General features: G+C 71.5%; 53 protein-coding genes (1 of these 53 only partly in view). 37 read left to right on the forward strand and 16 right to left on the reverse strand.

Going from position 1 to position 57,671, the window contains the following annotated elements:
• The first annotated feature begins 511 nt into the window (after window positions 1-511).
• From ACIQVZ_RS25765 to ACIQVZ_RS25780, 4 genes are all read left to right on the forward strand, one after another.
• Entirely contained in the window at window positions 512-1,717 is a 1,206-nt protein-coding gene (locus tag ACIQVZ_RS25765) for a phosphatidylserine decarboxylase (RefSeq protein WP_402453129.1), read from the forward strand.
• A gap of 27 nt (window positions 1,718-1,744) precedes the next feature.
• A complete protein-coding gene (locus tag ACIQVZ_RS25770) occupies window positions 1,745-3,157 on the forward strand; it encodes a hypothetical protein (protein WP_402453131.1) in 1,413 nt (470 codons plus the stop codon).
• Entirely contained in the window at window positions 3,154-3,897 is a 744-nt protein-coding gene (locus tag ACIQVZ_RS25775) for a pyridoxamine 5'-phosphate oxidase family protein (protein WP_402453133.1), read from the forward strand. Before ACIQVZ_RS25770 ends, ACIQVZ_RS25775 begins: the two co-directional genes overlap by 4 nt.
• Window positions 3,898-4,146: 249 nt before the next feature.
• A complete protein-coding gene (locus ACIQVZ_RS25780) occupies window positions 4,147-7,407 on the forward strand; it encodes a hypothetical protein (RefSeq protein WP_402453135.1) in 3,261 nt (1,086 codons plus the stop codon).
• Between the two features lie 240 nt (window positions 7,408-7,647).
• Here ACIQVZ_RS25780 and ACIQVZ_RS25785 read toward each other — a convergent pair whose 3' ends face one another.
• The 4 genes from ACIQVZ_RS25785 to ACIQVZ_RS25800 are packed head-to-tail and all read right to left on the reverse strand — an operon-like array spanning window position 7,648 to window position 12,417.
• A complete protein-coding gene (locus ACIQVZ_RS25785) occupies window positions 7,648-9,126 on the reverse strand; it encodes a GMC family oxidoreductase N-terminal domain-containing protein (protein ID WP_402453137.1) in 1,479 nt (492 codons plus the stop codon).
• On the reverse strand, window positions 9,123-9,560 hold the full coding sequence (locus ACIQVZ_RS25790) for a hypothetical protein (protein ID WP_350876200.1): 438 nt from the start codon (window positions 9,558-9,560) through the stop codon (window positions 9,123-9,125). Before ACIQVZ_RS25790 ends, ACIQVZ_RS25785 begins: the two co-directional genes overlap by 4 nt.
• Window positions 9,557-10,975: an aminotransferase class III-fold pyridoxal phosphate-dependent enzyme gene (locus tag ACIQVZ_RS25795; protein ID WP_350876202.1), complete on the reverse strand. Its 1,419-nt coding sequence runs from the start codon at window positions 10,973-10,975 to the stop codon at window positions 9,557-9,559. The genes ACIQVZ_RS25790 and ACIQVZ_RS25795 overlap by 4 nt, the downstream gene beginning before the upstream one ends.
• The gene (locus ACIQVZ_RS25800; RefSeq protein ID WP_350876204.1) at window positions 10,972-12,417 is read right to left on the reverse strand and encodes an NAD(P)/FAD-dependent oxidoreductase; all 1,446 of its coding nucleotides are present in this window, start codon (window positions 12,415-12,417) and stop codon (window positions 10,972-10,974) included. The genes ACIQVZ_RS25795 and ACIQVZ_RS25800 overlap by 4 nt, the downstream gene beginning before the upstream one ends.
• 553 nt (window positions 12,418-12,970) lie before the next feature.
• Here ACIQVZ_RS25800 and ACIQVZ_RS25805 point away from each other — a divergent pair.
• Window positions 12,971-13,894 carry an LLM class flavin-dependent oxidoreductase gene (locus ACIQVZ_RS25805; RefSeq protein ID WP_402453140.1) on the forward strand — a complete coding sequence of 308 codons (924 nt, stop codon included), beginning with the start codon at window positions 12,971-12,973 and terminating at the stop codon, window positions 13,892-13,894.
• Between the two features lie 66 nt (window positions 13,895-13,960).
• Here the strand turns inward: ACIQVZ_RS25805 and ACIQVZ_RS25810 are convergent, their stop codons facing one another.
• The 6 genes from ACIQVZ_RS25810 to ACIQVZ_RS25835 all read right to left on the reverse strand — a co-directional run bounded on the left by ACIQVZ_RS25810 (window position 13,961) and on the right by ACIQVZ_RS25835 (window position 20,256).
• On the reverse strand, window positions 13,961-15,001 hold the full coding sequence (locus ACIQVZ_RS25810) for a zinc-dependent alcohol dehydrogenase family protein (RefSeq protein WP_402453142.1): 1,041 nt from the start codon (window positions 14,999-15,001) through the stop codon (window positions 13,961-13,963).
• Between the two features lie 214 nt (window positions 15,002-15,215).
• The gene (locus tag ACIQVZ_RS25815) at window positions 15,216-16,742 is read right to left on the reverse strand and encodes an MFS transporter (RefSeq protein WP_402453144.1); all 1,527 of its coding nucleotides are present in this window, start codon (window positions 16,740-16,742) and stop codon (window positions 15,216-15,218) included.
• Window positions 16,739-18,034, reverse strand: a complete 1,296-nt coding sequence (locus ACIQVZ_RS25820) for a hypothetical protein (RefSeq protein ID WP_402453146.1) — start codon at window positions 18,032-18,034, stop codon at window positions 16,739-16,741. Before ACIQVZ_RS25820 ends, ACIQVZ_RS25815 begins: the two co-directional genes overlap by 4 nt.
• Window positions 18,031-18,813, reverse strand: a complete 783-nt coding sequence (locus tag ACIQVZ_RS25825; RefSeq protein WP_350876214.1) for a creatininase family protein — start codon at window positions 18,811-18,813, stop codon at window positions 18,031-18,033. The genes ACIQVZ_RS25820 and ACIQVZ_RS25825 overlap by 4 nt, the downstream gene beginning before the upstream one ends.
• Window positions 18,810-19,739, reverse strand: a complete 930-nt coding sequence (locus ACIQVZ_RS25830) for a dihydroorotate dehydrogenase (RefSeq protein WP_402453148.1) — start codon at window positions 19,737-19,739, stop codon at window positions 18,810-18,812. Before ACIQVZ_RS25830 ends, ACIQVZ_RS25825 begins: the two co-directional genes overlap by 4 nt.
• 1 nt (window position 19,740) lies before the next feature.
• Window positions 19,741-20,256 carry a hypothetical protein gene (locus tag ACIQVZ_RS25835; protein WP_350876218.1) on the reverse strand — a complete coding sequence of 172 codons (516 nt, stop codon included), beginning with the start codon at window positions 20,254-20,256 and terminating at the stop codon, window positions 19,741-19,743.
• 650 nt (window positions 20,257-20,906) lie between these two features.
• Here ACIQVZ_RS25835 and ACIQVZ_RS25840 point away from each other — a divergent pair.
• From ACIQVZ_RS25840 to ACIQVZ_RS25910, 15 genes are all read left to right on the forward strand, one after another.
• Window positions 20,907-21,176 carry an acyl carrier protein gene (locus ACIQVZ_RS25840; RefSeq protein ID WP_350876220.1) on the forward strand — a complete coding sequence of 90 codons (270 nt, stop codon included), beginning with the start codon at window positions 20,907-20,909 and terminating at the stop codon, window positions 21,174-21,176.
• Entirely contained in the window at window positions 21,173-22,558 is a 1,386-nt protein-coding gene (locus ACIQVZ_RS25845; protein WP_402453150.1) for an aminotransferase class III-fold pyridoxal phosphate-dependent enzyme, read from the forward strand. Before ACIQVZ_RS25840 ends, ACIQVZ_RS25845 begins: the two co-directional genes overlap by 4 nt.
• Window positions 22,555-23,103 (forward strand): acyl-CoA thioesterase, encoded by a 549-nt coding sequence (locus ACIQVZ_RS25850; RefSeq protein WP_402453152.1) that lies wholly within the window; start codon window positions 22,555-22,557, stop codon window positions 23,101-23,103. Before ACIQVZ_RS25845 ends, ACIQVZ_RS25850 begins: the two co-directional genes overlap by 4 nt.
• A gap of 7 nt (window positions 23,104-23,110) precedes the next feature.
• Entirely contained in the window at window positions 23,111-23,494 is a 384-nt protein-coding gene (locus ACIQVZ_RS25855; protein WP_350876226.1) for a polyketide dehydratase, read from the forward strand.
• 5 nt (window positions 23,495-23,499) lie between these two features.
• The gene (locus ACIQVZ_RS25860) at window positions 23,500-24,615 is read left to right on the forward strand and encodes a beta-ketoacyl synthase N-terminal-like domain-containing protein (RefSeq protein ID WP_350876228.1); all 1,116 of its coding nucleotides are present in this window, start codon (window positions 23,500-23,502) and stop codon (window positions 24,613-24,615) included.
• A gap of 5 nt (window positions 24,616-24,620) precedes the next feature.
• Window positions 24,621-25,130, forward strand: coding sequence for a polyketide synthase (locus ACIQVZ_RS25865; RefSeq protein WP_402453228.1), 510 nt, complete (start codon window positions 24,621-24,623; stop codon window positions 25,128-25,130).
• Window positions 25,127-26,485: a class I adenylate-forming enzyme family protein gene (locus ACIQVZ_RS25870; protein WP_402453154.1), complete on the forward strand. Its 1,359-nt coding sequence runs from the start codon at window positions 25,127-25,129 to the stop codon at window positions 26,483-26,485. The genes ACIQVZ_RS25865 and ACIQVZ_RS25870 overlap by 4 nt, the downstream gene beginning before the upstream one ends.
• Window positions 26,482-27,294, forward strand: coding sequence for a TIGR03619 family F420-dependent LLM class oxidoreductase (locus ACIQVZ_RS25875; protein WP_402453156.1), 813 nt, complete (start codon window positions 26,482-26,484; stop codon window positions 27,292-27,294). Before ACIQVZ_RS25870 ends, ACIQVZ_RS25875 begins: the two co-directional genes overlap by 4 nt.
• Before the next feature lie 477 nt (window positions 27,295-27,771).
• Window positions 27,772-28,977, forward strand: a complete 1,206-nt coding sequence (locus tag ACIQVZ_RS25880; protein WP_402453157.1) for a serine hydrolase domain-containing protein — start codon at window positions 27,772-27,774, stop codon at window positions 28,975-28,977.
• A 142-nt stretch (window positions 28,978-29,119) separates the two neighbouring features.
• Entirely contained in the window at window positions 29,120-30,862 is a 1,743-nt protein-coding gene (locus ACIQVZ_RS25885) for an FAD-binding oxidoreductase (protein ID WP_402453159.1), read from the forward strand.
• A 126-nt stretch (window positions 30,863-30,988) separates the two neighbouring features.
• Complete coding sequence (locus tag ACIQVZ_RS25890) at window positions 30,989-31,351, forward strand: hypothetical protein (protein WP_350876241.1); 363 nt, start codon at window positions 30,989-30,991, stop codon at window positions 31,349-31,351.
• Between the two features lie 726 nt (window positions 31,352-32,077).
• Entirely contained in the window at window positions 32,078-33,982 is a 1,905-nt protein-coding gene (locus ACIQVZ_RS25895; protein WP_402453161.1) for an ABC transporter substrate-binding protein, read from the forward strand.
• A 46-nt stretch (window positions 33,983-34,028) separates the two neighbouring features.
• On the forward strand, window positions 34,029-34,973 hold the full coding sequence (locus ACIQVZ_RS25900) for an ABC transporter permease (RefSeq protein WP_331743615.1): 945 nt from the start codon (window positions 34,029-34,031) through the stop codon (window positions 34,971-34,973).
• The gene (locus tag ACIQVZ_RS25905; RefSeq protein WP_402453163.1) at window positions 34,973-35,890 is read left to right on the forward strand and encodes an ABC transporter permease; all 918 of its coding nucleotides are present in this window, start codon (window positions 34,973-34,975) and stop codon (window positions 35,888-35,890) included. Before ACIQVZ_RS25900 ends, ACIQVZ_RS25905 begins: the two co-directional genes overlap by 1 nt.
• Window positions 35,891-35,909: 19 nt before the next feature.
• Window positions 35,910-37,973 carry a dipeptide ABC transporter ATP-binding protein gene (locus tag ACIQVZ_RS25910; protein ID WP_402453165.1) on the forward strand — a complete coding sequence of 688 codons (2,064 nt, stop codon included), beginning with the start codon at window positions 35,910-35,912 and terminating at the stop codon, window positions 37,971-37,973.
• A 218-nt stretch (window positions 37,974-38,191) separates the two neighbouring features.
• On the opposite strand, the gene ACIQVZ_RS25915 is transcribed toward ACIQVZ_RS25910, so the two are convergent.
• Window positions 38,192-38,470 (reverse strand): hypothetical protein, encoded by a 279-nt coding sequence (locus ACIQVZ_RS25915; protein WP_402453166.1) that lies wholly within the window; start codon window positions 38,468-38,470, stop codon window positions 38,192-38,194.
• 252 nt (window positions 38,471-38,722) lie between these two features.
• Here ACIQVZ_RS25915 and ACIQVZ_RS25920 point away from each other — a divergent pair, with 252 nt between their 5' ends.
• The 3 genes from ACIQVZ_RS25920 (at window position 38,723) to ACIQVZ_RS25930 (ending at window position 42,233) form a co-directional block, all read left to right on the forward strand.
• Window positions 38,723-40,003 (forward strand): helix-turn-helix domain-containing protein, encoded by a 1,281-nt coding sequence (locus tag ACIQVZ_RS25920; RefSeq protein WP_402453167.1) that lies wholly within the window; start codon window positions 38,723-38,725, stop codon window positions 40,001-40,003.
• A gap of 99 nt (window positions 40,004-40,102) precedes the next feature.
• On the forward strand, window positions 40,103-41,293 hold the full coding sequence (locus ACIQVZ_RS25925) for a serine hydrolase domain-containing protein (RefSeq protein WP_402453229.1): 1,191 nt from the start codon (window positions 40,103-40,105) through the stop codon (window positions 41,291-41,293).
• 178 nt (window positions 41,294-41,471) lie between these two features.
• On the forward strand, window positions 41,472-42,233 hold the full coding sequence (locus ACIQVZ_RS25930; RefSeq protein WP_402453169.1) for a radical SAM protein: 762 nt from the start codon (window positions 41,472-41,474) through the stop codon (window positions 42,231-42,233).
• 17 nt (window positions 42,234-42,250) lie between these two features.
• Here ACIQVZ_RS25930 and ACIQVZ_RS25935 read toward each other — a convergent pair whose 3' ends face one another.
• Both ACIQVZ_RS25935 and ACIQVZ_RS25940 read right to left on the reverse strand, forming a co-directional pair.
• On the reverse strand, window positions 42,251-42,610 hold the full coding sequence (locus tag ACIQVZ_RS25935) for a hypothetical protein (protein ID WP_350876252.1): 360 nt from the start codon (window positions 42,608-42,610) through the stop codon (window positions 42,251-42,253).
• Between the two features lie 14 nt (window positions 42,611-42,624).
• Complete coding sequence (locus ACIQVZ_RS25940) at window positions 42,625-43,881, reverse strand: helix-turn-helix transcriptional regulator (RefSeq protein ID WP_402453171.1); 1,257 nt, start codon at window positions 43,879-43,881, stop codon at window positions 42,625-42,627.
• A gap of 190 nt (window positions 43,882-44,071) precedes the next feature.
• On the opposite strand from ACIQVZ_RS25940, the gene ACIQVZ_RS25945 reads away from it, so the two are divergent.
• From ACIQVZ_RS25945 to ACIQVZ_RS25990, 10 genes are all read left to right on the forward strand, one after another.
• A complete protein-coding gene (locus tag ACIQVZ_RS25945; protein WP_350876257.1) occupies window positions 44,072-44,257 on the forward strand; it encodes a hypothetical protein in 186 nt (61 codons plus the stop codon).
• Between the two features lie 54 nt (window positions 44,258-44,311).
• Complete coding sequence (locus ACIQVZ_RS25950) at window positions 44,312-44,482, forward strand: hypothetical protein (protein ID WP_402453173.1); 171 nt, start codon at window positions 44,312-44,314, stop codon at window positions 44,480-44,482.
• A complete protein-coding gene (locus ACIQVZ_RS25955) occupies window positions 44,479-44,781 on the forward strand; it encodes a hypothetical protein (protein ID WP_402453174.1) in 303 nt (100 codons plus the stop codon). Before ACIQVZ_RS25950 ends, ACIQVZ_RS25955 begins: the two co-directional genes overlap by 4 nt.
• 6 nt (window positions 44,782-44,787) lie before the next feature.
• Window positions 44,788-44,937: a hypothetical protein gene (locus tag ACIQVZ_RS25960; protein ID WP_402453175.1), complete on the forward strand. Its 150-nt coding sequence runs from the start codon at window positions 44,788-44,790 to the stop codon at window positions 44,935-44,937.
• A 128-nt stretch (window positions 44,938-45,065) separates the two neighbouring features.
• Complete coding sequence (locus ACIQVZ_RS25965) at window positions 45,066-45,476, forward strand: hypothetical protein (RefSeq protein ID WP_402453177.1); 411 nt, start codon at window positions 45,066-45,068, stop codon at window positions 45,474-45,476.
• Window positions 45,473-46,129, forward strand: coding sequence for a hypothetical protein (locus tag ACIQVZ_RS25970; protein WP_402453178.1), 657 nt, complete (start codon window positions 45,473-45,475; stop codon window positions 46,127-46,129). The genes ACIQVZ_RS25965 and ACIQVZ_RS25970 overlap by 4 nt, the downstream gene beginning before the upstream one ends.
• A complete protein-coding gene (locus ACIQVZ_RS25975) occupies window positions 46,093-46,935 on the forward strand; it encodes a hypothetical protein (RefSeq protein ID WP_402453179.1) in 843 nt (280 codons plus the stop codon). The genes ACIQVZ_RS25970 and ACIQVZ_RS25975 overlap by 37 nt, the downstream gene beginning before the upstream one ends.
• Window positions 46,932-47,471: a GNAT family N-acetyltransferase gene (locus tag ACIQVZ_RS25980; protein ID WP_402453181.1), complete on the forward strand. Its 540-nt coding sequence runs from the start codon at window positions 46,932-46,934 to the stop codon at window positions 47,469-47,471. The genes ACIQVZ_RS25975 and ACIQVZ_RS25980 overlap by 4 nt, the downstream gene beginning before the upstream one ends.
• Window positions 47,426-47,611: a hypothetical protein gene (locus ACIQVZ_RS25985; protein ID WP_402453183.1), complete on the forward strand. Its 186-nt coding sequence runs from the start codon at window positions 47,426-47,428 to the stop codon at window positions 47,609-47,611. The genes ACIQVZ_RS25980 and ACIQVZ_RS25985 overlap by 46 nt, the downstream gene beginning before the upstream one ends.
• Window positions 47,612-48,467: 856 nt before the next feature.
• Window positions 48,468-48,689 (forward strand): hypothetical protein, encoded by a 222-nt coding sequence (locus ACIQVZ_RS25990; RefSeq protein WP_402453184.1) that lies wholly within the window; start codon window positions 48,468-48,470, stop codon window positions 48,687-48,689.
• Between the two features lie 98 nt (window positions 48,690-48,787).
• On the opposite strand, the gene ACIQVZ_RS25995 is transcribed toward ACIQVZ_RS25990, so the two are convergent.
• The 3 genes from ACIQVZ_RS25995 to ACIQVZ_RS26005 form a co-directional block, all read right to left on the reverse strand.
• The gene (locus tag ACIQVZ_RS25995; protein WP_402453185.1) at window positions 48,788-49,069 is read right to left on the reverse strand and encodes a hypothetical protein; all 282 of its coding nucleotides are present in this window, start codon (window positions 49,067-49,069) and stop codon (window positions 48,788-48,790) included.
• Between the two features lie 234 nt (window positions 49,070-49,303).
• Window positions 49,304-50,125, reverse strand: a complete 822-nt coding sequence (locus ACIQVZ_RS26000; RefSeq protein ID WP_402453186.1) for a lipase family protein — start codon at window positions 50,123-50,125, stop codon at window positions 49,304-49,306.
• Window positions 50,126-50,271: 146 nt separating this feature from the next.
• Entirely contained in the window at window positions 50,272-50,796 is a 525-nt protein-coding gene (locus ACIQVZ_RS26005; RefSeq protein WP_402453188.1) for a MepB family protein, read from the reverse strand.
• Between the two features lie 681 nt (window positions 50,797-51,477).
• Here ACIQVZ_RS26005 and ACIQVZ_RS26010 point away from each other — a divergent pair.
• The 4 genes from ACIQVZ_RS26010 to ACIQVZ_RS26025 form a co-directional block, all read left to right on the forward strand.
• Entirely contained in the window at window positions 51,478-53,934 is a 2,457-nt protein-coding gene (locus tag ACIQVZ_RS26010) for an FtsX-like permease family protein (protein WP_402453190.1), read from the forward strand.
• A gap of 163 nt (window positions 53,935-54,097) precedes the next feature.
• The gene (locus ACIQVZ_RS26015) at window positions 54,098-55,219 is read left to right on the forward strand and encodes a basic secretory protein-like protein (RefSeq protein WP_402453191.1); all 1,122 of its coding nucleotides are present in this window, start codon (window positions 54,098-54,100) and stop codon (window positions 55,217-55,219) included.
• 341 nt (window positions 55,220-55,560) lie between these two features.
• Complete coding sequence (locus tag ACIQVZ_RS26020; RefSeq protein WP_402453193.1) at window positions 55,561-56,685, forward strand: RCC1 domain-containing protein; 1,125 nt, start codon at window positions 55,561-55,563, stop codon at window positions 56,683-56,685.
• A 146-nt stretch (window positions 56,686-56,831) separates the two neighbouring features.
• On the forward strand, window positions 56,832-57,671 hold the 5' portion of the coding sequence (locus ACIQVZ_RS26025) for a CAP domain-containing protein (protein ID WP_350876290.1). Its footprint extends 81 nt past the window's final position; 840 of the gene's 921 nt are visible here — the first part of the coding sequence; it begins with the start codon at window positions 56,832-56,834; the stop codon falls past the right edge of the window.

The following is a 57,671-nucleotide window of genomic DNA, read 5'->3' on the forward strand; positions in this document are numbered from 1 at the left end:
GGCGGCCCCTTGGGGGAACGCGGTGCTTGCGACACGCACTATTCGTCGCGACAGCGCAACGCGCCCGGTCCGCCCGCGAGCTGGACGAGCAGTTCCGGCAACTCTGCGGCGGCGTAGCGGAGTCTGTGCAAAGGAACGGTTGGCTCCCGATCGAGGAAGGACCGTCTCGGTCAGGGATGCTGAGGAAGGTGCACCGGAAGTCGGCCGGGCCGACTTCCGGTGCACCTGGGGCACGCCTTTCGGATCACGCCGGGAGGTCGCCACCGGGGTGACCGTAGGTGCCCGGGACCGCCGGGCGCGGCCACCACCGGTATCGGCCTTTCGCGCCGAAGTGCCCCTGCGGATCTGCCACTTCAGGACCATCCGCAGTCGGGAGCGATGCGGGCGTACCGCCGGGCGGAGGTGGTTTTTAGACGAACGGAGTAGCCGCGGGTGCGGTTCTTCGGGGAGCGGGACGTACTGGTGAGAGGGCAGCGCCCAGGGGGTCCCGTCGAACGGAAGGACACAGGACATGGAGTCGCAGAACATCAAGGAATTCAAGGAGAAGGTCGAGGCGCTCTACGGCGACGAGGAAAGCGATTTCAGGCGCAAGTTCGATGCGGCGATCAGGGGTTTGACGCCGCCCACGGTGTACCCGGACTCGGACGTCTACAAGGACTGGCGAGGGGCGACCGGAAAGACCCTGGCAGAATTCTTCGTCGAATGGTACGACTGGGGTTGGAAGCAGCCCATCTCCGACGGGCTGAGGTACATCCGCAAATTCAGCTGGATCAGCTACGAGAACGCCGCGGGACTCGCGTTCGTGACCAGCGAATCAGGGCGTGAGGTGCTGGCGGACTTCACGCAGCTGCAGGGCCGGCAGATGGACTCCACGGATTCCGAGAATCTGGTTCAGCAGTGGATCGACGAACTCGGCGAGAAGCGGATGGAGGACTTCAAGAAGGGGGACTGGTCGACCCTCAACAAGTTCTTCATCAGGGAACTGAAGCCCGGTAAGCGGCCGATCGACCACCCCGACGACCCCAGCGTCGTGACCGCCCCGACCGACTGCGTCATCAACATGATCGTCGACAATCTGGCGCCCGACACGCCGCTCCCGATCAAGGCGGCCGTGACCATGAGTGTCAGCAGGCTGCTCGACGGCTCCGAGTACGCCGAGAAGTTCATCGGCGGCACGGCCGTGTCGTGCATCCTCATGCCTGACACCTACCACCGCTACCACGCCCCGGTCGGCGGCGAGGTGGTCGAAGCCCGCGACGACGTCGGCGGCGTCTACTACGGGATTCGGGACTTCCCCGACCTGCTCAACAAGGGGAACGTCGGTTACGGGTACGACTACAGCCTGTTCGAGGACTTCCGCCGCGGATACGCCATCATCAAGACGCCCTACGTGGACCACCTCGGGGAACCGGACGGCGAAGGCTATGTCGCCCTGGTGCCCGTCGGCCTCAACTCGATCGGCTCCGTGAGGTTCCTCGATCCGTTCCGCAACATCACGGCGGAGTCGGACCCGGTCGGCGTGAAGAAGGGCGACGAGATCGGCTACTTCCAGTACGGCGGTTCACTGAACATCCTGCTGTTCGAAGAGAAGCGGTTCCCCGCACTCCAGCTCCTCCTGGGCCAGCGGATCGGGGTCCTCCAAGAGGTCGCGCACACCGAGCGCCACTTCGAGCGCTACGTCCGCCCGCTGCCCGGGCGCGTTGCGCCGACGTCCTGACCTCCCTCCCGAAACGGAAAGTGAACCATGCTTCGTCAGCCCGTTTACGCGATCCCGGCGAACGCCTTCAACACCCAGACGATCCACTTCTATCCCGACCCCGAGAAGAAGGAGGACGAAGGAGTCCCGAAGGCGGTCCGTTCCTACGCCGGGTACGCGGACGTCGACGGCCCCGGCACCGAAAGCAGTCGCTTGTTCTACTGGTTCTTCGAGAGCCAGACCTGCGACCCCCACGTCGACGCCGGCAAGCAGAAGGACCTGATCGAGAAGACCCCTCTGCTGATCTGGCTCAACGGCGGTCCCGGCGCCTCGTCGCTCCTGGGGCTGTTCCTGGAGAACGGGCCGCTGCGCATCGGTGACGACGCTGCCGGGACCATTTCGGTCAGCCCCGACTCCTGGAACCAGGAAGCCCACGTCATCTACTGGGACCAGCCGGTCGGCGCGGGATACAGCTACTGCAAGAAGCCGGAAACGTACGTCAAGGACGAGGACGAACTCAGCGAGATCTTCCACCGGGCGCTGGTTCAGTTCCTCGAAACGTATCCGGAGTACCAGCAGTGCCCCCTCTACGTCTGCGGTGAGAGCTACGCGGGCAAGTACGTGCCGTACATCGCCCAAAAGATCCAGCAGAAGAACCTCGCGGGGCCCGGAACGCACGTCAATCTGAAGGGGATCTCCGTAGGAAACGGCTGGATCACCCCGGCACTCTCGATCCGCGTCATGATCGACTACGCCTACGCGTCCGGATTCCTCGGCAAGGGCCAGAAGGACATCCTGGAATCCTCGTACAAGCACTTCCAGGACGCCATCAGCGGCGGCAGGATGAAGGAGGCCACCGATCTCGGAAACGGCCTGGTCAACGCGATCCTCGCCTACGGAGGCGACTTCGACGTCTACGACGTACGGCGCTGGGAGGACCTGTCCGCGGGTGCACTGGGCTCCTACCTCAACAGCGCCGCCGTCAAGGAGGCCCTGCACGTCGACCACGAGTGGAAGTCCGAGGACAACTCCGGTCCGGTGGCCATCGCGCTGAAGGCCGACAACATGGCGGATGCCTCGCAGGTGTACACCGAACTCATCCACGCGAAGGAGAACTACAAGGTCCTGCTCTACACCGGGGACTTCGACACCGCCTGCGGGTACCAGAGCACCGAGGAGATCCTCGACCAGATCATGAAGGACGGCTGGCAGAAGGCCCCGCGGCTGATCTGGAAGCAGGCGCAGGGCCACCCGAAGGGCTTCGTCCGCACCCTGAACAACGTCACCCAGGTCGCGGTGCCCGACTCCGGGCACGAAGTGCCGGCCTACCAGCCGCGGATCTGCCGGGAGATGCTCTACAACTGGCTGTTCGACCGCCCCTTCCACGGCCAGGACCCCGAGCGCGCAGCCCAGGCCATCCTGGCCAAGGCCCAGGAGGACGCCGAGAAGGAGACCGGATGAGCGGCCACCTCAAGAGGACGAAGGAGACGGCCGACCTGGTGGCGGCCACAGCCGTCCTCAAACAGGCCTACGTCTGCACCCTCGCCCACGTCGACCCCGAAACGGGCGGGCCGAGGTGCGTGCCCATGGTCTACGCCTACCACGAGGAGGGGGACGAGCGGCGCCTCTATCTGCACGGCTCCGTCTACTGGCCGCCGCAGACCGAGCTGTCGCCCTCACTTCGGCAGCTGTGGAACGACGCCGGGGTCCACGTATGCCTGGCCGTCACCGTGCTCGACGGCCTGCTCGTCGGACGGGCGGCGATCAGCACCTCCCTCAACTACCGCTCCGTGGTGGTGGACGGCATCGCCCGGACGGTCGATCCGGCGGACCGGGCGAAGGCGTTCGAGGCGCTCAGCAATCAGGTCATCCCGGGCCGGTGGCCCGAGCTGCGCCCGATCAAGGACGGCAAGGGCGGCAAGGCCAGCGAACTGGACTCGGACAAGCAGCACACCCCCACCGTCGGGGTCCTCTCCATCAGCCTGACGGAGAACACGACGGTGGTGCGCCTCAAGCGGCACCACGCCGCCGAGCCGGAGCACGAGAACCAGGAGGACCGGGACTGGGACCACGGCAACGCCTGGGGCGGTGTGCTCCCCATGCGCCAGGTCTACGGGCCGGCGATCCCCGACTCCCACGTCAAGGACAAGCAGGCCGCCCCGCCGGACTCCGTCCAGCGGCTCATCGGCAGGACCACCTAGGGGTTCATCCGGAGCAGGTCCGGCCGACTGTCCAGCGCGGCGGAGAACGCCTCGTCCGGCGGGCGGAGGGCCAGGCGGACCACGAGCCGGGCATGGGCCTCGTGGACCTCGGCCTGCTTGAGCGGCCGTAGTCCCCGGGCTCATGCGGCTCGAAGAACGACCTTCTCGAACCGGGTTGTGCCGCCGGCAAACGCACCACCGCGAATATTCGGGTGCCCTTGCCGCATCCGCCGGGCACAATCGTCGCCGATGCCTCGACTGATTGCCGACCGGCTGCTCGCCGCCGTCGAACCACTGCCCCATTCGCTCCGGCTGCGCGAGGTGGCTCGCACCGCCGCCGCCCTCGCCTCCTCCGACCTGCTGGGCCTGCTCGCCGAGCTGGACGGCCGTGGCCCGTACGAGCGTCGGCTCGCCGCGCTGGCCGCCCTCGCCGGACGGCAGGCGCGCCATCTGATCGACCGGATCGACGATCCCGACCCGGTGGTACGTCGCTACGCGCACCGAGCGATCGGGGAGCTGCCCTTCCCCGGCGACGACCTCGAGTCCACGATGCTCACCGCCCCGAGGGCGGTCCGCAGCGAATTGACCCGTGCGATCCTGCGGGCCGGACGCACAGCGGTGGCCGAGCGGTTGGTGCCCGTCATCCGCATACGCTGGGGCGCCGCCGAGGCGGCCCGGCTGCTGCCGGTCTGCTCCGCCGAGGTCGTCGCTGCTGAACTGCCCACGCTGGCACACGCGATCACCTTCTCCACCTCGCTCGGGCGCCGCCACCCGGCCGCCGTGCTGGACGAGGCCGAGCACCGACTCGCCGACCTGCCGTACGGGTTGCGGCAGGCGTTCTGGGAACGGCACGCCCTCGGACTGGCAGCCGCCGCCACCCGCGAACCGGCCCGGGTGCTGGAGCTGCTGGAGCGCCACCCCGTCCGAGCCCTCCCCGCCCCGCTGCACGACCGGCTCGCCGACCTCGCCGCCGTCTCCGCCGGGCGGACCGTCCGCCTGCTGCTCGCGATCGACCGGCACCGCCACGAGCCGCCGCTGCGCGTCAACGTGGCCCGCCGGCTGGTCGCGGCCCGGCCGGACGGTCTCGCCGCGCTCGCGCACCGCCACGACAAGACCCACCTGGCGCTGCTGCGGCAGATGCCCCCGGCCCGGCGGCCCGCCTTCTACGACGAGGTGGCGGCGCTGCCCGGCCCGTACCGTTACTCCGTCGAAGTCCTCGCCGTGCTGCCCGCGAAGGAGCGGCACGTGCGGGCGCGGGCCCAGCTGGCAGCGGACAGCCAGGACGTCGTCCCGCTCGTCCTGCTGCCGGTCGCCGAGGCACGGCCGAGGTTGCTGGCCGAAACCCGCGTGGCCGACGCCTGGGACCGGGGCTGGGCCTGGGCACAGCTGGTCCACCACGCCGTGCTCTCCGGGGAGCCAGGTGCCCTGCCCGAGGCGCTCGAACTGCTCACGGGACTGCGCAACGAGCAGGACCCGGTCCGGCATGAGGCGCTGGACGCGGTCGCGGCGGTGCCGCCGAGGTTCTTCGGCGACGCCACCGCCGGGCTGCTGGAGCGGCTGACCGGCGACGCCCTGACGGCCCGGGACTGCTCGGCAGGCACTCGGGCCGCGCTCGTCCGCCTCGCCGGACGCGTCCTCGGCGAGCACGCGGGCGGCCCCGCCCGCGAACTGCTCGCCTGGGCCGTCCGCACCGTCGAGTGGACCGGCGGCGTGGGCCTCACCCTCCCCGCACGGCGCGAAAGCGCGGCGGTCGACGAGCTGAGGGCCGCCCTGGAACGCTCGGCACGGTCCCGGGACGCCGCACTGCTGCTCGCACTGGCCGAGACGCTCGGCGCCCGGTCACGACGCGCCCCCGCCCTCGCCGAACTCCTGGAGCAGGTCCTGCACTCGGGCAGCGACCGTGCCGTCGAACGGGCCGCCACACAGCTGCTGCGCGCCCCCGCCACCGGCTCCGGACGCGTGGCTCGGCTGCTCGCCCTGAGGCCGTCGGCCATCACCCTGGCCCCGGTGCGGGCCGTACTGACCACGGTCCGCACCGACCTGCTCGGCCCCCTGCTCACCACTGCCCTGACCGCGGCCGACCTCGTCAAGGCCGACCGCTGGCTCCCCGCGCAACAGCACGCGGCCGTCGAACAGCTCGCCCGCACGGTCGCTGACCCCACCCTGGGCCTGAGCGAGCGCGCCGCCGCCCTACGGGCCGCCGCCTCGGTCCCCGTCCACGGCGAGGCGCTGTTGCGACGGTACGCGGAATCCGCCGAGATCGTCCTCGCCGAGGCCGCGCTCGCCGCACTGCCCCGGACCGAGCGCCCCGCCGAGGTGCTGCCCGAGCTGCTGTCCCACGCGGCCGACGACCGGGCCCGGGTCGCCCTGTACGCGGCGGGCCGCGCCGCCTGGTTCACGCGGAGCACCGAACTCGGTCCGGAACTACGCCGGATCGCGCTCGAACCGGGGGTGAAGGTGACCAGCCGCAAGCAGGCCGTCCGGCTCGCCGCCGAACACCTGGTTCTCGCCGACGCGGCCGCCCTGCTGCGTGAGGCGTTCGCCGCGCCCGAGCAGCACCAGGACGTCCGCGCCACCGTGCTGGCGACGATCAGCGAGCGGATCGCCGACCTGCCGCTGTGGGACGTGCTCACCGACACGGCCGACGGACCGTCGGAGCTGCGGTCGACGGTCGTCCGGCACCTCCGCGCGCACGAGGTACCCGTCGAACACCGCCCCGCGTTCGCCGGCCTGATGGCCCGGCTGTCGCTCGACGACGAACACGTGGTCGCCGCACCCGCGCGCGGACAACTCGTCTCCTGGGGCCGGTACGCGCCGGAGGCCGTGCGGGCCCTCACCCCTCTGGTCACCGACCTCGCCGAGCGGGACCGCTGGGAGGGAGCCGCCCGGGTCGTGACCGGGGTGGCGCTGTCGGACGCCCCGCACCCGCTCGGCGGCTGCGCACCGGGCAGCGTCCTGGCGGACACCCTGACCACACTGATCGGGATCGTGCACGCCGGGGAACCGGCTCTCCCCGGCCGCGACCAGCCGGCCCGGCGGCGGATCGCCGCGCTCGTGGGCTCGTTCTGGAACTCGAGCGCCCCGGCGGAATCCTTCCGAGCCACCCAGCGCGCGGTTGCCTCACTCCTGCTCACCGAGCCCGCCCTGCTTCCCGAGGCCACCCGCCGACTGGTCGCGGCGCTCGACCAGGACGCGCCCGACCTGGGCGAGCGCCTCGCCGAGCTGGCCGTCCTGGTCGCCGACCGTCCGGCGCTGGCGGTGGTCACCGCCGGGTTGCTGAGCCAGTACGGATGCGGACGACGGGAGGCTCCCGAACATGCTCTGGAGGCCGCCCGCCGACTGGCCGCCGACGACGGACTCGCTCCCGGCCTGTTCGCCGTCACCCTGACGACGACCGGGGCACAGCTCGACTGGCCCACTGCCTGGCGGGACGTGCTGCACACGCTGCGCCGCCATCCCCAGCCGGACGTCCGTGACGCCGCGCTGGCGGTCTTCACCGATTCAGCGTGAGCGGGGCCTGCGGGGCCTGCGGGGGCTTACGGCCCGGCTCGGACGCGCGTGGGGTCGAGCCCGCCTGGCTCCGCGCCAACCCGGCGCAGGCGGCCGCCGTCCTCGCCCGGATCTCGAAGTCCATCGCACCCCTTGAGCTGAGGTGTTGCGGCGACCGTCAGAACCCTGCCGGAGCTGCTCCCGCACGCGGACGACGTGATCGGCTTCCTCGCGCAGTACTACGGCGTGGAGGCCTGCCGCTCAGGTGCCCTCGGGCCGATGGCCGGGGGGCTGCTCCAGGTACCGGGCCGTGATCAGGTGGGAGAAGCCCATGATGGTCTCCTGCGGGCTGATGCCGGTGGCGCCCGGCAGGACGCTCGCGTCGCACAGCCGCAGGTTCGTGAAGCCGTGCGGGCGTCCCTGGGCGTCGCACACTCCGCCCAGGGCGGGTGGGCCCATCCGGCAGGACGCCATGGCGTGGACGGAGATCAGGTCCCAGCTCTCGGGCCGGCCGTGCAGCGCGAAGTCGGCCGCCTGCGCGGCGGTGGTCAGGCTGACGGGTGCGGGCGGCAGCAGTTCGACCGCGCCGGCCTCCATGAGGAGCTCGGCGGTGTGCCGGAAGGCGGAGCGGAGGAGGTCCCGGTCGCTGCCGGTCAGGCGGTGCCGCAGGACCGCGCCGAGCCCGGGTACCGCCAGCAGCCGTGCGGTGCCCTGGACGCTCACCTGGGTCGTGTAGACCGCGATCCGGTCCAGCTGGGCCAGCATCCGGTCGACGGTCCCGGCGGGGTGGGCGGCCAGCGCCGCGGCGAGCGACCCCGGAGTGAGGTTCGCGGGCATCACCCGCACACCCCGGTCGGCGAACTCCTGCAGTTGCGCGGTGAAGATGGTGCCCTCGGTGGCGCGGACGGATTCGCTGAATCGCGCCACTGTGCGGAAGTTGACGTGGAACGCGATGGCCCGGCCCGGGCCGCGTCCGCCGATGGCGCTGCGCCGCAGCAGCAGCGCGCTGCCGATCGGGCCCGCGGCCAGGAACACCGTCTGCGGGAGGTAGCGCAGTCGTCGGCCGTCGCGCAGGGCGTGTACGACCGTGACCCGGGTGCCGTCGTGTTCGAGCCGGACGACCCGGGTGTCGGGCTCGACGACCGCTGCGAGCCGTTCGGCGGCGGGCAGGTAGCTCACCAGCATGCTCTGTTTGGCCCCGGTGGGGCAGCCGGTGACGCACCGGTTGGCGTGCCGGCAGCCTCGTACCGCCCGGCGGGCCGGTGCCCAGCGCCAGCCGAGTCGGTCGGCCGCCTGGGCGAGCAGCACCGAGTCGCGGTTTCCCCGCCCGGGCGGCTGGTCGATGACACCGAGGCGCCGCTCCACCTCGGCCAGGTGGGGGGCGAGGTGGTGGGCCCGGAAGCCGTCGACGCCCGTGGACGCCCAGCACTCCAGCAGGTGTTCGGAAGGAGGCCAGAGCAGCCCTCCGTTGACCACGGTGGTTCCCCCGACGCAACGCCCCTCCCCGAAGGGGATGGTGGGCGCGCCGTGGATGGGCACCAGACCGCCCTGGCGGTAGAGCAGGCGCAGGTTCTCCGCCGGGGACGCCCGGGTGATCCGCGCCTGCGGGACGAGCGGGCCCTCCTCGAGGACGCGGACCTCCCGGCCCGCGCCGGCGAGCTCCAGGGCCGCGGTGCCGCCTCCGGCTCCCGAGCCGATCACCAGGGCGTCGCAGCGGACGGTGCGGACGGTGCTGCTCACAGGGGCTCCTGCCGGGGGGTGGTGGAGGGTCCGTCCAGGGCGCCGTGCAGGGCCAGCGCGAGGCTCACCCTGAGCAGTTCGGCGCAGCCGGGCACCGTGGACAGCCGGTCGGCGACCCGTTGCGGACGGGCCCGGTCCGAGGTGCCCCGGAGCGGGCCCGTCGGGTCCGCGAGGACGACGGCGACCGGGAACGCCCGCATCAGCAGGGCGAACACCAGGCGGTACGGCTTCGGGAGGGCGGCGAAGGTGGCGGCCGTGTGCCGGACCGCGGCGGCCTGGCGGGACGGTTCGGACAGGGCCGTGCAGCGGCCCGCCCAGAGCGGCGGGAGCCCGGCGGAGTGTACGCGCCGTTCCCAGACCCGCAGGCGACGGTGCTCCCGCGCGGTACGGGACCCTTCGGCGGGCGGGGCCGGACGGGCCGCCGGGGAGCTCATGCGGTGACCTTCTCCCTGACCAGGCCCGCCAGGAGACGGGGCATCCCCTTGGCCAGTACCGCGTCCAGGGCCTCCAGGAAGAGGTCGACGTCGGAGTCCTCGGCCACCAGCGGAGGCGCGGCGATCAGGGGGAGGTCGTGGTTGGAGCCGTAGTAGGTGAGCACACCGTGGTCGCGGTAGAGGGCGGCGACCACGGCAGCGGTGGCCAGCTTGGCGCCGGCCTGCGGGTCGCGCGCGAAGGAGGACGGCAGCAGGCGCAGCGCGTGGCCGAGGCCGGCCGGACCGTGGCGCAGGACGACGCCCTGGAGGGCACCGGCGCCGCGCACCTCCGCGATCAGCTGCGGGTGGGCGGCGGCGAGGGCAGCGAGGCCGCGGCTCAGCCGCTCGCCGAGGCGGCGGGCTCTGGCGGGGTAGTCGTCCTCGACCGCGATCGCGACGGCCTCCAGCGCGGTGACCGTCTCCTCCCCGAATCCGTAGTAGGTGGTGCTGTGCAGGGTGGCGTCGGGGAGCGAGTCGTAGGCTCGGCGGAAGACGGGCTCCCTGGCCACGTAGCCGGAGATGGACGCCTTGCCGCCGCCGAAGGACTTGGAGGTGGTCACCACGTCCGGGACCAGGCCGGGGTGGCGCATGAAGTGGAAGAGTGAACCGGTCTTGCCCCAGGAGGTGTAGACCTCGTCGAAGATCAGGACGATGTCGTGCTCGGTGCACAGCCGGCGCGCCTCGCGCAGGAACTCCTCCGAGCACTCGCGGAGACTGGAAGCGCTGAAGGGTTCCAGGACCAACGCGTAGACGTCGCTCTCGCCCTCGGGCGTGGTGTGCCGCTCCAGGGCCAGTTCGAGGGAGGGAAGGTCGTCGAAGGCGAAACCGTCCGTGCCGGGGATCCTGGGGAAGCTGAAGTGCACCTCCGGCGAGGTGGTCAGGCTTCCGGCGCCGAGCAGCTTGCCGTGGAAGGCGATGTCGGTGTGCAGGACGGTGCCGCGACGGCCGCGGTGGTACTTGTAGGCCATCTTGAGGGCGCCCTCGACGGCCTCCGCGCCCGAGTTGGGGAAGTAGCTGACGTCGAGGTCCGCGGGCAGCAGCTGGGCCAGGTTGTGTCCGAGTGCGGCGACGTACGGGGAGAAGTAGTTCTTGTGCACCTCCATGCGCTGCAGTTCCTGGAAGCGCCGGCGGGCGGCCAGGATGCGGGGGTGGTTGTGGCCGTGGTTCAGGACGCCGATCCCGCCGGTGAAGTCCAGGACCCGCCGCCCGTCGCGCAGGGTGATCCAGCAACCCGAGGCGCTGTCCACGACATCGCGGCCGAATCCGAAGGCGGAGAGCAGCGTCACCTGGCCCCGGCTGACATGGCGATGGTAGAGCTCGTGCACCCGCGCGATGGGCATCCGCTCGCAATCCTCGATGCTGATCAGGGAGTTCATGACGTCCCCTCCTCGGGGCCGGACTGCGGACCCGTGCCGTGCCCGGCGTCGGGAAGCCGTGGGTCGGGGGCGGTGCGGTGGGCGGTGCGCATCCGGTCGGCGATCAGGCGGCCGACGTGCCGCCCCTGCCGCATGGCGTAGTTGGTGCCCCGGTCCTGGGGGTAGACCTGCGCCATGCTGGCCAGGTAGAGCCCCGGCACATCGGTCTCCATCGCCGGGATGCGGTCGGAGTAGTGCGGGGTGATGACCGGCTGGGCGTGATCGGCCCGCCAGACGTGGTAGCGCCGGACCCAGTCGCGGTGGAACTGCGGGAACATCCGGCTCAGGTGCGGAAGGCTGGCGTGGAACACCGCGTCGTCGTCCATCCGGTACAGCTCGGCGCTGGTCGGAAGGTAGGCGGACAGGTAGACCAGATGGCGTCCGGCGTAGGCGTCGGAAGCCTCCAGGTTGGTGTGCTCGATGACGCCGACGTAGGGGAACGACGGGTCGGTGACGTTGAGCCAGTAGGTGTCCGACAGGGACCGGTCGTTCTGCAGCACCAGGCACAGATTGGCGAGGTAGGGGATGTCGGACAGCCGCCGGCGGACGGCGGGCACGTTCGGATGGGGCGGTGGTCCGGCGGCAGGGGAGAGGAAGCCGGCGAGCAGGTCCGGTGCCGTGGTGGCCAGGACCCGCCGTGCGGGCAGTACGTCGCTCCCGGTGCGGACCCCGCACACCCCGTGGGCGTCGGTCAGAACCTGCCGTACCGGGGTGCTCGTGCAGATCCGGACGCCCAGTTCGGAAAGGCGCGAGACCCACGCGTCCAGCAGGGCGGCGCAGCCGCCCCGCAGGTAGTAGAGGACCTCGCGGCCGCTGTGTGACCGGCTGCCACCGCGCAGGTGGAGCTTGGTCCACATCCAGGTGGCGCCGACCTCGGTCGCGTACTGGCCGAACTTGCCTTCCAGCAGCGGACGCCAGACCGTCTCGTAGACCTGTGGCCCGCTCAGCTCCAACAGCCACTCGCGGGCCGTGAGGTCCTCCAGGTCCCGCCAGTGCTTCACCTGGTGGGCGCGCACCGCGGACCAGCCCAGCCGGACCCGGTCGGGCAGCGGGAGGGGGGCGAAACGCAGCACGTCCCACGGGCTCGACAACCGGTACACGGAGTTCGCGTAGTAGACGCCGGTCCGGGTCCGGTGCGGCTGCAGCAGGTGGGAGCAGCCGAGTTCCGCGCACAGCCCCTGGACCTCCAGATCGGAGGAGAACCAGTGGTGGTAGAAGCGTTCGAGCCGGGCTCCCCCGACCTCGAACGACCCTGCCAGGCCGCCGACGTACGGCTCACGCTCCAGCACCCGGCAGGCCACCCCGGCCAGGGCGAGCTCGTGGGCGGCGGCCAGGCCGGTGAACCCGCCGCCGATCACCAGGACCTCGTCGCCGGGCGCCGGGGCCGCGCTGTTCTCGGACATCGCTGCTCCCTTTCGAATCCTCCGGCGCTGTTCCGTCCGAAGGCGATGGGTGTGGGAGGTGGGTGTGGAAGGTCTGGGCGGCGCGGGCCAGGCCTCGCCGGCATCGGAGGCGTCCTCCGCCCCGCCGTAGCCCGCAGCGGCCGAGGGACTCCGGTTGATCGCTGATGTCGGGGAGGGTGGCGTGCCGTCCGGCCGAAGGAGACGCCGCCACGCGGGGAGGGCATCGGAACCGCCGCCGGCGGTTCAGGCTCCCAGTGGACCGTAGCACCGCGCCTGGCTCTCCGCCTGTGGAGGGACCGCTGACCTGCTGCGCGTCATGGAAATCCGACTACTGATCCGTGCCCGTGTGACCGCCTGGGCGGACGCCCCTCCGACGCCGGGACAGCGGGCGGCCACGGCGTCGGAGGGCGTCCGCCCGCCCGTCTCCGGTCACCTGGCCAGGTCACCGGAGCGGCGCCGTTCCGGTTGCCCCGGTCGTCGCGCCGCCGACATCATCGAGGCTGGAACCGGTCGCGTCAGCGACCGTCGTGTCCGACCAGGAAGGCGACAGCCGATGGACGCCACGCCACAGCAGCCGCTGCGATACGCCGTCGGACTGCCCAACAGGCGCGAGTACGCGGATCCCCGCCTGCTCCGCGAACTGGGAGTGCTGGCAGAGCAATCCGGCTGGGACGGCTTCTTCCTCTGGGACGGCCAGGTCGCGGAACACCCAGACGAGCACGTCACCGACTCGTGGACCACCCTTGCCGCGATCGCCGCCGACACGGAGCGCCTGCGACTCGGCGTCATGGTGAGCGTGCTCGCCCTCAAGCGTCCTGCCGAAGTCGCCCGCGCGACCGTCGCGCTGGACCTTCTCAGTGGCGGACGGCTGATCTTCGGCGCCGGCCTGGGTTCCTCCGCCGCCGAGTTCCAGGCGCTGGGCCATGATCCGGACCCACGGGTGCGTGCGGAGAAACTGGACGAAGCCCTCCACGTCCTCGACGGGCTGTGGGCGGGCCGGCCGTTCACCTTCCACGGCCGCTGGTTCACGGTCACGGACCTCGCCTTCCAGCCGGTGAGCCCGCAACGTCCTCGCATCCCGGTGTGGATCGCCGGCACCTGGCCCTCGCGACGCCCCATGCGGCGGGCCGCGCGCTGGGACGGCGTCTTCCCCACCCGGGCGGGGGTGGGCCACACCCAGATGATGCCTCCTGCGGACCTGGAAGCCGTGGTCTCCTACGTCCGCGCCCAACAGGCCGTCCAGAACGAGCCGTTCGATGTCGTCATGGAGGGCCAGACAGCCGGGTTCCAGCGGAACACCGACGCCATGGTCGTCGCCCCGTACCGGGCGGCCGGCCTCACCTGGTGGGTGGAGAAACTGGGCTGGTTCCGGGGCCCGGTCGAACTCGTCCGCGCTCGGATCGAATCCGGACCCCCTGTCCCCGCCGATTCGGGAGCCGATCCCGTCGGAACCGCTTCCTCCGGCGGTCGTCCGTGACCCCCCTGCCGCCCGTATTCGGCGGGCGAACTGCCGGACAGCCGACGGGGCCCGGTCCGCCGTCGCCTACTCCGGGACGAGCACCGCGACTCCGGTCACGCGGCCCGCGGTGAGGTCGCCGAGGGCCGCGTCGGCGTGCCGCAGCGGGTAGCGGCGCACGTGGACCACCGGGCGGGTGCGGGTGGCCTCGGCCAGGTAGGCCCGTCCGTCGGCCCGGGTGTTGGCGGTGACGCTGCGCAGCGTGCGTTCCTGGAAGAGGTGCCGCTGGTAGTCGAGTGGTGGGATGTCGCTGAGGTGGATGCCGGCCACCGCGAGCGTGCCGCCCCGGTCCAGCGCCGCGAGGGCGACCGGCACCAGGTCGCCGGCCGGGGCGAACAGGACGGCGGCGTCCAGCGGTTCGGGGGGCGGGTCGGACGAGTCGCCGGCGAACTCGGCGCCGAGCTCCAGCGCGAGCCGTCGCGCCGCCGCACCCCGGGTGAACGCGGCCACCCGCGCGCCCCGGGCGAGGGCGAGCTGGGCGGTCAGGTGCGCGGACGCGCCGAAGCCGTAGATGCCCAGGAGCCCGCCCGGCGGCAGCTCGGCCCGCTCCAGCGCCCGGTAGCCGATGATCCCGGCGCACAGCAGCGGGGCGAGTTCCTCGGCGGGCGGCCCTTCGGGCAGGCGGTAGGCGAAACGGGCGTCCGCGACCACGTGGCGGGCGTAGCCGCCGTGCCGGTCCCAGCCGGTGTAGCGCGAATCCGGGCAGAGGTTCTCCCGCCCCGTCCGGCAGTACCCGCAGCTGCCGCAGGTCCGGGCCAGCCAGGCCACCCCGGCGCGGTCCCCGACCGTGAACTCCTCGACCGCCGGACCGGCCGCCCGCACGCGCCCGACCACTTCGTGCCCCGGTGAGCACCTCGCCACCCGGGGAGCGAGGTCCCCCTCCGCCAGGTGCAGGTCCGTACGGCACACCCCGCACGCCTCCACCTCCACCAGGATCTCCTGCGGTCCGGGTGCGGACAGCGGCCGCCGCTCCCACACCAACGGCCCCGGGCGTGCCGTACCCACCGGCCCCGGCTGCGCCACGACCCAGGCCTCGGTCTCTTCCGGTGCTGCGTGTGTGGTGTCCATCGCCGCCTCGCGTGTTGCCGCCCCTGGTCTTCAGGATCATCCCGGCAGGGCCGCCGTGCACACGGGCTCTGCGTCGCCCCGCCGGACAGTCGTGGAGGACGCCCGTCCACGCAGGCTACTACCGAAGGCTGACATCGCTCAGCCCCACCGGTTCGGCCGGAGCAGGCTCCGCGCGCCGGGGGATTCGGTAGGTCGGTCTGGTCGACGACGGCTGTCAGGTCCGTTCGTTCGGCTGTCTCCTGCTCGGTGTGCTGCTCGTCCCCGAACCCGGCGGTGCCGGGGAAGTCGAGGCGTTCGCGGCCGCGCCGGGTGTTGCGGACCGCGTCGACGTCCTCGTCGGGGTGGCCGGGAGGATCGTGGCCAGGGTGAGGGCGGCAGCCAGCCAGGTGGTGGAGTGGAAGGCGTCGGTGAAGGCCCGGGCGGTTTCCGGGGAGGCGCCCGCGTCCAGCGGGGACGACGACGTGCCCGGGGGGAGGAGCAGCCGGTAGGCCACCGTGGTGACCGTGCCGAAGACGGCGATCCCCAGGCCGGCGCCGGCCTCGTAGGCGACGGACTCGATGCCCGCCGCCGCGCCTGCTTGGGAGGACGGCGCGGTGGTCATGATCAGGTTCGAGGCGACCATCTGGACCAGGCCGTGGCCGAACCCGATCAGGGCCAGTCCGAGCGGGACCACCGTGCCGGAGGCGACCAGGACGTATCCGGTCGCCGCGAGCAGCAGGCCGGCGGGCACGCCCGCGCGCGGCTGTCCCAGGCGGGAGAGGAGCAGTCCGCCTACCGGCCCCGCCACCGTCGCGGCCAACGGCATCGGGATCAGGTACAGCGCGGCGGCCTCCGCCGACAGTCCCCCGGCGATCTGCAGGTACTGCACCAGTTGGAGTTCGAAGCCGACCATCACCAGCACCGGCAGCACCGAGGCCACCACTCCGGCGCGAAGCCCGGGTAGCCGGAACAGGGACAGGTCCAGCATCGGGTGCGGCATCCGCTGCTGCCGTCGCACGAACAGCACCAGCGCGGTCAGGCCCGCCGCCGCCGGCAGCACCACCTCCGGGATGCCGACGCCGTCGTGGGTGAAGGCGATGATGGCGTAGGCGCAGCCCAGGAACCCCACCATCGAGAGCAGGGGCGAGGTGGCCTCCCACGGTTGCCGCTCGGACTCGACCTCGTTGCGCAGCAGCAGTGCCACGGCGGGCACGGCCAGTGCCACGATCGGCAGGTTGACCAGGAAGATCGAGCCCCACCAGAAGTGCTGGAGCAGGAAGCCGCCGGCCACCGGTCCCAGCGCCGACGCGCCGGCGGCGACCGCGCTCCACGCCCCGATGGCCACCGCGTGGTCGCGGCCGTCGCCGAAGGTCTGCCGGATCAGCGCCAGCGTGGCCGGGATGATCATCGACGCGCCGATCGCCAGCAGCGCCCGGGCGCCGATCAGGGCCGGCGGACCCGGTGCCACCGCGCACAGCGCCGAGGCCGCGCTGAAGACGGCCAGTCCGGCCAGGAGCAGCCGCTTGTGTCCGATCCGGTCGCCCAACGGCCCGCTGACCAGCACCAGTCCGACCATCAGGAGCGAGTACACGTCCACCGCCCACAGCAGTTCGGTCGGGGACGCCCGCAGGTCGTGGGCGAGGGTCGGGACGGTGATGGTGAGGATGGTGACGTCCACGGCGGCGGGCAGGAAGCACAGCAGCACCACGGTCAGCACCAGCCAGCGCCGGGCCGTCCCGACCACGGGCAGCGTGCTGCTCACCGGCCGAGGTCCAGAGCCGCCCTGGCTCTGTCGATCAGGTCGTGCAGCTCGGCGAGGCCGGGGGCGTAGAACATGCAGCTCAGTCTGCCAGTTTGAAGGTCCGTCAGCTCGGTCGGGACCACACCCCGGTCGGCGTGTCGGGGCGAGGCCACGAGCGGTCCGAGCAGGCGCAGCACTTCCGGCAGGTACAGCCCGGTCGGAAGGCCGTAGAAGTCGTAGTTGCCGACCGCGTGGGTGTCGAGGTAGCCGGGGCCGATGAGGTGCTCGCCGAATTCGTGCACGTGGCTCGACCCGGTACGGCGGGCGTTGAGGTCGTGCAGGTAGACGACGCCGTCGCGGGCGATCGCGTCGATGCCGAAGCGCCCGCGGTAGCCGCGCCGTTGCATCTCCTCGGCCAGCCGGAGTCCGCCCTCGGTCAGCGGGCGGTACCACCAGGCGCTGCGCAGCTCGCGCGCGGTGACGTTGCCGCGCAGGTGCGTGGCGCCCTCGAACAGCATGTCGGTCGTGTAGCAGAGGTGGGGCGGGGCGTCCGCGGGCACCATGTACTCCACGGACGGGAAGGTGATGTCGCCGTCGAGGAACTCCTCGACGACCACCGGGTCCTCGTCGTAGAACGTGCTCGCGGCCAGGCGTTCGGCGATGTCGTCGTCGCCCGGCCGGAAGATCAGCAGGCCGAGGCTCGCCTCCCCGCGGTCCGCCTTGACGATGCACGGTGTGCCGGTCGCGAGCATGTCCCGGACTGCCGCCGGCACGTCCTGTTTCCCGGTGCAGTGCGTACCGGGCGGGATGCGGCAGGGGCCGTCGGTCATGCCGAGGTCGGTGGCCAGGTCGCGCAGGCCCGTCTTGGTGTCCAGCAGGTCCCGGAGGGCCTGCTGCGGCGAGCTCTCCGGCAACTCGGTCACCACGTCGTACCGGGTGCGCAGGGCCTCGGTGAACCGCCACAGGTCGGCGGTGGTGGTGTGCGGGATCAGCCGGAGCCTGCGGCCCGGCCCGGCGTGGGCGGCCACGGCGGCCATCAGCTCGGGATCGGCGAGCATGTCGGCGAACAGCGAGCCGGTGCGGCCCGCCGGGCTGAGGTTCACCACACCGTCGATCTCCAGGAACTTCCGCTGCCAGTCCAGGTCTCCGATCGGCTCGTAGGTGACGAGCATCTTGTCCAGCGGCCCCCAGAACAGCGCCTGGTCCTGCTGGGCGTAGCACTCCGACAGCAGCTCGTCGACGCCGTCGGCGCGGACGGCGAAGTCGCGCAGGGTGTCGACGGCGTTGCTGACGCAGAGGGTGGGGACGGTCATTTCTTCTCCTCGTGCAGCAGTGCGTTGCTCTGTGACACCAGGTCGACCGCGGCCGAGACCACGTGCCAGAAGAGCTCCTTGCCCAGGGCGACGGTGGCGCCCGAAGTGCTCGACAGGACACCTTGGTTGGTCGTGCGGCTCACGTCGGCGGGGTGCAGGTAGATCCCCGGGCGGGGTGGGTCGGCGTGGTCGGGCCGTGCGGGCGAGACCAGCTCCGGGCGGAGGTAGAGCATCAGGCTGGTCTCGGTGATCCCCGCGTGCTCGGCGTGCCACCCCGGGAAGAGCGGCACTCGCCCGGCCAGCCAGTCGGTGTCGACCAGGCTCCACCAGCTCAGCGCGATGAACTCCTTGCCCGCGGCCGCCGGCCGTCGGCCCACCTCGTCGAGGGCCTCGAAGAGGAACGGCTCGTTCTCGAAGTGGCCGTTGACGACCAGCAGTCGGCTCCACGGCAGGGCACACAGCGACTCCAGCGCGTCCTCCAGGAAGGCCAGCAGGGACCGGCCGCGTACGTAGACGGTGCCGGGGAAGGCCAGGCCGCCGCCGCTCTGCGGCAGCGAGCGCGCCGCGATGGACTGCGTCGGCAGGGTCAGGGCGTTCAGCTCGTAGGCGATCTGCCGGGCGAACGCTTCGGCCAGCACGGTGTCCACGGACAGCGGCAGGTGCGGACCGTGCTGTTCGGTGGCTCCCACCGGCCACACCACGGTCCGCCCGGTGGTGGCCGCCAGGACGTCGGCGCTGCTCAGGTCGCACAGCTGCGGCCCGGCGCTGCGGGGGGTCACGGCCGCACCTGCCCGGATCGGTCCGCGCCGGTGGAGGGTTCGAGGCCCCGGCCGGTGTTCCCGGCGTCGGTGATCCCCGCGTTGGTGTTCCCCGGTCCGGTGGTCTCGGCCACGATCCGGGCGAGCGTGGGGTACATGTCGGTGTGCAGCGCGGTGTACACCTGGGCCGCCACCGCGCCGACCGCCAGGTAGTCGTGCACGTCCCGGCCCGACTGCACGCCGCCGGAGGCCAGCACGGGAAGGGTGAACCCGGCTCGGCGCAGCTTCCACAGGGAGGCCAGCACGAGCGGCTTGATGCCCGGCCCGGAGTAGCCGAACACGCCGCCGAGTCGGAGGTCACCGGTCTCCGGGTGCACGGCGGCGGCGGGCAGGGTGTCGCTGATGGTCACGGCGTCGGCGCCGGCCCGTGCGGCGGCGAACACCCGGGCGTGCAGGCCCTCCCCGCTGGCCAGCTTGACGGAGAACGGCACCCGCGTCGCAGCGCGGGTGGCCGCGGTGTAGGCGCGCACCCGCTCGGGAGTGTCGTCGAGGCCGTCCTCCTCGTTGAGGCAGGAGATGCCCAGTTCCAGCGCCCGGCAGCCCGTCGCCTCCACGCGGGCCGCCAACTCGGCGAGTTCCGCCGGGCTGTCGGCGTGCAGGGACGCGATGACCGGCAGTCCGTCCCGGGTCAGGTCGCGCAGGATGCGCACCCAGTGACCGACGGACCGTTTGGAGTAGGTGGTGCTGTTGATCATTCCGGTGGGCAGTCTGACGAGGCGCTCGTCCAGGCCGATCGGCGGGTTGGGGTGGATGGTCTTGGTGACCACCGCGCCCGCGCCGGTGTCCAGCAGCCTGCGGATGTTGCGCTCCTGGTCGGTGAGCAGGCCGGAGCCGACCACGACCGGATTGGCCAGGTGCATTCCCAGCAGGTGGGTCGGGGCCGTCATGTCAGGCCGCCGCCCTGGTCCGGCCCAGCGCCGCGAGCACGCCGTCGACCAGCAGTGCCGGGTCCTTGGCGATCTCCTTGGCGGACAGGAACGTCGCGGCGGCGACCTGGGCGAGCCCCTTGAGCAGGTGGCTGGCCGACTCGGCGAAGGGCTGGTCGGTGATGCCCACGATGGGGCGGCCCAGCGCGCTGGCCCACCCCAGTTCGATGTGCGTGCCGTCCGTGCGCAGCAGGGTGCCGTCGAGCACCGGCAGGACCGGCACGAACACATCGCATTCGCGCATCCACGCGTAGTCGCGCACGGACACCTCCTCGGGAGTGAACGAAGCGGTGTCGGCACCGAACCGTTCGGCCACGTGAGCGGACAGTACGGTGGCGCCGGCCTGCTGCGACTGGTCGATGGTCAGTCTCAGGAAATCTTGGATCGGCGCCGCCATTCCGCCGGGCACCAGGGCGTGCTGGATCGGGCCGCCGACGAACACGGTGACGCCGCGCAGGGCGTCCGGGGTGACTTTCACGATGTTTCGAAGCTCCTTCGAAGGAGTCTGCCGACGGCCGTGCAAGGGGGCGGACTTCGGCCGGCAGGAACAGGAAGCAGAAGTGGTCGGCGCCATCGGATGGTGCGCTTGCGGTGAACCGGGAGGGAGTCGGGTGTTGAGGCCTGACGCTGCCACCGGGGAGCCCGATGGCGTGCCCGTTCCCGCGTTGTGCGTCCATCCAGACAAATGGACGACCTCAGGCTAGTTCGGGATGATTCACCAGGACAAGAAACATATGCGCCAGTCGGAGATGCGTCTCAAATCTCGCAAAAGGTGCATTCTGCCGCCTGGCCGTCGGCGCCGGCCCGCTCGGGAAGCGCGCTGCGGGCTGGTTTTCGCAGGTGTACGGACCATGGGCTCGGCAATGGCCGAATCGCCGTCGAACTGACGTGCAAAAGAATCCTCGATTACGGCGTTCGAAGGTGCGTGGCGGGTAAATCGGCGACCATTGACAGGCGATAAAGCCTCGGCTAGCTTCGATAAAGCGTGAATGACTGACGCCCCCTTGTATTCGATCGGCGTCGTCCCACTTTCGGTCCGACCGTTTCCGCGATCTCACTCGGCATTCCCGCACGCCGGACGCGCGGCCGCCGCCTGTTCGAATGAACCCACCCAGAGGGGAAGTTCTGGTGAATCCTTTGCAGACCATCAAACGAATTCTGCACTCCGAGGTGCTGGTGGAGGTGCCGATCGACCGGATGCGACTCGACGACAGGCTGCGCGAGAATTACGGCATGGACTCGCTCGGTTTCGTGGAACTGCGCGTGCAGTGTGAAGAGGCGTTCGGCATCAGCATCCCCGACGAGGCCGTCGCGGCGGGGGAGTTGTCCACCCTCGGTGATGTGCTGGCACTGGTCGAGCGGCTGTCGGGGGCCGACCGCCCCCCGGCCACCGCGTGAGCACGGCCCCGGTCGCCGGTGACGACCACGCCGGGGACCCGACCGGTGTGCTGTCGCGCGGCACGGACCTGCACCTCAACCACTACGGGGCGGCCCGGCTCCCGTTCGCCTGCGTGGGCGGCAGCGGCCTGCACCTCGACGTGGTCGACCTGAGCCCGGAACGCCGGGGCAGGCGGCTGAGGTTGCTCGACGCCAGCGGCGGCTACGCCAGCGCCACCCTGGGCGGCGGCCACCCCGTCGTACGGGCGGCGCTGGCGCGCGGCACCGGAGTCGGCAACGTCACCGACGAACTGGGCTCGCTGGAACGGGCGGAGCTCCTCGACCGGCTCTTCGGCCCCGGCGGGTTGTGGACCGACCACTTCCCCGCGGGGCGGTACCACGTCAGCGGACGCAACTCCGGCTCGGAGGGCAACGAGTTGGCGCTGCGGCTGGTGCTGGAGTCCCGCTTCGACGGCCGGCGGCTGTGCCACCGCCCGGGCAAGGAGCGGCGCGACACCATCCTCGCCTTCCACGGCGCCTGGCACGGCTGGACCAGTGGGCTGGTGCAGCTGCTCAACCGCAGGTACTACCGGGCCGGGCTGCCCGGCGCGGACACCGCCGGCCCGTACGGAGTCCGGGTCCACCACATCCCGTTCGGCGACCTCGACGCCCTGACCGAGTACTTCGCCGAGTCCGCCGACCGGCTGCTGGCCGTCGTGGTCGAACCGATCCAGGGCGACGCGGGCATCCTCGCGCCTCCGCCCGGATACCTGCGCGAACTCGCGCGGCGGTGCGCGGCCGACGGCGTGCTGCTGGTGGCCGACGAGGTGCTGACGTTCGCCAAGACCGGCAGCTGGTTCGCCATGCGCGACGCGGACGGACCGGTGCCCACCGACATCACCGTCATCGGCAAGTTCCTGGGCATGGGCGCGGTGTCCACCTCGATGGTGATCGCCCGCACGGAGCTGGCCGTCCGCTCCTCCGGCGCCGTGACCACCTCCGACCTGCGGCCACCGAACTGCGCGGTGATCCGCGACGGCATCGAGCACATCGAGACCGAAGGGCTGCTGCGACGCTCGGCCGACGTCGGCGTGGACCTGGCCAAGCGTCTCGACGACGCCCTGGTGGGCCGCCACCCGGACGTGTTCACCGAGGTCCGCGGGAGCGGGGTCATGCTCGGCGTAGAACTGACCGCCGCGGCGGCGGACCGGATCGGCGCGCTGCGCCGGGAGTTGATCGAAGCGGGCGTGTACGCCGAGTTCATGGCGGGCGCGGGCAGACGCTCCGGCGGCCGGTGCTACGTCCACCCCACCCTGCGGATCGTGCTGCCGCTGATCACCACCGGGACGCAGGCCGACGAGATCGTGGACCGGGTGGCGGCAGGCGCCCGGGCCCTGTGGTGAGCGCGGGGTTCCGCACCCGGGTCGAGCACGTCGACACCGACGCGACCGGGATCGTGCACTTCTCCCGCTACACCTCGCTGATGGAGACCGCGGGCACCGAACACCTCGAAGCGCACGACGCGGGTCTGACCGCCTTCAGTGCGGCGAACGTCGACCTGGTGGTCGCCGACCTGCGGGTGACCTACCTCAACAGCGCCGTGTACCGCGACGTGATCATCGGGGACACCCGGGTCGACCACGTCGGCGCGGCCTGGTTCGCCCTCGCGGTACGTCTGCTGCGGGAGGAGCAGGACGGCACCCGCACCCCGCTGGTGGCCGGCGACCTCGTCTTCGCCGCCGTCGCCCCCGACACCCGGCGCGCGGTGCCCCTACCGGCACCGCTGCGACAGGCCCTGAGAGGAATCGTCCCGGATGCGACACCCGAACGAATCGGCGCCCCCTCCCGTCACGGTCCGCGAGGCCCGGCCGCTGGGCACCTCGGCCATCGCGGCCCTGGTGCGCGGACGCCACCCCCGCCTGTTCATCGACCGGGTTCTGGACCATGAGCCCGGCGTGTTCCTGCGCAGCATGTTCGCCGTCTCGGCGGAGATGGGCGCGCTGTCCGGGCACCTGCCCGAGCGCGGCCTGACCCCGGGGCTGATCCTGCCCGGCAGCCACACCATGCAGGCCTTCGCCCAGTCCGGCGTCCTGCTCTACCAGTTGAGCAGCGATCCGCTCGCCGACGACGAGGTCACCCTGGTCGGCACGGTCAAGTCCCGATTCCTCGCCCCGGTCGTGCCCGGCGACCAGGTCGTGCTCGACGTCCGCGCGGACCGGCTGTCCGGCCCCACCTTCGCCTTCTCCGCCGTGGTGACCGTGGAGGGCCGCTCCGTCGCCGGATTCCGCGGCGCGATGAGCCGGACGAAGGTCGATCCCGCGGCGGCCCGGCCGTGGTGACCCCGGTGACCCCGGTGACCCCGGTGATCACCGGACTGGCCTGGGACACTCCGCTGGGCCGGGACCAGGAGGCGGTGTGGGAACGGCTGTGCGCGGGCGATTCGGCTCTGGCGCCCGTCCACTCGCCGTACCCCTTGCGCAACACCGCCGCCGCCGTCGTCGCGTCGGTGCCGTACGGGACCCGGGCGGGCGAACGCCAGCGCGCGCTCGCCGGGCGGACGCTGTCCGCCGCGTTCGCGGACGCGCGTCTGTCCACCACCGACCCCGAGGTCGGCCTCGTCCTGGGCACCAGCTTCGGCGCCTGCCTGGACGAGGCGGAGCCGACGCTGCACGCCTGGGCCGACGACGCGGCGGCGGGCATCGGGCACCCGGGCACCCCGGTCTGCGTCATGACCGCCTGCTCCGCGGGATCGGACGCGATCGCCGTCGCGCACGCCCTGGTGCGCTCGGGCGAGCGGCGGGTCTGCGTGGCGGGCGGGGTGGACGTGGTCACCGAGGCCAAGCGGCTCGGGCACTCCGCGCTGGGCACGATGAGCCCCACCGGCCTGCGGGCCTTCGACCGGGCGCGCGACGGGATGCTGCTCGGCGAGGGCGCGGCCTTCGTGGTGGTCGAACACCCCGACTCCGCCCGGGAGCGCGGCGCCCGGGTGCACGCCCGGCTGCGCGGGGCCGGCGCGGCCAACGACGCCGCCGGACTCACCGCACCGGACCCGTCCGGACGCGCCGTGCTGCGCGCCGTCGAACGCTGCCTGGTCTCCGCGGGCCTGGCACCCGCGGACATCGCGGTGGTCAACGCCCACGGGACCGGCACACCGCTCAACGACGAGGTCGAGGCTCGCAGCCTGCTGGAACTGTTCGGAGCCGACGGCCCGTTGGTGTTCGCCACCAAGGGGGCGTTCGGACACGGCCTGGGCGCGACCGGGGCCATCGAGGCCGTGGCGACGGTCCTGGCACTGCGCCACCGACAGGTCCCACCGGTCCTCGGGCTGCGCGATCCGGCGGCCCCACTGCGGCTGGCCACGGGATCGGCGCAACCCGTCGGCCCCGGCGCCGGGCTGAGCCTGACGCTGGGGTTCGGCGGGTTCAACACGTGCCTGCTGTTCGAAGGGGTGAGGGCGTGACACACATGCCGACGGGCACCCGGGTGCTGGGCTCGGCGACGGTGGTCGCCGACGACCCGGACGAGTACGCGGTGAACAAACCGTCTTTCTACGCCGACCCGGCGGCCTGGCTGGTCGCCGAGACCGTGGACCGGGCACTGGCGGACTGCGCCGAACCCGTGCTCGACGACGCCGCCGACACCGGGATCCTGGTCATGAGCGCGACCGGGAGCGAACGGACGATGCGCCGCATCGCCGACTCGGTGCCGAGGTCCCGGGTGTCGCCGCTGCGCTTCGCCGGAGCGAACCCGGGCGTGCTGGCCGGACTGCCCGCCCTGCGCCACGGGTTGCGCGGGCCGTCCCTGCTGCTGGCGGCGCACCCCGACCGGGCCACCCCCGTCGCGTTCACGGTGCTCGGCGGCTGGCTCGCGGACGGCCACGCCCGGCACGTGCTCCTGGTCGGCCTGCAACCCGCCCCGGGAGGCGGACAGCTGTGCCGCTGCCTGGTCCTGACCAGCGCCCGGGACGACCGGTGAACAGCCTCACCCGGTCCGGGGTGGCCGACTTCCTGACCCGGGTCGAGGCGACCCCGGCCGGTCCGGGCGGCGGCGCCCCGGCCGGGGTGGACGACGTGCTGGCGGACCTGGCCGGGCTGGGCCTGGCACCGGGCGACGCGGTCGTGCTCTGCCTCACCAACGGAGTCGAGCTGCTGCGCGTGCTGCTCTCGTCGCTGCTGCTGGGCCTGGTGCCGCTGGCCGTGCCGCCGAGCACGCCGTGGCAGCGGGTGCGCGCACTGGCCGGGCACGTCGGGGCCGGCGTCGTGGTGACCACCCGGCTGGCCGGCGTGGGGCCGCAGCTGCCGGTGGGCGGCGCGTTGGCCGTGCCGACCGGGCACCCCACCACCCCGTACCGGCCGGGCGAGATCCTGCTGTCCACCTCCGGCACCTCCGGGATGTTCAGCGCGTGCGTGCACCGGGTGGCCTCGCTCCTGCACAACGCCCGCCTGCACGCCGACGCCACCGGCATCACCCCGGCCGACACCCTGCTGGTGAACCTGCCGCTGTACTACTCCTACGCCCTCGTGGCACAGGCGCTCGCCGCGTACGTGACCAAGGCGCGACTGGTGCTCGACGGACCGCCGTTCTCGCCGACCGCGTACCGCGACGCCGTCACCGCGCGCGGGGTCACCCACTCGGCGGTGACCCCGACGATCGCCCGCCAACTGCTGGCCGACCCCGGGCTCGTGCCACGCGGCCTGCGGGCACTGGCGGTCGGCGGGGACCGGCTCGCACCCGCGGAGGTGGCCCGCCTGCTGGCCGTGCGGCCCTGCGCGGAGCTGTACCTGACCTACGGGCTCACCGAGGCCGGACCACGCGTGTCGACCCTGGCCGCGCACGCCGAGCCCGCGCACCGGTACGGCTCGGTCGGCCGCCCGCTGCCGGGAGTGCGCGCGTCACTGCGCGAGGTGCAGGACGACGTGGGCGAACTGCTGGTCGAATCCGGCACCGTCCTGCTGCGACGGGTCGGGCAGCACAGCAGCAGAGTCCTGCTGGGGCCGCGGACGATCGCCACCGGGGACGCCTTCTCGATCGACGACGGCTATCTGACCTTCCACGGACGCCTGTCGGACTTCGTGGTCCTGCGCGGCGAGAAGGTCTCACTGAACACCGTCCGGCAGGCCGCGCACGCCATCCCGGGGGTCGTGCACTGCGTGCCCGAGGTGGTGACCGAGGACGGCACGCAGGTCCTCCACGTCCACCTGTCCGTCACCGGCACCCTCCCCGGCGGTGAGAAGGCACTGCGCCACCTCCTCAACTCCCAGCTGCTGCCCGCCGAACGCCCGCGCGCGGTGTTCGTCTCCACCGCCGACCCGGAGGCCTTCCGCAAATGACCCTCCGCCTCGGTTGGACCGTCCCGACGGCCCTCTCACCCGCCGGACTCCGCGCGTTCGCGGTGACGGCGGAGAGCCTCGGGTACGACCACCTGTCCGTCCCCGAACACCTGGTGTCCGGCGTTCCCGCCTACGAGAGCCTGACGCTGGTGGCGTTCCTGGCAGCCGTCACCACCCGGATCGAGCTGGCCACCGCGATGACGATCCTGCCGCACCGGCCGGTGGTGCTCGCCGCCAAACAGGCCGCGCAACTGGCCCACCTCAGCGGCGACCGGCTGCGGCTGGGCGTCGCCATCGGATCCGACCCCGCCGAGTCCGCCGCCCTCGGCGTCGCCCCGGGCACCCGGGCCGCACTGTTCGAGGAACAGGTCCAGGCGCTGCGCCTGCTGTGGACGCGGCCGGACGCGGACTTCGGCGGCGCGCACGTCGCGTTCTCCGGCGTCACCCTCACCCCCCGGCCGCGTCGCGTACCCCTCTGGATGGGCGGCGGCACCCTGCGCACCGGAGGAAGACCCGGCTCACTGCGCCGGATCGCCACCCTCGCCGACGGCTTCACCATGTCCGGCCTGCTCGCCAACCGGGTCGACCGCGGTGCCGCACTCATCGCCGAACTGCGGACGGCGGTGACCGAAGCCGGCCGCGACTGGAGCGCCTTCGGCGTCGAGGCCCGCCTCCGCCCCGCCCCCGGCCGGGCGGACACCTGGCGCTCCCTCGCCGACGCCTGGCGGTCCGCCGGCGCCACCCACCTCACCGTCACCACCGACGACCTCTCCCTGCTGGCCCCCCTGCACGCGGCGCTGACCGGGTAGCACGCCGGCTCAGGACACGGAACCGCCGATCAGGCCGTCGCACGGTCGTGGTGGGTCAGGGGCGGCGGCTACGTGAGGAACAACGCGACCGGTATCAAGGCGACGGAGACCGGCGACAGGTGGACGGTCACGCTCAACGGAACGATCGTCTGCGGCCAGGTCGTCAGCGCCGGCTGACCGGCCGACCGGCCGACCGGCCGACCGGCCGACCGGCCGAAGAGCGGGACCCTGTGCCGACGCCGGCGGGAGTCACCAGACCAGAGGCTCCCCCGGCTGTAGCGCGACGGAGCGTGCGGTCGCATCCCCGGATGCGACCGCCGGACGATCCCTCGCGTACCTCTTTGGTGTCCTGAGGTGTCGATCTCGTAAGCCTGTTGAAGGATGGACGGTCCTCATCCGGAGTGACGCTCCCTCGGTGGCGGCGCTGACAGGCTGACTCGTGGCGAACCCCTGTTCGCCCGAGTGAAGGGAAGCTCCATGTCTCGCCGTCTGACCAGTGCCCTGATCGCAGCCTTCTGTCTCGCGGTGTCCGCGTCACCCGCCTCCGCCGCCGTGGCGGGAGCCGAGGACTCCGCGGCTTCGTCGGCCCGCCCGCGTGGCGGTCCGCTGCAACTCGCCCTCAACGGGCTGACCGACGCCAGGGCGGTGTCCGCGATCGCCGAGGTGCGTGACGGTGACCAGCGGTGGCGCGGCACCACGGGGGTGACCGACCTGGTCGGTCAGGCGCCCGTCCGTGGTGACGGCCGGTTCCGGATCGGCAGCGTCACCAAGACGTTCGTCGCCACCACGGTGCTGCAACTGGTCGGCGAGCACCGGCTCGGCCTGGAGGACCCGGTGTCGAGCCACCTGCCGGGGCTGGTCCCCAACGGGCAGAACATCACCGTCCGCCAACTGCTCAACCAGCGCACGGGCCTGTTCGACGCCACCAACAAGGGCACCGACGTCTTTCCCGACCTCAACGACCCGGCCGTCTTCCGGACGTGGCTGGCCCAGGGCGGGTTGAACCGTACGTTCACCGCGCGCCAGCTGGTGACCGCATCCGTCTCCCACTCCCCGTATTTCGCGCCCGGCACCCAATGGGGCTACTCCAACACCAACTTCGACATCCTCGGCCTGATCGTCGAGCAGGTCACCGGGCACCCCTACGGACAGGAGGTCGGTCAGCGCATCCTGCGCCCGCTCGGGATGACGAAGACCACGGTCCCCGGCCGCTCCACCACGATCCCCGGCCCGCACGCCCACAGCTACTGGACCACCGTGGACGGCGCCGGCACCGGAAACGTCAAGAAGACCGACATCGACGTCACCGACCAGAACCCCTCCTGGGCGGGCGCCGCCGGAGAGATCATCTCCACCACCGATGACCTGATCCGCTTCCAGCGGGCCCTGCTGAACGGGAAGTTGCTGCGCCCGGCGGAGCAGCGCGAGATGACCACGGTGCTGGAGACCGTGCCGGGCTCGCACGAGATCGACTACGGGATGGGGCTGGCGCGGGCGCAGCTCTCCTGCACCACCGTGCTGGGCCACAACGGCGGCACCTTCGGCTTCACCACCCAGCTGTGGGGCACCGCCGACCGCCAGGTCGCGCTCTCCTACACCTCGCGGGGCGATGGCGCCGAGCAGGTGGCGCAGAACGAGGCGGGCATCAAGTTCCTCGACGCCGTCTTCTGCGGCGCCCGCTGAACGTCCGCCGGGGGCGGCGGCCGGGCGTGTCGACGATCGGTCTTGCTGATTCTTCGTCAATTATCGTGACGGTGAGCATATTTGGATGTCACGGTCGCCGGTAGCATGCGCTGACGGATGGTCGTGGTGAACGGAGGAAGAGATGGACGGGTCGGCAGACGAACGGCTGGGGCGTCGCCACCTGCTCGCCCGGGCCGGTGCGGTGGCGGTCGGCGGTGCGGTCGCCGGCCTGGCCGTCGGGCCCGCCGAGGCGGCGGGCCGCCAAGACCCGGGTCCGGCGGAAGGTGGTCCGGCGGGAGGTGGGGGCGGGCCGCAGGAGCGGCCGTTCGGGCCGGTCACGGTCCGCCCCGGTGACTCCCGCTACGACAGCCTGCTGCGGGGCGACAACTACCGTTTCGTCGGCCGGCCGGAGGAGATCCGCCTGGCCGGCTCCACCGGGCAGGTGGTGCGGGCCGTCGCCGACGCCGTCCGCTCCGGGCGCCGGATCGCCGTGCGCAGTGGCGGCCACTGTTTCGAGAACTTCACCGGCGACCCGGTGGTGCAGCTCCTGCTGGACCTCTCTCCCATGGACGCCGTCGGCTTCGACCCCGCGATGGGTGCCTTCGCGGTGCAGCCGGGAGCGACCCTCGGGCGCGTGTACCGGACCCTGTTCAAGGGCTGGGGCGTGACGATCCCGGCCGGCGGCTGCCCGGAGGTGGGCGCGGGCGGGCATCTGGCCGGCGGCGGGTACGGTCCGCTGTCCCGCGCCTACGGCTCGGTCGTGGACTACCTGCACGCCGTGGAGGTGGTGGTGGCCGACCGGGACGGGACCGTCCGGGTGGTGGTCGCCACCCGGGACCCGGACGATCCGAACCACGACCTGTGGTGGGCCCACACCGGCGGCGGTGGTGGCAACTTCGGCGTCGTGACCCGCTACTGGCTCCGCTCCCGCGACACCCCCGACGCCCCCGGCCCCGGCACCCCCGGCCCCGACGCCTCCGGCACCCGCACCCACGGCGACCCCGCCGCACTCCTGCCGCGCGCCCCGGGCGAGCTGCGGAGATGCCTGGTCGCCTGGACCTGGGACGAGAAGATGACGGAACGGGCGTTCACCACCCTGCTGCGCAACTACGGCGCCTGGCACGAGCGCAACAGCGAACCGGGGACCCCCGCGGCGAACCTGTACGCCGTCCTCATCGCCGGACACCGCAAGTCCGGCACCCTTGAGCTGGTCGTGCAGATCGACGCGGGCGTTCCGGGTTCCGACGCGGTGCTCACCGACTTCGTGCGCGCGGTGACCGCCGACGTGGGTGCCACCGAACCCGCCACCCTCCGGGGCACCATGCCCTGGCTGCCCACCAGCACCTGGCCGGGGACCGGCGAGGCCGGCAACTCGATCACCCGGCGCTACAAGGACAAGGCCGGCTACCTGCGCCGCTCCCTCACCGACCCCCAGCTCGCCACCGCCTACCGGTACCTGACGGACGGCACGGGCGGTGCGGAGTGCGGCCTGCTCCTCGTCGGCTACGGCGGCCAGGTCAACGCGGTGCCCCCGTACGCCACCGCCGTCGCCCAGCGCGACTCGGTCATGAAGGCCGTCTACTACACCGTCTGGGCCGACGAGTCGGACGACGCGGCCCGCCTGTCCTGGGTCCGCGGCTTCTACCGCGATGTGTACCGCGACACCGGAGGCGTCCCCGTCCCCGGCGAGGTCAGTGACGGCTCCTACATCAACTACGCGGACACCGACCTCGCCGACCCGGCGTGGAACACCTCCGGTACCCCGTGGCACACCCTGTACTACAAGGACAACTACCCCCGCCTGCAGCAGATCAAGGCCCGCTGGGACCCGCGCAACATCTTCCGGCACGCCCTCGCCATCGAACCGCCCGACCAGAGGCCGTAACGAAAGTCCCGGGGGAGGCGCGCCGGGGGTTCACTCGCACGAGTGATTGTGACGCTGTGCACATTGCCGGACACTCAAAGTATTCGGGGAGCCCAAGGGGGCTCTCCCGGCGCGAGGGGAGCCGTCATGGCCGCAGCCGAATCTTCCTCCATCGAGGTGCCGCGGATCGCGAGCAGTTCGCAGCCCGCCGACCGGGACCAGGGCCTCGCGGCGATCGGCGGCAACGTCGGCGCCGTGTGGCGGGGGTGGTGGACGTGGACCCCGGGGAACGGGACGTTCAACCTCCAGATCGCCTGGAACGTCATCGGGATCGACTCGACGGTCGTCATCACGGCCTCCGAGATCGACAGCAACGGGAACCGGTTCGTCGGCGCGGCGCCCTTCCAGGTGTCGAGCATCGCCCCCGGCAACGGACTGGTGACGTTCAAGATCAACATCGGCTGGGGCAGTGCGCTGCCGATGCGCACCGACCTCCTGGTCTTCAACTGAGCACACCTCTCCGGTGAGCACACCTCTCCTGAGCACACCTCTCCGGCCGCCCGGGTCGCCCCGGACGCACAGGCCGGGGACCGTGCCGGTCCGGTGACGACCGGCGCGACCCGCCCCGTGGCGGTTCCGGGTTCGCCCGAACCGCCACGGGGCGCCCGTTTTTTGCAGCTGATCGCACTGGTGGCACGCCTACCGGCACCCAGGGCCCGTCAGGGCCCTGGGAATCCGGCTCAGTGTCATCCGTCCAGCCCTCCGGTGCGGGTGGCAGGTGGAAGCCGACCTCGGCGCCGCCGGAGGGGCGGCGGTGGCGAAGACGGTGCCGTCGACGGCGGCGTCCTCCTGGTGGGCGTCCTGTGCGGTACGGGCCACCTCCCGGGCCCGGGTCGAGACCGGCAGCGCCGGGCCGCCCGGGGAACTCCGGCCGGTTCCTCTGTCGGAACCACGTGACGTGGCCTCAAGATCCTTTCCTTGATGGAAACTTGACGAACACGAGTCGTCCCCAAGGCTTCTCTCTGTTCGAAAAATCGGTCTAACTATTAGCACCGAACGGGGCAGGGCCAGCACGCGGCAAGCGGCTGAAGCCCGCGGACGCCGGTGCCTTCCCGCCGTCGGGAAAGCCGCTCACCTTGCCCGACCGCGGCATCGCCATGCCCGCGTCGGCGAACCGTCGGATCGCGCAAGGAAAGAACTCGTGGTGTTCACGTGGGGGAGAGGGGCAAGTCAAGGATGACGAAGTCCGCAGGAGCGCGCAGATTCGCGCAGGTGGTGGCGCTGGTCACGGTCGTGGCAACCGCCGCGGCCTGCAGTGGCGGTGGTGGGGGCGGCGGCAGCGGCAACCCGGGTCCGGCCGGAGCGGCGGTGCAGGGGGGTATGGTGCGGGTCGCCGAGGCGCCCTCCACCTTCCCGGACGCCATCTGGCCGTTCGACTCCCCGTCCCAGGTCAGCACGGTGAACACCAGCCAGTTCCAGCAGCTGTTCTACCGCCCCCTGTACTACTGGGGCCTGAACGACAAGGTCACCCTCGACCCGGAGGTGTCCCTCGGCGAGGCGCCCACCTGGAGCGCGGACGGCAATACCGTCACCGTCCAGGTCAAGCCGTGGAAGTGGTCCAACGGCGAGGACGTCAACGCCCAGGACGTGCTGTTCTGGATCAACATGGCCAAGGCCGAGTCGTCCAACAGCGGCTACTACACCCCGCCGAACCCGGCGATCGGCGCCAAGTACTTCCCGGACAACGTGGCTTCGGCGACCGCCTCGGGACAGACCCTGACGCTGACCCTCAACACCCCGGTCAACCAGACCTGGTTCACCGACGACGAACTCAGCCAGATCACCCCGATGCCGCTCGCCTGGGACCTCACCGGCCAGGGGCAGAAGGGCAGTTGCGCGAGCGACGCGTTCGGTTCGGACGCCGCCGCGAAGGACTGTGCGGCCGACTACGCCTACCTCAGCGCGCAGTCGACCAAGGGCGGCGACTTCGCGGGCAGCCCGCTGTGGTCGGTGGTCGACGGCCCGTGGAAGCTCAAGAACTACAACGGCACCTCCGGCGCGTACGGGATCGTGCCGAACACCGCCTACTCGGGCCCGCAGAAGCCGCACCTCGACGAGGTGGACTTCGTCCCCTACACCTCGGCCACCACCGAGTACGCGGACCTGAAGGCCGGCAGCGGCGGCGCCAACGCCATCGACGTCGGCTACCTGCCGGCCGAGAACTCCCCGACCTTCAACGCCAAGAACCCGGACGCGGGCAACCCGTTGAGCAGCGCGGGCTACTACATCCCGGCCCCGACCTACCTGGACGAGATCTCGTACTACCAGATCAACTTCGCCAACCCGGCTGTGGGACCGCTGTTCAAGCAGCCCTACTTCACCAAGGCCGTCCAGGACACCGTGGACCAGCAGGGCATCATCAACGGCATCTGGAAGGGTTGGGGCTACCCGAGCACCGGCGCCGTGCCCAGCCTCCCGGCCGGCAACCCGCTCTCCCCCAAGAGCCAGTCCGAGCGCGCGACCTACGACCCGGCGGCCGCCAAACAGCTGCTGAGCAGCCACGGCTGGAACACCGACAGCGTCCCGGCCACCTGCACCGACCCGGGCACCGGCCCGAACCAGTGCGGCGCCGGCATCGCGGCGGGCACCAAGGCCGCGTTCACGCTCGACTACCCCTCGGGCCAGGCCGCGCTGGACACCATGGCGGCGGACATGCGCTCGGACGCGGCCAAGGCGGGCATCGGCATCACCATGGTCAGCCAGACCCAGAACACCATCGGCAACGAGGGCGTGGCCTGCAGCGCCGCCCAGCCGGCCGGCTGCCAGTGGCAGGGCCTGCTCTACGGCGGCTGGGTCTACGCCCCCGACTACTACCCGACCGGCGACGCGCTGTTCGCCACCGGAGCCGGGCCGAACGTCTGGAGCTTCTCCGACCCGAAGCTGGACCAGCTGATCGTCAAGACCACCACCGGCAGCGACGTCAACGACCTGTACGCCTACGAGGACTACATCGCGGGCGTCCAGCCGGTCATCTACACCCCCAACACGCTCGCGATCAGCGAGGTCACCAAGAAGCTGCACCTCGACGCCGGTGACCCCTTCCAGGGCTACGAGCCGGAGTACTGGTACTACACGAAATGACGGCCATCCGTAACGGCGTCGCCGCCGCCCCCCTCGGGGGGCGGCGGTGACGGCCTACCTCATCCGACGACTGTTCCAGGCCCTCCTGACGGTGCTGATGGTCACCGTCATCTCCTTCGGCCTGATGCAGCTCATGCCGGGCGGCCCGGTCCGAGCGATCCTCGGCTCCCACGCCACCCCGGCCAACATCGCCCACCTGACCCAGCAGATGGGTCTGGACCGCCCCGTCTACGTGCAGTACTGGACCTGGCTGGACGGCCTGCTGCACGGCAACCTGGGCTTCGACTACATCCAGCAGCGCCCGATCTCCGACCTGCTGTTCAACGCCCTCGGCGCCTCCGCCTACATCGTCGGCGCCTCGCTGCTGCTCGCGCTGCTGATCGCGGTGCCGGCGGGCCTGCTCCAGGCCACCCGCCGCAACAGCGTGCTGGACCACGCCTTCACGGTGTTCTCCTTCGTCGCCTACGGCGTGCCGACGTTCTTCATCGGCTTCCTGATCCAGCAGTGGTTCGAGGACGACCTGCACTGGGTCTCGGTGCAGGACCAGGTGGCCACCTTCGGCGACGCGCTCACCCACCCCGGGGCCGTCTGCCTGCCCGTCCTGACCCTGACCGTCACCACCGTGGCCGGCTACAGCCGCTACATGCGTTCCGGGGTGCTGGACCAGATCACCCAGGACTACGTACGGTCCGCCCAGGCCAAGGGCGCCTCCCGGCGCCGCACCCTGTACGGCCACGTGCTGCGCAACGCCCTGATCCCGATGGTCACCCTGGTCGGCCTCTCGCTGCCCGCGCTGGTCGGCGGCGCGCTGATCGTCGAGTACGTCTTCAACATCCAGGGCATCGGCCTGCTGACCACCCGTGCCGCGCTGCAGAACGACTACGGCATCACCCTGGCGGCCACCCTGCTCACCGCGGTGACCACCGTGATCGGCTCGCTGCTGGCCGACCTCGGCTACGCCGTGCTGGACCCACGAGTGAGGCTCACCTGATGGCCCTGACAACCGGTACCACGGAAGGCCGGCCCGCCTCCGACCCGGGCGGGGAGCCGGCCGGGCGGCCCCGCTCGATGCTCCGGCGCGGCGCGGAGGTCTTCGCCGAGAACAGGCTGGCCCTGGTCGCCGTCGCCGTCCTGGTCGCGATCATCGCCTTCTGCTTCCTCGGCCCGCTCTTCTACCACGCCGACACCTCGGTGGTGAACCTCTCCGCCGTCACCCTGCCGCCGGGCGCCGGGCACCCGCTCGGCACGGACAACGACGGCATCGACGAGCTCGGCAAGGTGATGGTCGGCGGGCAGACCAGCCTGGAGATCGGCCTCGCCGCCGGTCTGATCGCCGCCGTCCTCGGCGCGCTCTACGGCGCCGTCGCGGGCTACCTGGGCGGCTGGATCGACGCGCTGATGATGCGGGTGATCGACTCCTTCATGTCCTTCCCGCTGATCTTCCTGCTGATCTACCTCAGCAGCGTCTACGGGAAGAGCAAGGCCATGCTGATCCTGGAGGTCGGCCTGACCTCCTGGTTCGGCATCACCCGCCTGGTCCGCGGCGAGGCCCTGGCCATCAAGGTCCGCGAGTACGTGTCCGCGTCCCGGATGATGGGCGCGGGCGGCCGGCGGATCGTGCTGAAGCACATCCTGCCCAACACCATCGGGACGACGATCGTCAACACCACGTTCTCGATCGCCGACGCGGTCTTCGCCCTGTCCACGCTCAGCTACATCGGCCTGGGCCTCCAGGCCCCCAACAACGACCTGGGCGGCATGCTCGACGTCGGCACCACCTTCGCCGGCCAGGGCTGCTGGTGGATGATCTATCCGCCCGCCGCCGTGATCATCCTGATCATCCTGTGCTTCAACGTGATCGGCGACGCCCTGCGCGACGCCTTCGAAACCCGGCTGCAGAAGCGGTGAACCCGACGGAGGATCAGCAGTGGCGCTCCTCGAAGTGACCGGCCTGCGCACCGAGATCCGGCTGAAGCGCTCGGTGGTGCACGCCCTGGACGGCGTCGACCTCGCGGTGGACGTCGGCGAGACCCTCGGCATCGTCGGCGAGTCGGGCTGCGGCAAGACCATGACCGCCATGTCGATCATGCAGCTGCTGCCGAACGGCGGCAGCGTCGTCGACGGCCGGGTCCTGCTCGACGGCCGCGACCTGCTCGCGCTCGGCCCCGAGAAGATGGACCGGGTGCGCGGCAACGACATCGGGATGATCTTCCAGGACCCGACCACCTCGCTCAACCCGACGATGACCATCGGCCGGCAGATCTCCGAGTCCGTGCGCATCCACCGCCGGGTCTCCCGGAAGGAGGCGCACGAGCGCGCCGTCGAGGTGCTGTCCCTGGTGGGGATGCCCAGCCCGGCCCAGCGGGCCCTGGTCTACCCGCACGAACTGTCCGGCGGGATGCGCCAACGGGCCATGATCGCCATGGCCCTGGCCAACGAGCCCAAACTGCTCATCGCCGACGAGCCGACCACCGCCCTCGACGTCACCGTCCAGAAGCAGATCCTCGAACTCATCGACCACCTCAAGCAGCAGCTCGGCATGGCCGTCATCCTGGTCACCCACGACCTCGGCGTCATCGCCGGACGGGCCGACCGGATCGCCGTCATGTACGCCGGGAAGGTCGTCGAGACCACCGGAACCGAGGAGCTCTACACCAACCCCCGCCACCCGTACACCGAGGCGCTGTTCGAATCGCTGCCGGAACGTTTCGCCGAGTCCGGCGGCCGGCTCTACTCGATCCCCGGCCTGCCGCCGGACCTGACCACCCCGCCGCCCGGCTGCCGGTTCGCCGCACGCTGCCGCTACGCCACCGAGCAGTGCCACGCGCAGGAGCCGCCGCTGTCCGGGGAGACCCCGGAACACCGCTACGCCTGCTACTTCCCGGTCGGCGAGGCCGAGCCGGGCCGCCGCCCGCCAGCCGTGACACCGCCCCCGGCGACGGCAGTACGGGCCCCGGCGGCGGTACGAGCCCCCGCGGCGCCCGAGGACGCACCGGCCGAGCCGCTGCTGCGCATCGACAGCCTGGTCAAGGAGTACGCGGTGACCAGCGGCCTGATCCTGCGTCGGGCCGTGGGCGCGGTCAGCGCCGTGGCCGACATCTCCCTGACGGTCCGCCGGGGAGAGACGCTCGGCCTGGTCGGCGAGTCCGGCTGCGGCAAGACCACCGTCGGCAAGCTCATCGTCGGCCTGGAGCGGCCCACCAGCGGCAGCCTGGTGTTCGAGGGCCGGGACCTGGCGCTGGTGCCACGGGCCGAGCGGCGCCGACTGCGCCGGGACGTCCAGCTCATGTTCCAGGACTCCTACGCGGCGATGAACCCCCGGATGCCCGTCCAGTCGATCATGCGCGAGCCGCTGGACATCCACCGGATCGACGGCCAGGCCGAGCGCGACCGGCGGATCAGGCAGATCTTCGACCTGGTCGGCCTTCCGCTCACCGCCCTGGACCGCTACCCGCACGAGTTCTCCGGCGGCCAGCGCCAGCGCATCGGACTGGCCCGCGCGCTGGCCCTGCGCCCCAAGCTCATCGTCGCGGACGAGCCCGTCTCGGCGCTGGACGTGTCGATCCAGTCGCAGGTGCTCAACCTGATGAGCGACCTTCAGGGCGAACTCGGACTGTCGTACCTGTTCATCTCGCACGACCTGTCCGTGGTCCGGTACCTGTCCGACCGGATCGGCGTGATGTACCTGGGCAAGCTGGTGGAGATCGGCCCCGCGCCGTCGGTGTACGCCCGGCCGGTGCACCACTACACCCGCGGCCTGCTGGACACCATTCCCGTGGCCGACCCGGTGGTGGAGAAGGCCAAGAGCAGCCGCGGCGTCGCCGGCGAACTCCCGTCCGCGATCGACCCGCCGTCCGGCTGCCGCTTCCGCACCCGCTGCGCGGCGGCGCAGCAGATCTGCGCGGAGGTCGAGCCCCCGCTGACCGCCTTCGGCCCCGACGACCACCTGGCCGCCTGCCACTTCCCCCTGCGGCCCGCCCCGACCCGCTGAACCGCTCCTCCGGCCGCGCCCCTCCGCGAGCGGGCCGCCGAGGCCGTCGGCGATGGGTCCGTGGCGGTGGCCTCCACCCCGAGAGCGGGGTGGAGGCCACCGGGCTGTTTCCGAGCGGCCGAGGGTGGGCCCGTTCTGGATGCTGTCGAGCCGCCAGCGCTGGCGGTCCGATCCGTCACAGGCCCAGCTGCCCAGCTGCTCACCGGCGTTGTTGGTGCTCAGGCAACCGTTGTCGGTGTCGCTGGTGATCCAGAACCAGCCGCCTCCGGCGTCGTGGAAGGCCAGTGCTGGTCGGCGTTGCCGTCCATCGTCCGGATCAGGTGGGCGCGGTGGGTGCCCGGGTCGTGGTCCATGACCATGCCCTGGCCGGCGGCGGCCTTGCCGTCGGTCAGCAGCGTCCCGATGATCCAGCGCCCGTTCGCGGTGGGCCAGAACGCCCAGCGCTGCGCGTCGTTGCCGTTCGCGCCGAGCGCGAAGCCGGCGGTGCGTGTTGCCAAAAGGCACGGCCGTGTGTCGCGTAACGAGACATCAGGGACGCTATCGGAGTCGCTGACGTCACACGCTCCGTCGATTCGCCCGCGACGACCGCGATCCCGACGAAGCGCTTCGGCTCCGACAGTCACCGGCCCGAGGCGCGGCCCTTCCTGACCTTGTCGACAAGGTTTGTCGAAAGGCCGGTAGACAACCGGAGGGAGGGGTACGGTCCCGTGCATACCGGGTCCAAGGGCGTGCACGGGATGGGGACCATCATGGCACCACCGGAAGAGATCAGTGTCGGCCAGCGCATCGCGGCATACGAGGACGTGAGGGGTTTCAGCCACCGGCAGTTGGCGGACCTCGCGCACGTCTCCTACAGCCTGCTGACGAAGGTCGTCTCCGGACACAAGGCGGCGACTCCGGAGTTCGTCTCAGCTGTCGCCAGGGTCTTAGGAGTTGAGCCGGGCGACCTCCAGCCGCCCTCGTACAGTGACGGCATGGCCGCTGACCCGCTGGTCCCGCTGATGGGGCCGATCCGTACCACCCTCGACCTGTATGACCTGCCGCCGCAAGAGGACGTGCGGCCCAGGCCGCTGCCCGCGCTGCGGGCAGCGGTGCGGCGCGTCAACGCGCTCGCCCAGGCCGCGGACTACAAGCCGATGGTGTCGATGCTGCCGGGCCTGCTGGTCGAACTGCACACGGCTGCCCATGAGTTCACTGGCGAACAGCAGCGGCAGACGTGGGGACTGCTGGCGGAGGCCTACCGGTGCGGGCACTCGGTGGGGATCGCGATCGGCCTCAACGATCTGTCCGCCACCGCGCTCGCGCGGATGGACTGGGCCGCACGGCGGGCAGGCGACCGGGCCCCGGCTCTGCGGGCCGCGCGCGAGTACCTGCGGGTCACCGCCTACCTGCGGCTCGGCGACCTGGACGCCTGCCGCCGTCTCCAGGCCTCCGGCCGCAGCCACCTGGACGGCACCGACGACAAGACCCCGTCCGCGCTGATCACCGCTGGACAGCTGCACCTGGGGGCCTCGGTGATCGCCGCCCGCGCCGGCGAGACGGACCTGATGAAGCACCACCTCGAAGAGGCCCGGCGCGTCGCGGCCGTTACAGGCGAACGTCCCGACCTGTCGCTGCACTTCGGGCCGACGAATGTGCGCGTGCACCGGGTGATGACGCTGGTGGAGGCGGGCGAGCACGACCAGGCGGTGGACGCCGCGAAGGGCCTGCGGCTCCCGCCGGGCTGGGCGCCGACCCGGATCGGGCACCACCACATCGACCTGGCCAGGGCCTACCGCTGGATGGCCAAGCCCGACGCCGCGCTCGACCAGCTGGATGCCGCGTACGCGGTCGCCCCGCAGCAGGCCTCCCGGCACCCGCTGGTCCGCGAGACCGTGACCGCGCTGTCACGCTCTGCGGCCGTGTCCTGGCGATCAGTTGAGTCGTTGATGCGACTATGGGGAGTAGGGGTCATCTGGCTCCGCTCACGATCGCGCGGACAGAACCTAAGGGTCAACCCCGACAACACCGTTGTCAGGAAGCATGGTTGACCAGGGGACTACCAGGGTCGGCGCCCTCCTGATCGGTGATCCAGGACGTCCGTGTATTTCGACAGGATGGGCTTCGCACAAGCAAGCCAGTCCACACCAATGGAGCGTCCCTTGAGTATCCGCATACGTACCGCCCTGGCTGTCGCACTCGTGCTGGGCCTCGGCGCCGGTCCGCTGGCCCCGGCTCCCGCCATGGCCGCAACACCCCGCGTCCAGGTTACGGTCAGTCAGTTGCCCGGCCCGAACGTGAAGGCGCTGGAGGACGCCCTCCTCGGACTGCCCAGCCCCGACGCAACGGCGGCCCTCGTACGTGTCGGCGGCCACGGAAGCTGGCACGCAGGCTCAGGAGTGCACGACCTGGACAGCGGCCGCAAGGCCCTGGAAGGGGCTCGGTTCCGGGCGGGATCCATCACCAAGGTGGTCACCTCGGTCATTGTGCTGCAGCTCGCCGCAGAGGGCAGGGTGGATCTGGACGACACCGTCCAGCGGTACCTCCCGAACCTGCTGACCGACGCCTTCCAGCCGATCACCGTACGGCAGTTGCTCACATTCACCAGTGGGCTCCAGCCGGGTTCCTCCCTCGGCCCGGAGAACGCCGAGGGGTACGAGAACCGTTTCAAGACCCTGACTCCCGAAGACGTCGTCGCGGCATCGGTCGCCAAGGGCCCCTACCAGGGGCCGGGGGAAGGCCCGGGCAGGAAACAGCGGTACGGCAACATCGACTACACAGTCCTCGGCCTGCTCATCGAGAAGATCACGGGCGACTCCTACGCACACCAGGCGCAGGTACGTGTCTTCCGCACGGCCAGCATGTGGCACACGTCCTTCCCCGACGGTCCCGACCCGCGAATCCACGGCGCGCACAACCAGGGCTACCAGAAGCTGGCGGACGGCACGGTCGTGGACGCGACCGAGTGGAACATGTCGGACCGGTGGGCGGCGGGTGACATGATCTCCACCACCGCTGACCTGGAGAAATTCCTCTTCGCGCTGTTCAGGGGAGAGCTCGTCCCCCAGTCCCTCCTGGACAAGGAAATGTTCACCGTGCCGGACATCAAAGGCGCCGTGATGAGTGCGGGACTGCAGCGCTTCGACGCGGGTGGCGGGCAGATCCTCTGGCTCAAGACCGGAGAGCGGCCCGGTTACAGCACACTCATCGCGGCGACCAGGGACCTCTCCCGCACCCTTGTCTACTCGGTCAATGCGATCGACGCCAAGGCCACGACCATGAACCCGGTCGGCGAGCGCATTGTCCGGGCCGCCTTCGCCCCCTCGGCCGCAAGGCCATGATCGGCCGATCAAGCACGATCCGGGCGCCCAACGCCGCGGGCTGATCCGGCAAGATCGGTCGGACAGGGCTTAGTCGCCGAAGTGTGCGCCTGTCAACGTGGATTACGCGAACGAACATCTGACGATCTGTCACCTTTGGTGAAAATTCACGGCCTTCAACCAACGGCATCTTGGTGATGTGGGCCCGGAGCGATGCTCCGGGCCTTCGCGCCCGGCCCGGCCGTCCCACCGGCCCGGAACCGGAATCGAGATCATCTGGCACGCCGGTGAGCCGCTGACGATCGGCCGCCGGCGCTTCGCCGAGCTGATGGCGCCCTTCGAACCGCTGCGGCAGGCCGGACTGGTCGAGCACTCGGTGCAGACCAACGCCGTCCTGCTCAACCCCGCCTGGTGCGAGTTCCTGACCGGGTACGGGTTCAGGGTCGGGGTGAGCATCGACGGCCCGGCAGCCCTCAACCAGCAGCGGGTCGACTGGGCCGGGCGGCCCGCGTTCGACCGGATCATGAAGGGGATCGGCTGCCTGCGCGAGCACGACGTGCGGTTCTCGGCGATGGAAGCTGCCCGCCAGCGCCGAGCCGACGAGCAGGCCGAGCGCCAGCGCGCCGAGCGGGCCCGCACCGGAGCGGACATCGACCTGACGTGGTCCGAGGCGAGTGCCAGCCGCTGGACCGTGACCGGCTCGGGCCACGACCGCCGCCTCGACGTCACCCTCAACACCACCGACTTCAGCGCGGACATGTACGAGATCCGCGAGAACGGCCACTTCATCTCCCGCCACCCCTACCGGCACCAGACCGAGGCCGCTGTCCGGCAGCTGCTCGCCGACGGCGTCGAGATCGGCGAGAGGGCACCAGGCCCCACCCTCGTGGCCTCCACCTACCCGAACGGTCGAAGACGGTGGAGGGCAGGCCTGCCCCTCAACGGCTTGGCGAGGAGTTGAGGGGCGAAGTACTACGTTCAGGGATGGGCGCGCTCGATCGCCTCGAAGATGTCCGCGTCGGTCTCCTGCTGCCAGGACGGCAGGTCGACCCAGTCGGCGACGTAGCCAGGCTTGGGGTTCTCGATGTGCTTGTGGATTTGAGCAATCCAGCACGTCGCGACGAACCTGCCCTTCTGCTCTCGGGTGAGCTTGGACGTATTGCCGTTGCTCACGCTGATGAAGTCTCGGACCTGGCCGAATACGGCGGTGGCGCACTCGCGCTCCCAGTCGGGGGTCTCTTCCCAAGGGGTGACATACCCAGCCTTTGGTTCGCCCGGGTAATGCTTCGAGACGCCCGCGATCCACGCTTCGCGGAAGATTCGTCCATCAGACGACATGTATTACTCCTTCGTCAGACAACGCCGTCAAGCGCCGAGATTTGCTGATGCAGTGTTGAAGCCCGACCGTCGGCCATGAGCGGGACGAGGCGGTTCTTTACGCCCTGCAACTTCTTGCCGATGTAGCCCGAGCCGGTTTGGTCCGCCAGTTCCAAAGCAGCGCGGGTGTAGTGACTCGCCTTGTCGAGATCGTGGCGTTCAGCACCCAGGGCTGCCAACTCGGCGAGCACTGCCCCTCGGCGGCGCAGTGAGAGTTGCTGGGAGAGCGCGGCTGTCAGTGCTTGCTCCGCCAGGTCTGGGCGCCCGAGTGCGAGGTAGCACGTTCCGCGCTCCTCGGCAAGGCGGGAACCGTCGAAACGAAGCCAGCCGCCGTTGTGATGTTGCCCGGACAGGGTGTGTACCTGCTCGGCCTTGTTGAGCGAATGCTTGGTCGCATCGAGGTCGCCGAGACCTGCGTGCGCCTCCGCCTGGACCGCCGCAACCCAGTACCGGGTTGAGAGTTGAGGGTCTCCTCGTTTGGCGATCTGGGAGGCCGCGGCCAGTATCGGAGCCGCGACAGCGAATCGACGTTCGTAAAGTTCCACGAAGGCGTGTCGAGTCAGCGCACAGGCCCACATGTCGAAGGCGCCAGCTTCCCTGCTGGCGCTCGCTGCCAGGGTGTAACAGTGCGACGCCTCGGCGTACCGGTTGGCGTCGAAGAAGATCTCACCAGCGAGCTGATACAGGTCTCCCACCAGTGTGCAGAGGTGCTGCCGCGAATCATCGCTCTGGCTTTCCCCCAGCCCTTGGGCCAGGAGACCCAGTTGGTGCCGCACCATCGGATACACGACCTGCTTGGAGTCGGAGAGGCTGAACACCTTCCATAGGTGTGAGTTCAGGTCTGGGCCGGTTTCTGTCAGTGACGCGGCCAGGCTGGAGCGGGGCGAGGGCTTGTCGGCGCTCGGTAGGGAGATGAGCGCACCGGTCACGGCGAGCAGACTCAGGACATCGCGGCGCTTCATGTCGTCAGTATCACCAAGAGGCGGGGTAGCGGTGTAGACCACCGAACGGTCAGGGGCTAGCACCTCTGGTGTGAGGAGGTCCGCCAGCCCCTCAGGGGTCACCTTGAGGAGCTTTGCCACCTTGGGATGTACGTATCCCTGCGGATCGGTCTTGCCGGCCTCCCAGCGGACCACTGTGGAGACTGCCACTCCCAACTCGTTGGCGAACTCCTCCTGACTGTAGCCCAGCGCCTTGCGGCGCTTCGCGAGACGGGATCTTCTCGGCGTCACGGCGGCCTCCGCTCGGATCGAAGTGCCCAGGTCAGGCCGGACAGTGCGTTGATTATGCCCGACAGGTGCTCATCTTCTGCTCTGGTTCGCGACAACTCCTCGGCCGTTCACTGGATGTCGCGACTTCCGAGAAGTGAAGGAGGACCGTCCGATGGAGAGGCGCGCCCCCAGGCGTGAGTACCGAGAGGTCGTGACCGGCCCCTCGAAGTTCGAACGACAGCGGCTCCCCGCCGGTTGGAGCCCGCTGGACGACTACCGGGCGGCCAGCGCTGCCGAGCGGGCCCCGAGCGTGGGGACGCTGCTCCAGGTGGACGCCGTTCGGTCCACCTGCGTCTGCCCGAACTGCACGACCCGCCGCGCCGACCTCTCGGCCTGAACCGCGACCAGCACCACCACATCGCACGCCCCGACCCGATGGAGAGGCGCAACTGTGAACAGTGTGATCCAGGGTGACCCGGTCCGGCACCGTACGGACGGCTGGACGGGCACCGTCGCCGAGACTCCCAGCAAGCTCGCCAACTACGCCTGGGTGAACCGGGGCAGCTCGGCCGACGCGTACCCGGACATGGTCCTCCTGGCCGACTTGGAGCCCGCGGAGTGAGCAACCCGCTGCTGCCCGTCCGCGTGACCGCGCCGCTTCCCGTCCGAGCGAGCCCCCCGCCGCCGACGCCGATCCGGATCACGGGCGAGGGGATGGTCGTGGACCGCCCCGACGGCTACCGGCAGGGGACCTGCTGGGTGTGCCACCGCGAGACGCTGGTCTGCGCCGGGACCACGCTCCAGGCCCCCGGCGAGGATCAGAGCACCTGCCACGCGATCTGCGACGACTGCATTGCCCGCGCCCGCCGGCCCCGCCGCCGCGCCGCGCTGCGGGCCGCGCTCGACCCGCGCCCGGCGTAGGCCGCCGTGGACGACGGCCAGGAGGAGTACCGCGAGGCAGCCGACCGGGCCGACCGGGGGCTCCCGACGCCGCCGCCGGTCGCCATCGCCCAGACGGTCGCGATAGTCCTACTGGCGCTCGTGGTGACCGCGCTCATCGCCTCCGGCCGCTTCTGACCGTCACCCCACGCCCCTGGAGCCCCATGAACTCCCGGCCCGTCGTGAAGCCTCCGACGGGCCGGGGCACCACGCACGACTGCCCGCCCGGACCCGGGCGAGCAGAGCCAACCCGATGGGAGACGCACGTGAGCACCGCCACCACCATGGAACTGGACGAGCTGGGCAAGTTCTTCAAGATCACCGCGCGACGGATCGATGCGGGCGAGACCGCGCCGCAGATGTTCTCCTCCGCGATCGACGCGGCGTGGCACACCCTCGTCGCGGACCCCGCCGCGCACGAGGCGTTCACCCTCCAGCACGCCGGCCGCAGGCTGGCCCACGTCGAGAGCAACGGCAACGGCTTCATCTCCTGGGTGGGCGCGTACGAGGAGGCGTACGGGCCCCTGCCGGAGGTCTGGTTCACCGACGCGGACGGCAAGGTCGACACCGCCGCCTTGGCCCACTACCGGGACACCGGCGAGGTCTGGGCCGAGTGGGACTGCTCGCCCGAGCCGAGCGGCGACGACGACCTGATCCCGGTGGCGTCGTACCTGTGATCATCGCACCACTCGACGGAGCGTCCCTGCCGACCGCCGGGGCGCTCCGCCTCACCGAGGCCCGGACGGAGAACCCCGTCGGCGTGAACGTGGACGGCTACCTCGCCGACCTGTACGAGCACTGCCCGTTCCTGCGGCCGTCCGTCCGCCGGGGGATGACCGGCTGGACGGTCTACGAGATCGCGCCGGGCAGCCACCGGTACGCGGTGGAAGCGGAGTTGTTCTACGCCGGAGTCCAGGCCGCGGAATGGGTCCGCCCGCTCATGGGTCGGCCGTACGGTGTCCTCGCGTGCGAGAACGTGGTGCTGGCCGGGCACTGCGAGGGGGCGGACCGCCGGGAGCTGATGGCCTGGCCGCACTGGGCGCTGAAGAACCTTTACGCCCCGGTCGGCGTGATGTTCGGCAAATTCGCCCAGGGGGCGGTCGAGACCGGCCGGCGCGGGCAGAGCATCCCGCCGCCGCCGTTCTCGTTCCTCTCGGTGCGGGCGGGCGTCCGGCCGCTGGACCCGAAGTTCCTGGAAGGCACACCCGACCTCGCCACGGCCCTGTCCGTGGCGGTGGACGACGGCCGGGACGTCTTCGAGCCCCTCCCTTGCGAGTGGAAGGCAGTACGAGAATGGGCGAGTTCACTTCCCATGCCGCAGCGGCGCTGACGGCGGCGGAGGACATCTGCGGGCCGGTCGAGCTGGAGGAGATCAGCGACCGCCGGGGTTCGGCGGTGTGGAAGGCCAGCGGCCCGCGCGGGGTGGTGGGCATCAAGCTCGGCACCGGTGAGGCCGCCGAGGTCACCGCCCGCGAAGCCTCCGTGCTGGAGCAGCTCACGGACTACTCCGTGACCGTCGGGCGCTTCGACGGCGGGGTCTGGTTCGTCACCCCGTGGCTGTCCGGGCCGTCCACCTGGGACCTCTTCCGCCCCGTCCGCAAGGACGACGGCGGGAAGGACACCGAGCTCGCCGCTGCGGTCGCGCTGTGCAGCTCCGTGGCCGACCTGCACCACGACGGGTGGGTGCACGGCGACCTCCAGCCCCAGCACGGCATCCACACCGACGACGGCGTGCGCCTCCTGGACTTCGCGTGGTCGCGGCAACTCGGCACCCTCCCGTGGTCGACGTTCGACGGCACGATGATCCACCTGACCGCCCCCGAGCTGGCCGCGCGGATCATGAACGGCCCCCAGCCCGTCGAGACCACGCAGAGCGCCGACGTCTACGCCCTCGCCGGGACCCTGTGGACCTGCATCACCGGTACCTGGCCGCTGGACTACGAGACCGCCGGACTCGGCAAAGGGACGCCGCTGGGTGCCCTGTGCAAGGCCATCGCCCACCGCGCCATCCCGCTGTCCACCAGGCTGCCCTGGCCGTCCCTCCAGGCCCGCCTGCGGCACGTCCTGATGGCCGCCCCCGACGACCGGCCGACCGCCGCCGAGCTGACCATGCTCGTGAAAGCGGCGGACGCGTGATCGAGCTGCGGGAGCTGGTCCCCGGCGACGCCGACGCCCTGCTGCGCATCTACAGCGCGGAGGCGACGAAGTACCTGGGCAGGGCCCCGATGGACGCCGCCGAAGCCCGGTTCTACACCCGCACCGCCGCAGCCTCCGCAGCCTCGACGCCACGCACGCTCTACACCCTCGGTCTGGTCGCGGCCGGCGACCTGCTCGGAATCGTCAAACTCCACCTTGAGCGGCCCGTCGCCGCGATCAGCTACATCCTGCGCCCGGACGCCTGGGGACAGGGGCACGCTACGGAGGGCGTGCGCAGAGTCCTCGCCCTGGCCTTCGGCCACCTGGGGCTGCCGGAGGTCCGCGCCAAGCACCACCCGCACAACCCCGCCTCCGGCCGAGTCCTGGTGAAGGCCGGGTTCACGCCCACCGGCGAGCACACCGGGTTCCTCACCTACACCATCCGGCCGCCATCGGCGGCAAGCCCATCCCCGCACAACCGGAGCACCCCATGGAACGCGCTGTCCTCGTCCTCGCCCTGCTGGTCTACGCCGTGACCGGCGTCCGGTACTACCGCACGCCCCAGGACGACGCGGACCTCGGCACGCTCCGGTACGCCCGCGTCGGCGACCGGCGAACGGTGGAGGTCTGGCAGAAGGGGCTGGGCTTCAGGGTCCAGGTCTTCGACACTCACTGACCATCTCGCACCCCCGCCGCTCCCAGCGGCGGGCCCGCCCCCGCCCTGTTGCTGCCCCCGCAGCCGCAGGGCGGGGGCCTCCCACGGGGTAGAGGTCGCCAAAAGGTTGGGCGTGCCCCCGGAGGCGTCGGCTGTTCGCCGCTGCCGTGTTCGCACTCGCCCACGGCCGGCAGGCCGAGCACCACGGACAGCCAGGAACCGTCGTAACACCCCAGGAGAAGCTGTGTGGGCCAACACCCGACAAGACCGGCAAGCCATGCTCAGGGCCCTCGTGGTCGCGGCCCTGCCGGCCATCGCCCACCGCCACGCAACCGGCGTCGGCATCCGTGTCCTGGGCACCATGTACGGGTGTGACCCAAAGTGGCTGCGCGACCAGATGCTCAAAGCCGGGCATCCTGTCCGCCCTATCGAAGAGGCCACCGCCATGCGACCCATCGCCCCCGCGCCGTGGAAGCCCCTCCCGCTGTCGAAGGGGACCCGACTGCCCTGACATCAGGTGGGCGTCGGCATGGCCGTGGCCCCTTGCACCTCAGCTCATTCCCGCAGGTCGGGAACAAGGTGCAAGGGCAGTGCGTTCTTCCATGCCGTGGCCCAGATGAGATCACAAGGTAGCGCCTTCAACCGGGATCCGTGCTCGGGGTTGATCCTGGCCAGAAGGGGATTCGAGTCGGGCCCCTGTGGTTCGGTGCCTGTCTGATAAGTCGGATGCCCGTCCGGACCTGCTCGACGCCCTCGCCCAGGTCCGCCGCTCTCCGCTTCCTGCTGCCCGCGTCAGCGCTCCACGGACGGCCCGGGCTGCTCATCCGTTCGGGTGAGGCGAGGTTGGACGGGGGCCGGGGGTGGCAGAACGGCGGGCATGACGACTTCCTCCACCAGACGCCGTCGGGGCCGCCCCGGCAAGCCGGTCTTCGCGCCCGTGCCCGTCCGCCAGGCCGCCGGTTCCGCGGTGCCGTCCGGACCGCGCCGACCTGCCGCCGGGTGCTGCCGGACCTGGAACAGCGAGCACAGGTTGCCCGGCGGCCAGGTGGTCCGGACGACCTGGCACCAGCCCGCCTGCTCGGCCTGGGCCGCCCGGTGACCGCGCACCAGGCGCCGGGCGGCCCGTCCCGGTTGCGGATGGGCGGCTGCCCCGGGGCGGGTGCTCCCGGGGCAGCCGTGGTGCGGGTGCGGGTGGGGTCAGCTCTGCCCGCCGTTGCTGATGCCGGTCTCGGTGGCGATGCCCGCGACGCCGCCCGGGCCGACCGCGACGGCGCCGGTGAGGAAGGAGGAGCCACAGGGGCCGAACTGCGCGTCGGTGACCTGGAGGGCGCTGCCGTGCGGGCCGACGGCGAACGCGCCGCTGTCGAAGTTGAGGGTGGGGATGTTGTCGGGCGCGGCGGCGGAGGCGGTGGTCGCCGCGCCGATGACGAGCGGGAGGCTGAGGACGGAGACGGCCAGGATGCGGTGCGCGGTACGCATGGGTGGAACCCTTCGAGGTGCGAATGGTGAGGGTGGATCGGACGGCCCTGGTGTGGCGGCCCGTCACCATCCACACACGGTCGTGTGCGCACCGCTACCGGGGGAGGCTGTTCGTACCATCGGTTCACTCGACCCTCGGCCCGGCTCTGCTCGCCGGGCCCGGCCTGCCGGCCGTGGACCCACCGGCACCCGCCCCGCCCTTCCCGCCTGCCCCGCCCGCAGGACCTGACTCCGTCAGGCGAGGTTCTGTTCCAGGGCCGCGAGGTAGCGCTTCATCGCGTGGTCGCGCACACCGGCCGCGGCCGGAGCGAACGCGTCGGCGGTCAGGCCCTTGGCACGGTCGGCGAGCCCGGCGACCAGGCCCATGGAGTCGTGGAGCCGGCCCGAGGAGTCGATGTACTTCAGCGCCTCGACGTGGGTGTAGGCCGGCTCCGGCGGCAGCTGGGGCACGATGTCGTTGTTGTTGACGAACCGGTACAGGCACCCCTTGAACCCCTCGTTGCAGGCGGCGGCGAGCAGCCGGTCACAGGTGCGGGGCTGCCCGAACGTGATGATGCCGTCGGCCTGGAGGCGTGGGTCCTCCAGGTACAACCGGGCGCCGGCCAGCATCGCCAGGGCTCCGCCGAGACTGTGGCCGGTGAACCACACGGTCTGGCCGTTGGTGCGCAGTTGGGTGTGGGCGTCCAGGACGTCCGGGAAGACCGACTCCAGCGCTTCGGCGAAGCCGAAGTGGACGTAGCCGGTGCGGGCGGGCCCGGGCCAGGGCGGCGTGGAGGAGTCGGAGAGCCAGTCGCGGATCTCGGCCGGCTGGGTGCCGCGGAACGCCGTGACGATCATGTGGTCGCTGGCCATGGTGTAGGCCTGGGTGTCCTCCAGCGGGAACGGCGGAGTGAACCGGGTCTGGTGGTGACGCACCCGGTCGAAGCCCCAGTCGCGGGCCTGCCGTTCGATGGTGGCCTCGTCCTGGTAGGCGAGTTCGGACGCCTTCGCCAGCCAGTAGGCATGCGGGACGCTGTAGTTCTTCGCCTGGTGGTCGAAGGTGGTGGGCACGGGCACGGCGATCTCTCCTCCGGGACGGCCGGCGGTCGGGGGACGCACCGCCGGCGCGGACATCTGACCCGTCGTACCAGAGCGCGGACCGCCGCCCCGGGCGGGCCGCGCCCGGATGTCACCCCGACAGCCGAGCAGGCGCACGGGGGCGGCTACCGGTGGTAGAGGGTGCGGGCGCGCGTCAGGTCGGCGGGCCCGTTCCGGCTGATGTGGAGGAAGTGGTTCACCTGCCAGGCCTGGGTGCCGCGCGCTTGCCGGTTGGTCGTGGTCACCCATGGCGGGTAGACGCGGAACCCCCGTTTCCCGCCGGAGCCGTTGCGGGAGACGATGTCGCGCTCGCACAGCACCTCGCGTGGGAGGACGAACTGCCCGAAGCCGTTGTCGTCGCGGCAGCTGATGACGAAGAGGTCCACCCCGTCGTCGGTGTCGAAGGGCCGGATCGGTCCCTCCTCGGATCGCAACCACACGGTGACGAACTGGCCCGCCTTCGTCGGGGTGGTCTTGGCCGCCCGGAACCGGACCGAGCGGCCGTCGATCGTGAACCGGCAAGCCGCGTATTCGGCGCTCTCCGGTTCGGCCGCCGGGGGCGAACAGGCGAAACCGCTCGGGTCGTACACCAGTGCCTTCGCCGCCAGCAGGTCACCGTGAAGCCCTGCCCACGGTTGGTTCGTCAACATCCCGTCATCCTGCCATCGGGACTGCCGCTCCCTTGGACCAGAGCTGCCCTCCTCGCACAGGCCCGCGATCGGCGGGCCCGTGTGCCCGAACGGAACTCCCTGGTTGCCGTAGGTCAGGTCCTTGGCGGGCCGCCGGCCGGTGGTCGGGTAGTGGTTGACGTCGGCGCTCGTGCAGGACGGGCCGGCGGCCGGCGGCGAGGGTAGGTCCGTCCCCCGCACGGCGCAGGGATGGGTTCATGATCAGACTTGCGGCGTACGGGGGACGGGCTGACGTAGGGACAGAGTCCCACGTCCCGCCGGCCGCCCATCAGGGTCGACGGCGTGTCAACCGCCCGCCGGCGCTCGCACCCGCCGATCTGCGAGAGTTCTTCAGGGGAACGGTTCCTCAGGGGCGATATCAGGGGTGATATCAGGGACGGTCCGGAGGTGCCGATCCCGCGTGGCGCCGTAGCGTCGGCGCGTCGGATGGCCGTTGCCCCCGACCGACCCCCACGGAGAAGGCGAGCGCGTGTTCCGGAGCAAGGTTCCAGCAGCGGTCCCGTGCCCCCCGGGTCCTCCCGGCGAGGGGCGGGCCCCGGGCCAGCCGTACGTCGTCGAGGCGGGTGCGGGCGGCATCGGCGTCGTCGAGCGGCACGGGATGCGGACGGCCGCGCTGGAGCCCGGCGGCAATGGGACGAAGCCGTGCTGAAGATCGCCGTAGCCACCCTGCGCCACCGCCTGGCGGGCTTCGTGGGCGCCTTCCTCGCCCTCACGCTCGGCACCACGATGATCGGCATGATGACGCTGACCCTCGCCGCCACCTTCGGTACGCCGCACCCGGGTCCGCAGCGGTTCAAGGAGGCCTCGGCCGTCCTGGCGCCGCAGGGCTTCGACGGGCGCCCGATGAAGGCCCCCGCCGTCCTGCCGCCCGACCTCGTCGCGAAGGCGGCCGCGACCGGGCACGCCACGCCCGACCGCAGCTTCCCCGTGCAACTCGCCTCCGGCTCCGGGGGGATGACGGGCCACCCCTGGTCCTCGGCCGCCTTCGCCGGCTACCGCCTGGCGACCGGGCGCGCGCCGCAGGCCGCGGACGAGATCGTCGTCAGCGGTGGCCCCCGGGAACTGGTCGGACGCCAGACCGGCGTCACGACGGGCGACGGCGCAGGCCACTACCGGGTGGTCGGCGTCACCGACGCGCTCTGGTTCGAGAACGCGGTCTTCTTCAGCGCCGCCGAGGCGCAGCGCCTGTCACCTGGCGTGAACGCGCTCGTCACCGACCAGGACGCGAAGCAGCTGGCCGCGCTCGCGGGCGACCAGGCCGTGGTCCTCACCGGCGGCGGCCTGACCAGGCTGGACCCCGACTCCACCGGCGGCGCTCAGGCGCTGGCCAACGCCCAGGCCATGGCGGGCAGTACGACCGGACTCGCCGGGTGCGTCGCGGTGTTCGTCGTCACCGCGACCTTCGCCTTCGCCGCTGAGCAGCGCCGCCGCGAACTGGCGCTGCTGCGCCTGGTGGGCGCGGCCCCCGGGCAGGTGCGGCGCATGGTGCTCTGGGAGGCCCTGCTGATCGGCCTGGCCGCGGCGGTCGCCGGCTGCCTGCTCGCACCGCTGTGCACCGTGCCGCTGCGGTCCTGGATGCTCGACCACCACGTGGCCCCGTCGTGGTTCACCATCCCCGTCACCGTCCTGCCGCTGCTGGTGGCCGCCGTCATCGGCGTCGCCGCCGCGCTGGCCGGCTCGGGCGCGACCCTGGTGCGCGTCTCGCTGATCCGCCCGATCGAGGTGCTGCGCGAGAGCGTGCTGGAGCGCCGCGCGATGACCCCGGTCCGCTGGCTGCTGGGGGTGGGGATGCTGGCCGGCGCAGTCGTCGCGGGGGTCGCCATCTCCCGTACCGAGCCGTACCTCGCGGCCAGCGCCCGCAAGTACGAGGTGGTGCCGGTGCTCTACGTCGGCGCGGTCACCCTGCTGGCCCCGGCCCTGCTGCGCCCGGTGACGAGGCTGCTGCTCCGCCCGCTGCGCGGCTGTGCCACGGCCGGCCCGCTGCTGGTGCGGGAGAACATCCTCACCTCCCGGCGCCGTACGGCCGCCACCGTGGCGCCGATCGTGGTGGCCGTCGGGCTGGTCGCCGCGATGCTGACGATGCAGGAGTCCGGCGACGCGACGCTGCTGGCCCGGCAGCAGCAGGAGATCCGCGCGGCGGCCGTGGTCGTGCCCGGCGGCTCGGGGATCGATGGTCCGACGCTCGCCCGCCTGGCGGCCGTGCCCGGGATCAGGGTCACCCCGGTCACCTCGATGAACCTCCGGATCGGTACCGCCGCCGGTGAGCAGATCGACTCGCTGAGCGCGAAGGCCGTCCCGGCGGCGGCGCTGGGCGTCACCGTCACGCCGCCGGTGCTCTCCGGCTTCCTCGCCTCGCTGCCCGAGGACTTCCTGGTCATCGACGAGCACGCGGCCGAGTCCGACGGTCTGGCGGTCGGCGACCGCGTGGTCATGCTGCTGCCGACCGGCGCGAGGGTTTCGACCGTCGTCGCGGCGGTGGTCGCGCGCGGCCTGAACGGGGACGACACGTACGTGTCCTCGGCGCTGACCGGCGCGCTGATGCCGAGCCGGGTCTACCTCGACTCCTCGGCGGGCGCCGGCGCGGCGCTCGACCCGCAGCAGACGGCCGCGGTGAACCAGGCGCTGGCGGGCTCCGGCGCGCACGTGGTGACCTACGACGCCTACCTCGGGGCCGAGCGCGCGCATGCCGCGCAGCAGACGGACAACGCCGCAGTGGTCATCCTGGGGATCGCGCTGGTCTACGCGCTGATCGCGGTCGCCAACACCCTGATCATGGCGATGGCCGGGAGGTGGCGGGAGTTCGCCCAGCTCGCTCTCGTCGGCGCGGTGCGCGGTCAGATCGTGAGGGTGGCCGCAGCGGAGTCGGCCGTGGCGGTGGCCGTCGGCACCGTGCTCGCCGCCGTGGCGACCGCGCTCGCCGCGCTGACCCAGCACGTCTCGCTGGGCGAGCTCGTGGCCGACGCGCCGACGGTGGTCCCGTGGGCGCGGATCGGGGAGACCGTCGCGCTCTGCGCCCTCGCCACCCTGGCCGCCGCGGCGGGCGCGGCCGTGCGGGCGACCCGCCGGCGGGCGGTCGGGAGCGCGGGCGTCCACGAGTGAGGAGCCACTTGGCGGCAGGCCGAGGCCTTCGGGTGAGCACCACCGGGTCGACGCCCCGTCAACGCACCCGTCGACGGGAGCGTTGACGCCGCGTCTGCCGGGGCCCGGTGGCATGACCGCAGGCCGGTTCCAGGGGGGAGCCGCCCGAGAGGAGAACCCCGAGATGATCACCCGTCGTACGGCCGCCGCCGCCGTCGTCCTGTCCACCGCGACCGTCGTGTCCGGGATGGCCTTCGGCGCCGGGACCGCCAGTGCGGCCGAGTCGCTCCCGTCCAGCGGCGCCGACTACCGCATCTCCAGTTACGCGGGCGGCGCCCTCCAGTGGGACAGCCGCAACAACGGCTCCAACGTGGTGGTCCGCGACTGGAACGAGTCCTCGGCCCAGCAACTCTGGACGGTCAGGGACGAGGGCAACGGCTCCTGGTCGGTGAAGGTGCCCGGCACCAACAACGCCGCCGACCGGGACCGGGGCAAGAACACCGTCGGTGCCTGGAACTACGTCGGCGCGGACAACCAGAAGTGGTGGCTGGAGAACACCTCGATGGGCAACGGCCGGGCCTGGCTGCTGCACAGCGTCTCGGACAGCAACCTCTGCCTGGCCCGTGGCGCGGACCTGAACGCCAAGGTGGCCGCCTGCAACGCGGGGGACCCGGCGCAGTCCTGGAACCTCGACCGCAACGGCGCCACCACCCCGCCGACCTCCGGCCGTCCGACCATCGACCTCGACTACTCGCAGGCCCCGGACCTCGGGCCGTGGCTGGAGCAGCAGAAGAAGACCGTCGCGGACTACTACCCGACGATCTCCAACCTGATCACCAAGGGGGCCTTCGCCGCCCCCGGCTACTTCAAGATCATCTTTGACCCGAAGCTGACCGACTACCCCGCGTTCACCACGGTGAACCCCGGCAACGGCATCAAGGAGGTCCACGTCAACATCGGCTACACCCGCGGCAACAAGGGCGACACCGGCTTCCTGGTGCACGAGGCCGTGCACGTCGCGGTCTGGGACAGCCCGTTCTCCGGCAAGTGGTGGCTGGGCGAGGGCCTGGCGGACTGGGTGCGCGACTACAACTTCCAGCCGGGCACCGGCGCCCAGCACTTCGGCCCGGACTCCAACTACGACAGCGGCTACCAGGCCACCGCCCGGTTCATCGACTACGTCTCGAAGGCCTACAACAAGCCCGACCTGGCACACCTGCTGAACACCACGAACTACAGCGAGCAGATCTGGGTCCAGCTCACCGGCAAGAGCGCCCAGCAGCTCTGGAACGAGATGCCCAAGTAACCCGCGCCCCCACACCCCGCCCGACGGCCCGGCACCCACGAGGTGCCGGGCCGTCGGGTCGATGTCAGGAGCGCCGCCAAGGGGCGCGTGTGCGCAGCGGCGGCGGCCCGGTCGGCGCAGCGAGACGGCCCGGCGTGCCTGGAAACGCCGGAAGATCGCCTGTTCGAGTGAAGGTCGAGATCGGGGTCCCGAGTTCTGATCGCTCGTCACCGATGATGCGTTCGAGAGCTTGCGGAGAGGGCCGGGCAGGAGCGGCCCGTCGGGAGGCAGCACCACCGCGTCTTCGTGGCAGCCTCTGCGGCCGAATTCCCGCATGACAGCACACCCGATGAGGAGATCAAGTGGCGGAGAAGCGGCTCAAGTCCTGGGGCAACAACCGCGCAGGTCAGCTCGGCGACGGCACCTGGACGGACTTCCGTACGACGGCCACCACCGTGCTGGGACTGACGAGCGCCGAGGTGGTGAAGATCGCCGCCGGGGGAAGCGGCCCCGCCACAGGTTTCGGGCTGGCCCTGCTGACCGACCGCACGGTGCAGACGTGGGGCGCCAACGGGTCGGGGCAGCTCGGCGACGGCTCGGTGTTCAGCCACAACGCGCCCGGCCAGGTCGTCGACCTTTCCAGTGCCACCGACGTCGCCGCGGGCGGAGTGCACAGCCTGGCCCTGCTCGCCGACCAGACCGTGGTCGCCTGGGGGCGCAACAACCACGGCCAGCTCGGCAACGGCACCAACGCCGACAGCAGCGTCCCGGTTCGGGTTGAGGGACTCAGCAAGGTGATCGCGATCGCCGCCGGACTCAACCACAGCCTGGCGCTGCGCGAGGACGGCACCGTGTGGGCCTGGGGCCACAACATCAACGGCCAGCTCGGGGACGGAACTTCGGCGAGCCGTAACGTGCCGTCCCCGGTGAACAACCTGACCGGTGTGACCCGGATCGCCGTCGGCGCCGACCACAACCTGGCCCTGGTCGGCCCGCCGAGCAGTTCGACCAAGCCCACCAGTGGCAGCGCGGTGAAGGCGTGGGGCTACAACGCCACCGGCCAGCTCGGCGACAACACCACCATCAGCCGCTTCACTCCGGTCGACATCCAGGGCAGTTGGCTCGGCGGGGTCTCCGGGATCGCGGCCGGAGCCCACCACAGCCTGGCCGTCACCGACGGCGGCGACCAGCTCAAGGCCTGGGGCCGGAACACCTCCGGCCAGCTCGGCGACGGCACCACCGATTTCCGGAGCACCCCCGTCCCGGTCCCCGGCCTCACCGGCATCCAGCTGATCGCCGGCGGCCGCGAACACACCATCGCCCTGCTCGGCGACAACACCGTCCGCGCCTGGGGCAACAACGGCTCCGGCCAACTCGGCAACGGCACCACCACCGACAGCAGCACCCCCGTCACCTCGCTCACCGCGCTGACCGGCGTCGACAAGATCGCCGCACCCCTCGGCGGCGACTTCAACCTGGCCAACTGAACCCGGCGCGCGGCCCCGGCTCCCCGCCCGGGCCGCGCACGGCAGTTCGTCAACATGTTGCTGATCGATCGTCAATTCGGTCCTGGTGTCCTGACCGCGTTCCGCAGTCGCATCCGCACGCGGTCCACCGACAACAGGAGATTCCCGTGTCCCACCCGTCCACCCGGACCCTCCGTCTCCGCCCGAGCACCGGCATCCGCCGCCGCACCCGGCTGGCAGGCCTGCCGCTCGCCGTCTCCGCGATAGCGGTGAGTAGCGTCACGCTGCTCACCGCGCCGGCGAACGCCGCCGTGGTCGAGCAGATGATCACGATTCAGGACCACCAGAACCACAACTCGCTGGCCAGTGCCGACGGCGAGGGCTCCCGGATCGTCGCCCGCAACTACCAGAACGCCTCCACCTCGTTCTGGATCTCCAACAAGCCCGGCGACCGGGTCGACTTCGCCCGCAACGTCAACGGCACCGAGCGCGTACTGGAGATGGACACCAACGACGGCCGGTCCACCCAGTTCATCCACTGGTGGGCGGGCGACAACCAGCAGTGGACCCTGGAGCCCGCCGCCGGCGGCGGCACCTACCTCCACAACGCCCGCGACAACCGCTGTCTGACCTATCACGGCCTCGACCGGGAGGTCACCGTCGAGAACTGCGACAGCAGCATGTCCCAGCGGTTCGACCTGATCGGGTCGGGCACCGGCCCGGGCCCGGGCGCCTCCGTCGAGCAGCGCTTCCTGGACCGGCTCAACGCCGTGCGCGCACAGAACGGCAGGCCGGCAGTGCGCCTCAACCAGACGCTCTCCCAGGTCGCCAAGTGCAACGCCGACCAGATGGACCAGCGCCGCGTCTCCGGTCACTTCTGCGACTCGAGCGGCATCGCGCGCAACCTCGGCTACACCGGGAGGGGATTCGGCGAGATCGCCTTCTACGGCCCCACCGACATCGACGCCGCCGTCGACGGCTGGATCAGGTCGCCCCTTCACCTGGGG

Source organism: Kitasatospora sp. NPDC098663 (assembly GCF_044760075.1).
Lineage (GTDB): Bacteria > Actinomycetota > Actinomycetes > Streptomycetales > Streptomycetaceae > Kitasatospora.

Coding starts and splice junctions, on each gene's coding strand:
- ACIQVZ_RS25765 (WP_402453129.1), top strand. CDS start 512: ATGGAGTCGCAGAACATCAAGGAATTCAAGGAGAAGGTCGAGGCGCTC.
- ACIQVZ_RS25770 (WP_402453131.1), top strand. CDS start 1,745: ATGCTTCGTCAGCCCGTTTACGCGATCCCGGCGAACGCCTTCAACACC.
- ACIQVZ_RS25775 (WP_402453133.1), top strand. CDS start 3,154: ATGAGCGGCCACCTCAAGAGGACGAAGGAGACGGCCGACCTGGTGGCG.
- ACIQVZ_RS25780 (WP_402453135.1), top strand. CDS start 4,147: ATGCCTCGACTGATTGCCGACCGGCTGCTCGCCGCCGTCGAACCACTG.
- ACIQVZ_RS25790 (WP_350876200.1), bottom strand. CDS start 9,560: ATGAGCTCCCCGGCGGCCCGTCCGGCCCCGCCCGCCGAAGGGTCCCGT.
- ACIQVZ_RS25795 (WP_350876202.1), bottom strand. CDS start 10,975: ATGAACTCCCTGATCAGCATCGAGGATTGCGAGCGGATGCCCATCGCG.
- ACIQVZ_RS25800 (WP_350876204.1), bottom strand. CDS start 12,417: ATGTCCGAGAACAGCGCGGCCCCGGCGCCCGGCGACGAGGTCCTGGTG.
- ACIQVZ_RS25805 (WP_402453140.1), top strand. CDS start 12,971: ATGGACGCCACGCCACAGCAGCCGCTGCGATACGCCGTCGGACTGCCC.
- ACIQVZ_RS25810 (WP_402453142.1), bottom strand. CDS start 15,001: ATGGACACCACACACGCAGCACCGGAAGAGACCGAGGCCTGGGTCGTG.
- ACIQVZ_RS25820 (WP_402453146.1), bottom strand. CDS start 18,034: ATGACCGTCCCCACCCTCTGCGTCAGCAACGCCGTCGACACCCTGCGC.
- ACIQVZ_RS25830 (WP_402453148.1), bottom strand. CDS start 19,739: ATGACGGCCCCGACCCACCTGCTGGGAATGCACCTGGCCAATCCGGTC.
- ACIQVZ_RS25865 (WP_402453228.1), top strand. CDS start 24,621: ATGCCGACGGGCACCCGGGTGCTGGGCTCGGCGACGGTGGTCGCCGAC.
- ACIQVZ_RS25875 (WP_402453156.1), top strand. CDS start 26,482: ATGACCCTCCGCCTCGGTTGGACCGTCCCGACGGCCCTCTCACCCGCC.
- ACIQVZ_RS25880 (WP_402453157.1), top strand. CDS start 27,772: ATGTCTCGCCGTCTGACCAGTGCCCTGATCGCAGCCTTCTGTCTCGCG.
- ACIQVZ_RS25885 (WP_402453159.1), top strand. CDS start 29,120: ATGGACGGGTCGGCAGACGAACGGCTGGGGCGTCGCCACCTGCTCGCC.
- ACIQVZ_RS25890 (WP_350876241.1), top strand. CDS start 30,989: ATGGCCGCAGCCGAATCTTCCTCCATCGAGGTGCCGCGGATCGCGAGC.
- ACIQVZ_RS25895 (WP_402453161.1), top strand. CDS start 32,078: ATGACGAAGTCCGCAGGAGCGCGCAGATTCGCGCAGGTGGTGGCGCTG.
- ACIQVZ_RS25905 (WP_402453163.1), top strand. CDS start 34,973: ATGGCCCTGACAACCGGTACCACGGAAGGCCGGCCCGCCTCCGACCCG.
- ACIQVZ_RS25920 (WP_402453167.1), top strand. CDS start 38,723: ATGGCACCACCGGAAGAGATCAGTGTCGGCCAGCGCATCGCGGCATAC.
- ACIQVZ_RS25925 (WP_402453229.1), top strand. CDS start 40,103: ATGGAGCGTCCCTTGAGTATCCGCATACGTACCGCCCTGGCTGTCGCA.
- ACIQVZ_RS25935 (WP_350876252.1), bottom strand. CDS start 42,610: ATGTCGTCTGATGGACGAATCTTCCGCGAAGCGTGGATCGCGGGCGTC.
- ACIQVZ_RS25975 (WP_402453179.1), top strand. CDS start 46,093: ATGGGCGAGTTCACTTCCCATGCCGCAGCGGCGCTGACGGCGGCGGAG.
- ACIQVZ_RS25985 (WP_402453183.1), top strand. CDS start 47,426: ATGGAACGCGCTGTCCTCGTCCTCGCCCTGCTGGTCTACGCCGTGACC.
- ACIQVZ_RS25990 (WP_402453184.1), top strand. CDS start 48,468: ATGACGACTTCCTCCACCAGACGCCGTCGGGGCCGCCCCGGCAAGCCG.
- ACIQVZ_RS25995 (WP_402453185.1), bottom strand. CDS start 49,069: ATGCGTACCGCGCACCGCATCCTGGCCGTCTCCGTCCTCAGCCTCCCG.
- ACIQVZ_RS26005 (WP_402453188.1), bottom strand. CDS start 50,796: ATGTTGACGAACCAACCGTGGGCAGGGCTTCACGGTGACCTGCTGGCG.
- ACIQVZ_RS26015 (WP_402453191.1), top strand. CDS start 54,098: ATGATCACCCGTCGTACGGCCGCCGCCGCCGTCGTCCTGTCCACCGCG.